44 protein-coding genes (2 of these 44 cut by a window edge) are annotated in these 57,671 nt (G+C 52.2%); 34 read left to right on the top strand and 10 right to left on the bottom strand.

Annotation, left to right across the window (positions count from 1 at the left end):
- The 3 genes from lpdA to sucD all read left to right on the top strand — a co-directional run.
- Positions 1-553 carry the 3' portion of a dihydrolipoyl dehydrogenase gene (lpdA, locus tag F568_RS0100790; RefSeq protein ID WP_019016796.1) on the top strand. 887 nt of this gene lie to the left of the window's left edge, so 553 of the gene's 1,440 nt are visible here — the last part of the coding sequence; the start codon falls outside the window, past its left edge; the stop codon is at positions 551-553.
- 138 nt (positions 554-691) lie between these two features.
- Positions 692-1,858, top strand: a complete 1,167-nt coding sequence (gene sucC, locus F568_RS0100785) for an ADP-forming succinate--CoA ligase subunit beta (RefSeq protein ID WP_019016795.1) — start codon at positions 692-694, stop codon at positions 1,856-1,858.
- Positions 1,858-2,730 (top strand): succinate--CoA ligase subunit alpha, encoded by an 873-nt coding sequence (gene sucD, locus F568_RS0100780; RefSeq protein ID WP_019016794.1) that lies wholly within the window; start codon positions 1,858-1,860, stop codon positions 2,728-2,730. Before sucC ends, sucD begins: the two co-directional genes overlap by 1 nt.
- A 78-nt stretch (positions 2,731-2,808) precedes the next feature.
- Here the strand turns inward: sucD and F568_RS0100775 are convergent, their stop codons facing one another.
- Both F568_RS0100775 and F568_RS0100770 read right to left on the bottom strand, forming a co-directional pair.
- Entirely contained in the window at positions 2,809-4,815 is a 2,007-nt protein-coding gene (locus F568_RS0100775) for an acyltransferase family protein (RefSeq protein ID WP_026300244.1), read from the bottom strand.
- A 56-nt stretch (positions 4,816-4,871) separates the two neighbouring features.
- The gene (locus F568_RS0100770) at positions 4,872-5,789 is read right to left on the bottom strand and encodes an ATP-grasp fold amidoligase family protein (protein ID WP_019016792.1); all 918 of its coding nucleotides are present in this window, start codon (positions 5,787-5,789) and stop codon (positions 4,872-4,874) included.
- Positions 5,790-6,432: 643 nt separating this feature from the next.
- Between F568_RS0100770 and F568_RS0100765 the strand changes: the two genes are divergently transcribed.
- From F568_RS0100765 to cysQ, 4 genes are all read left to right on the top strand, one after another.
- The gene (locus F568_RS0100765) at positions 6,433-6,876 is read left to right on the top strand and encodes a low molecular weight protein-tyrosine-phosphatase (protein WP_019016791.1); all 444 of its coding nucleotides are present in this window, start codon (positions 6,433-6,435) and stop codon (positions 6,874-6,876) included.
- A 221-nt stretch (positions 6,877-7,097) separates the two neighbouring features.
- Entirely contained in the window at positions 7,098-7,499 is a 402-nt protein-coding gene (locus tag F568_RS0100760; protein ID WP_019016790.1) for a VanZ family protein, read from the top strand.
- A gap of 12 nt (positions 7,500-7,511) precedes the next feature.
- A complete protein-coding gene (gene galE / locus F568_RS0100755) occupies positions 7,512-8,546 on the top strand; it encodes a UDP-glucose 4-epimerase GalE (protein ID WP_019016789.1) in 1,035 nt (344 codons plus the stop codon).
- Positions 8,543-9,388 carry a 3'(2'),5'-bisphosphate nucleotidase CysQ gene (gene cysQ, locus F568_RS0100750; RefSeq protein WP_019016788.1) on the top strand — a complete coding sequence of 282 codons (846 nt, stop codon included), beginning with the start codon at positions 8,543-8,545 and terminating at the stop codon, positions 9,386-9,388. The genes galE and cysQ overlap by 4 nt, the downstream gene beginning before the upstream one ends.
- 132 nt (positions 9,389-9,520) lie before the next feature.
- On the opposite strand, the gene F568_RS21920 is transcribed toward cysQ, so the two are convergent.
- Positions 9,521-10,381 carry a glycosyltransferase family 2 protein gene (locus tag F568_RS21920; RefSeq protein ID WP_019016787.1) on the bottom strand — a complete coding sequence of 287 codons (861 nt, stop codon included), beginning with the start codon at positions 10,379-10,381 and terminating at the stop codon, positions 9,521-9,523.
- A 532-nt stretch (positions 10,382-10,913) separates the two neighbouring features.
- Here F568_RS21920 and F568_RS0100740 point away from each other — a divergent pair.
- From F568_RS0100740 to F568_RS0100655, 18 genes are all read left to right on the top strand, one after another.
- A complete protein-coding gene (locus tag F568_RS0100740; RefSeq protein ID WP_026300242.1) occupies positions 10,914-11,975 on the top strand; it encodes an NAD-dependent epimerase/dehydratase family protein in 1,062 nt (353 codons plus the stop codon).
- Between the two features lie 33 nt (positions 11,976-12,008).
- The gene (rfbF, locus tag F568_RS0100735) at positions 12,009-12,785 is read left to right on the top strand and encodes a glucose-1-phosphate cytidylyltransferase (protein WP_019016785.1); all 777 of its coding nucleotides are present in this window, start codon (positions 12,009-12,011) and stop codon (positions 12,783-12,785) included.
- A gap of 45 nt (positions 12,786-12,830) precedes the next feature.
- Entirely contained in the window at positions 12,831-14,138 is a 1,308-nt protein-coding gene (locus F568_RS0100730; RefSeq protein ID WP_019016784.1) for an NAD(P)H-dependent oxidoreductase, read from the top strand.
- Positions 14,139-14,169: 31 nt separating this feature from the next.
- Positions 14,170-14,718: a dTDP-4-dehydrorhamnose 3,5-epimerase gene (gene rfbC / locus F568_RS0100725; protein WP_026300241.1), complete on the top strand. Its 549-nt coding sequence runs from the start codon at positions 14,170-14,172 to the stop codon at positions 14,716-14,718.
- A gap of 52 nt (positions 14,719-14,770) precedes the next feature.
- Positions 14,771-15,802 carry a glycosyltransferase family 2 protein gene (locus tag F568_RS0100720; RefSeq protein ID WP_229804278.1) on the top strand — a complete coding sequence of 344 codons (1,032 nt, stop codon included), beginning with the start codon at positions 14,771-14,773 and terminating at the stop codon, positions 15,800-15,802.
- 81 nt (positions 15,803-15,883) lie between these two features.
- Positions 15,884-17,884: an acyltransferase family protein gene (locus tag F568_RS21915; RefSeq protein ID WP_019016781.1), complete on the top strand. Its 2,001-nt coding sequence runs from the start codon at positions 15,884-15,886 to the stop codon at positions 17,882-17,884.
- Positions 17,885-19,258: 1,374 nt separating this feature from the next.
- A complete protein-coding gene (locus tag F568_RS0100710; RefSeq protein WP_019016780.1) occupies positions 19,259-20,389 on the top strand; it encodes a polysaccharide export protein in 1,131 nt (376 codons plus the stop codon).
- A 151-nt stretch (positions 20,390-20,540) separates the two neighbouring features.
- The gene (locus F568_RS0100705) at positions 20,541-22,820 is read left to right on the top strand and encodes a polysaccharide biosynthesis tyrosine autokinase (RefSeq protein ID WP_051087909.1); all 2,280 of its coding nucleotides are present in this window, start codon (positions 20,541-20,543) and stop codon (positions 22,818-22,820) included.
- Positions 22,821-23,162: 342 nt separating this feature from the next.
- A complete protein-coding gene (locus tag F568_RS21910) occupies positions 23,163-24,047 on the top strand; it encodes a glycosyltransferase family 2 protein (protein WP_019016778.1) in 885 nt (294 codons plus the stop codon).
- Between the two features lie 12 nt (positions 24,048-24,059).
- Positions 24,060-25,232 carry a hypothetical protein gene (locus F568_RS0100695; protein WP_019016777.1) on the top strand — a complete coding sequence of 391 codons (1,173 nt, stop codon included), beginning with the start codon at positions 24,060-24,062 and terminating at the stop codon, positions 25,230-25,232.
- A gap of 36 nt (positions 25,233-25,268) precedes the next feature.
- Positions 25,269-25,796 carry an acyltransferase gene (locus tag F568_RS24165; RefSeq protein WP_083932950.1) on the top strand — a complete coding sequence of 176 codons (528 nt, stop codon included), beginning with the start codon at positions 25,269-25,271 and terminating at the stop codon, positions 25,794-25,796.
- A gap of 8 nt (positions 25,797-25,804) precedes the next feature.
- The gene (locus F568_RS0100685) at positions 25,805-27,061 is read left to right on the top strand and encodes a capsular polysaccharide export protein, LipB/KpsS family (RefSeq protein ID WP_019016775.1); all 1,257 of its coding nucleotides are present in this window, start codon (positions 25,805-25,807) and stop codon (positions 27,059-27,061) included.
- 172 nt (positions 27,062-27,233) lie between these two features.
- The gene (locus F568_RS21900) at positions 27,234-28,349 is read left to right on the top strand and encodes a glycosyltransferase (RefSeq protein WP_019016774.1); all 1,116 of its coding nucleotides are present in this window, start codon (positions 27,234-27,236) and stop codon (positions 28,347-28,349) included.
- On the top strand, positions 28,315-29,157 hold the full coding sequence (gene kdsA / locus F568_RS0100675) for a 3-deoxy-8-phosphooctulonate synthase (RefSeq protein WP_019016773.1): 843 nt from the start codon (positions 28,315-28,317) through the stop codon (positions 29,155-29,157). The genes F568_RS21900 and kdsA overlap by 35 nt, the downstream gene beginning before the upstream one ends.
- On the top strand, positions 29,150-29,707 hold the full coding sequence (locus tag F568_RS0100670) for a KdsC family phosphatase (RefSeq protein WP_019016772.1): 558 nt from the start codon (positions 29,150-29,152) through the stop codon (positions 29,705-29,707). Before kdsA ends, F568_RS0100670 begins: the two co-directional genes overlap by 8 nt.
- A gap of 86 nt (positions 29,708-29,793) precedes the next feature.
- A complete protein-coding gene (locus F568_RS0100665; protein ID WP_019016771.1) occupies positions 29,794-30,726 on the top strand; it encodes a KpsF/GutQ family sugar-phosphate isomerase in 933 nt (310 codons plus the stop codon).
- Between the two features lie 204 nt (positions 30,727-30,930).
- Positions 30,931-32,334 (top strand): undecaprenyl-phosphate glucose phosphotransferase, encoded by a 1,404-nt coding sequence (locus tag F568_RS24160; RefSeq protein ID WP_040475714.1) that lies wholly within the window; start codon positions 30,931-30,933, stop codon positions 32,332-32,334.
- Between the two features lie 187 nt (positions 32,335-32,521).
- Complete coding sequence (locus tag F568_RS0100655; protein WP_019016769.1) at positions 32,522-34,324, top strand: ABC transporter ATP-binding protein; 1,803 nt, start codon at positions 32,522-32,524, stop codon at positions 34,322-34,324.
- 777 nt (positions 34,325-35,101) lie between these two features.
- On the opposite strand, the gene F568_RS24775 is transcribed toward F568_RS0100655, so the two are convergent.
- Positions 35,102-35,266: a hypothetical protein gene (locus F568_RS24775; protein WP_156817305.1), complete on the bottom strand. Its 165-nt coding sequence runs from the start codon at positions 35,264-35,266 to the stop codon at positions 35,102-35,104.
- 576 nt (positions 35,267-35,842) lie between these two features.
- On the opposite strand from F568_RS24775, the gene F568_RS0100645 reads away from it, so the two are divergent.
- Both F568_RS0100645 and F568_RS23745 read left to right on the top strand, forming a co-directional pair.
- Positions 35,843-37,399: a ShlB/FhaC/HecB family hemolysin secretion/activation protein gene (locus F568_RS0100645; protein ID WP_229804277.1), complete on the top strand. Its 1,557-nt coding sequence runs from the start codon at positions 35,843-35,845 to the stop codon at positions 37,397-37,399.
- Positions 37,400-37,450: 51 nt separating this feature from the next.
- Positions 37,451-39,706 (top strand): filamentous hemagglutinin N-terminal domain-containing protein, encoded by a 2,256-nt coding sequence (locus tag F568_RS23745; RefSeq protein ID WP_083932949.1) that lies wholly within the window; start codon positions 37,451-37,453, stop codon positions 39,704-39,706.
- Positions 39,707-39,835: 129 nt separating this feature from the next.
- Here the strand turns inward: F568_RS23745 and F568_RS0100635 are convergent, their stop codons facing one another.
- Positions 39,836-41,785: a cellulose binding domain-containing protein gene (locus F568_RS0100635; RefSeq protein ID WP_019016765.1), complete on the bottom strand. Its 1,950-nt coding sequence runs from the start codon at positions 41,783-41,785 to the stop codon at positions 39,836-39,838.
- A gap of 476 nt (positions 41,786-42,261) precedes the next feature.
- On the opposite strand from F568_RS0100635, the gene F568_RS0100630 reads away from it, so the two are divergent.
- Genes F568_RS0100630 through F568_RS0100620 form a run of 3 tightly spaced genes read left to right on the top strand, consistent with a single transcriptional unit; the run spans position 42,262 to position 46,774 of the window.
- Positions 42,262-44,049 (top strand): type I secretion system permease/ATPase, encoded by a 1,788-nt coding sequence (locus F568_RS0100630; protein ID WP_040475713.1) that lies wholly within the window; start codon positions 42,262-42,264, stop codon positions 44,047-44,049.
- Entirely contained in the window at positions 44,046-45,380 is a 1,335-nt protein-coding gene (locus F568_RS0100625; protein ID WP_040475711.1) for an HlyD family type I secretion periplasmic adaptor subunit, read from the top strand. Before F568_RS0100630 ends, F568_RS0100625 begins: the two co-directional genes overlap by 4 nt.
- Positions 45,380-46,774: a TolC family protein gene (locus tag F568_RS0100620; protein ID WP_019016762.1), complete on the top strand. Its 1,395-nt coding sequence runs from the start codon at positions 45,380-45,382 to the stop codon at positions 46,772-46,774. Before F568_RS0100625 ends, F568_RS0100620 begins: the two co-directional genes overlap by 1 nt.
- A 53-nt stretch (positions 46,775-46,827) precedes the next feature.
- Here F568_RS0100620 and F568_RS0100615 read toward each other — a convergent pair whose 3' ends face one another.
- Together F568_RS0100615 and F568_RS0100610 are read right to left on the bottom strand one after the other, a co-directional pair.
- Entirely contained in the window at positions 46,828-48,768 is a 1,941-nt protein-coding gene (locus tag F568_RS0100615) for an exoribonuclease II (protein ID WP_019016761.1), read from the bottom strand.
- Positions 48,769-48,855: 87 nt separating this feature from the next.
- Positions 48,856-49,485, bottom strand: coding sequence for an NAD(P)H-binding protein (locus F568_RS0100610; protein WP_019016760.1), 630 nt, complete (start codon positions 49,483-49,485; stop codon positions 48,856-48,858).
- Positions 49,486-49,757: 272 nt separating this feature from the next.
- Between F568_RS0100610 and F568_RS0100605 the strand changes: the two genes are divergently transcribed.
- The gene (locus tag F568_RS0100605; RefSeq protein ID WP_019016759.1) at positions 49,758-50,780 is read left to right on the top strand and encodes an SIS domain-containing protein; all 1,023 of its coding nucleotides are present in this window, start codon (positions 49,758-49,760) and stop codon (positions 50,778-50,780) included.
- 133 nt (positions 50,781-50,913) lie between these two features.
- Here F568_RS0100605 and F568_RS0100600 read toward each other — a convergent pair whose 3' ends face one another.
- Positions 50,914-51,927: an AraC family transcriptional regulator gene (locus tag F568_RS0100600; protein WP_019016758.1), complete on the bottom strand. Its 1,014-nt coding sequence runs from the start codon at positions 51,925-51,927 to the stop codon at positions 50,914-50,916.
- Positions 51,928-52,007: 80 nt separating this feature from the next.
- On the opposite strand from F568_RS0100600, the gene F568_RS0100595 reads away from it, so the two are divergent.
- From F568_RS0100595 to F568_RS0100580, 3 genes are all read left to right on the top strand, one after another.
- A complete protein-coding gene (locus F568_RS0100595; RefSeq protein WP_019016757.1) occupies positions 52,008-53,204 on the top strand; it encodes an MFS transporter in 1,197 nt (398 codons plus the stop codon).
- A 412-nt stretch (positions 53,205-53,616) separates the two neighbouring features.
- Positions 53,617-54,432, top strand: coding sequence for a Cof-type HAD-IIB family hydrolase (locus F568_RS0100585; protein ID WP_019016755.1), 816 nt, complete (start codon positions 53,617-53,619; stop codon positions 54,430-54,432).
- A gap of 176 nt (positions 54,433-54,608) precedes the next feature.
- On the top strand, positions 54,609-55,673 hold the full coding sequence (locus F568_RS0100580; protein WP_019016754.1) for an AI-2E family transporter: 1,065 nt from the start codon (positions 54,609-54,611) through the stop codon (positions 55,671-55,673).
- Between the two features lie 52 nt (positions 55,674-55,725).
- Here F568_RS0100580 and F568_RS0100575 read toward each other — a convergent pair whose 3' ends face one another.
- Together F568_RS0100575 and F568_RS0100570 are read right to left on the bottom strand one after the other, a co-directional pair.
- On the bottom strand, positions 55,726-56,760 hold the full coding sequence (locus F568_RS0100575) for a TIGR01620 family protein (RefSeq protein ID WP_019016753.1): 1,035 nt from the start codon (positions 56,758-56,760) through the stop codon (positions 55,726-55,728).
- Positions 56,757-57,671 carry the 3' portion of a YcjX family GTP-binding protein gene (locus F568_RS0100570; RefSeq protein ID WP_019016752.1) on the bottom strand. The gene runs 492 nt beyond the window's last position, so only the last 915 of its 1,407 coding nucleotides appear in the window; the start codon falls outside the window, past its right edge — the gene reads right to left on this strand; it ends in the stop codon at positions 56,757-56,759. Before F568_RS0100570 ends, F568_RS0100575 begins: the two co-directional genes overlap by 4 nt.

Genomic DNA, 57,671 nt, shown 5'->3' with positions numbered 1-57,671 from the left:
CGAGCGTGGCTTCATCTTCGTCGATGACCAGTGCCGCACCAGCGTGCCGGGCGTCTACGCCATCGGCGATTGCGTGCGTGGCCCGATGCTCGCACACAAGGCCTCCGAAGAGGGCGTCATGGTTGCCGACATCATCGCAGGCCATAAGGCCGAGATGAACTACGACGCCATCCCGTCCGTCATCTACACTTCGCCCGAAGTCGCCTGGGTTGGCATGACCGAGCAGCAGGCCAAGGCCGAAGGCATCGAGGTCAAGACCGGGTCCTTCCCGTTCTCCGCCAACGGTCGCGCCCTGGCCAACAATGCCCCCGAGGGCATGGCCAAGGTCATCGCCGATGCCGAGACCGACCGCATCCTGGGTATCCACATCGTCAGCCAGCACGCTGGCGAGCTGATTGCCCAAGGCGTCATCGCCATGGAATTCGGCTCCAGCGCCGAAGACCTGGCCCTGACCTGCTACGCTCACCCGACCACGTCGGAAGCGATTCACGAAGCCGCGCTGGCGGTGGACGGTCACGCCATTCACATGGCCAACCGCAAGAAGCGCAAGTAACCCGCAGGACAACAAGCGCCGCCCCAAGCGGCGCGTCGCTCCCGGCCATGTACCGGGAGCGGACGGGGGTGATGCGGGCCGGCGTCAAGGTCGCCCAGCGTCACCATTCGAGTCACATGCAACCAATGGCATGACACGATGAACCTTCACGAATATCAGGGCAAACAGCTGTTTGCCGACTATGGCCTGCCGGTGTCCAAGGGTTTTGCCGTGGACACTCCCGAAGAAGCTGCCGAAGCGTGCGAGAAGATCGGCGGCAACATGTGGGTCGTCAAGGCCCAGGTTCACGCCGGTGGCCGCGGTAAGGCCGGTGGCGTCAAGCTGGTCAAGAGCGCCGACGAAGCCAAGGCGTTTGCCGAGCAGTGGTTGGGCAAGAACCTGGTGACCTTCCAGACTGACGAGAAGGGCCAGCCGGTCGCCAAGATCCTTGTCGAGACCTGTACCGACATCGCCGAAGAGCTGTACCTGGGTGCCGTCGTAGACCGTGGCACCCGCCGCGTGGTCTTCATGGCCTCCACCGAGGGTGGCGTCGAGATCGAGAAGGTCGCGGAAGAAACCCCCGAGAAGATTCTCAAGGCCGAGATCGACCCGCTGGTCGGTGCGCAGCCGTACCAGGCGCGTGAGCTTGCCTTCCAGCTGGGCCTGAAAGGCGACCAAATCAAGCAGTTCACCAAGATCTTCCTGGGCCTGTCCAAGATGTTCCACGACAAGGACCTGGCACTGCTCGAGATCAATCCGCTGGTCATCACCGAGCAGGGCAACCTGCACTGCCTGGATGCCAAGATCGGTCTCGACGGCAACGCTCTGCATCGTCACCCCGACCTGCAGGCCATGCGCGATCCATCCCAGGAAGACGAGCGCGAAGCGCACGCCCAAGCGTGGGAACTCAACTACGTCGCGCTTGATGGCAACATTGGCTGCATGGTCAACGGTGCCGGTTTGGCCATGGGCACCATGGACATCATCAAGCTCAACGGCGGCCAGCCTGCAAACTTCCTTGATGTTGGCGGCGGCGCCACCAAGGAGCGCGTGGCAGAAGCCTTCAAGATTATCCTCTCCGACACATCCGTGAAGGCCGTTCTGGTCAATATCTTCGGCGGTATCGTGCGCTGCGACATGATTGCCGAAGGCATCATCGGCGCAGTGGAGCAGGTCGGCGTCAATGTGCCGGTCGTGGTCCGTCTGGAAGGTAACAACGCCGAGCTGGGCGCCGAGAAGCTGGCATCCAGTGGTCTGAACATCATCGCCGCTACCAGCCTGACTGACGCTGCGCAGCAAGTGGTCAAAGCGGCGGAGGGCAAGTAATGAGCATCCTGATCGACAAAAACACCAAGGTCATCTGCCAGGGCTTCACTGGCGGGCAAGGGACCTTCCACTCCGAACAGGCGATCGCCTACGGCACCAAGATGGTCGGCGGCGTTACCCCCGGCAAGGGCGGCCAGGAGCACCTGGGCTTGCCGGTGTTCAATACCGTCAAGGAAGCCGTCGAGGAGACGGGCGCCGAAGCCTCGGTCATCTACGTTCCGGCTCCGTTCTGCAAGGACTCCATCCTTGAAGCCGCCAATGCCGGCATCAAGCTGATCGTGTGCATCACCGAAGGCATCCCGACCCTCGACATGCTCGACGTCAAGGTCAAGTGCGACGAGCTGGGCGTACGCCTGATCGGCCCGAACTGCCCCGGTGTCATCACCCCGGGTGAGACCAAGATCGGCATCATGCCGGGTCACATCCACAAGCCGGGCAAGGTCGGTATCGTCTCTCGTTCAGGGACACTGACCTACGAAGCGGTCAAGCAGACCACAGACCATGGCTTCGGCCAGTCTACCTGTGTGGGCATCGGCGGCGACCCGATCCCGGGCTCCAACTTCATCGACATTCTTGAGATGTTCGAGAAGGATCCGCAGACCGAAGCCATCGTCATGATCGGCGAAATCGGCGGCACGGCCGAGGAAGAAGCGGCGGCCTACATCAAGGCCAACGTCACCAAGCCGGTCGTCTCCTACATCGCCGGTGTCACTGCACCTCCCGGCAAGCGTATGGGCCACGCCGGTGCCATCATCGCTGGCGGCAAGGGCACGGCGGATGAGAAGTTCGCAGCCCTCGAAGCGGCGGGCGTCAAGACCGTTCGCTCGCTGGCCGAGATCGGCGACGCGCTGAAAGAAGCTACTGGCTGGTAAGCCACGCCTTGCGCGATAAGCGCACTAGGCACAAAAAGAAAGGGCACCTTCGGGTGCCCTTTTTCTATATGATGCAGGTCAAGGCCGGTTCATGGCTAACTGCACTTCCTTGCGCAAGTAGGGTGAAATGGTGCGCATGTACGAACCCGTAATATGATTAGAATCTCGATATATCAGTACGTTACCCAGTTCAGGGAAACATTCTTCCTCATCGCAGAAAAAATGAGAAAAATCCACGAACTTTGTGTTCGTTAAATTTATCTCAATATTTTTTATTGGGTCGGTTCTTGCTAATACTTTATCCCTGTCAACTCGGCACTTGGCGGATTTAACACCATAAATTTCAACGCATTTGGAAGGCTCGAAAGGCAGCCAGGGATTGTCGCGCATGGCTAGTATTTGTATACCATGTTCTTCGAGTTTCTTGAACCAGGCGAGATACCCTTCGGGCACGTATTCGTTGATGCCTCCATCCCGTGTATAAGTTGTGAAGACGAGGTCAGGCTTCGAGGCAATCAGCTCTTGCATCAATTGAGCGTTCCACTCGGTACAGGAAGGGTACGAATAGACCTTTCCGAATCCAACTGGGGAAGAAAACAAACAGAAGTTTTTTGTATAGTTGACTAGCTTGTAGCCGTCTTCTTCAGCGAATGCTTCAAATGCGGGTAGCCATTGGACGGAATGTGAACCGCCGACGATGGCGATGACCTTGTTGCCATCCGGTTTTCCATATACACAGCTTAACAGTTCCGCTTCAGTTGATTTTTGTTGACACTGATCCATGTATGGCTTAGGTCTATCACGGCTAGCATTAACAGGAGTAGGGTAGACATCAAGGCCCTGTGGCTCAGTAGGGGCTTCGTAGAGTACTCGTGCCCCCAAAAAACGGGGGTCGCTGATATCGAGTAACTCAATTTTTTTCAACAACTCGCCTTTCGTATATGCAGCCCATCCTGCAATGGTAGCGCCGGCTGGAAATGCCATGAAAGCTATGACCAAAAAGCTTTTCAATGGTGCAGAGTTTTTTAATGATAAAGAATTTCTGATTGGGGATTCGAAAAGGCGTGTCGAAACTATAGAAAGTATAAAAGATATTGCTATGATCATTGCACCTTCGATAAATGAGATGTCGACCTTTTTTGTCAGGTGCCGGAAAAATACCAGTACAGGCCAGTGCCAAAGATAAAATGCATAAGAGTATCCACCCAATCTGACGAGATACCTGTTGGATAGTAGCTGTGCAGCGCTACCCTGCGTGATACTGTTGCCAGAAATAATGACTAACGCAACGCCTAGTGTAGGAACCAAGGCAACGTATCCAGGGAATTGGTTGGATACGTCGAGAACTAAACCACAGAATACCAGGCCTAGCAGGCCAAGCCATCCTAACGAAAAGCTTAAAATTTTATTGATCTTTATTTTGTTAATGCACAAGGCGAGTGCAGCTCCTATCGAAAACTCCCATAAACGTGCGAAAGTATCATAGTAAGCAAAGGCTTGATTGTGTGCAGTGGAAATCACAGAGTAAATCAGTGAAGCTGAAAAAATTAATAGAAAAGCCCCTCCAAGGAAGAGTCTTTTAGATTTTATTCCCTTAAAGCTTAATATGAAAAGAAATACGATAGGCCAGAGTAAATAGAACTGCCCTTGGACCGAAAGGGCCCAAAATTGCTGATAGGGTGTTGCTTCCATGCCTTGCGTCAAATAGTTGACGGCATCGAAGGCCAAACGCCAGTTCTCTGCATAAACAAGCGAGGCAGCAGCATGCTTTATAGTATCTACCCACAGTACTTGAGGTAATATGAATGTCCCAAATATAGCTGTAGTAAAGATAACTAGGAGCGCAACTGGAAAAATACGTCTAGCTAGTTTGGCCCAGAAGTAAAAAGGGTTGATTCTCCCTTGTTTTTCTTGTTGAGAAAGGAGAGATGAAGTTATGAGAAAGCCTGAAACGGCGAAAAAGGCATCTACCCCTCCAGACACTCCGCCCAACCAAATGTGATACACAGCAACCAAACTGGCTGCAACGGCTCTCAAGCCCTCTATCTCCAGCCTGCGCTGTGAATTTTGAGAAAAACTATTCATCCTCGGAGACCCTATGTTACTGGATAGCGATACGCATTTTATTGATAGAGATTGAGTCAAGAGTCAAAAAGTTGTCCCCATTCCTCATCGACTTTTCTCGTCTTGAAGCGTATAACCCCTGCAGTAGGTGTGAAAGTTAATTCTCCAAAGTATATTTTTCCATCGACCATATATAGATCTACGCGTACGAAAGAAAACTCTTCTGATAGCTTTAGTGCGACCTCCATGGCTTCATCCAAGTTATCAGGTCTTGGCAGATCAGCACCTTTAACGAACCTTTCTTCAACGACATCCAGTTTTTCCCAGTTTTGGTTGTAGTAATCTACTTTATAGTTGGTGAACCGATCATAAGAAACCTCTATTATTACTACAGGAGCCGCTCCAGATTTTCTGAAGCAGAAAAATTTGAAATCGAGAGGCAAATGCCTGTTTTTCAGAATTAGTTTTTCTTCAAATAAAATCTTCGGCTTTATTTTTTTGTAGTGTGCTTCTCTGGCTATGGCATAGTAATTTGCAGATAGCCATCTGTCGCTTATGTATTTTAAGTCATCAAAGCTATACTGGCTCTTTTGATCAACAATAAGGTTGTACCGGGAGCCATGGTTAGCTTTCATGACAAAGCTTTCAGGTAGACTTTCATAAACCTCTTCTGTAAGGGAGTTGCATACTCCATATATGGGGATAAGGTACTTTTCTCCAACCTTCTTTTCGACATAGTTCCTTACTTCAACTTTGTCGCTTAGTTCGGAGAAAATAGCTTCAGGCCTAAAGCGACGACAACAGATTTTCTCATTGAAAGTTCTAGGTTCCCTTAGCCTTGGGAAAACGCCAAACTTCTTCTTGTATTGCATGGTTATATAAAGTCTGCTCGGCAGAAGCTTCTTTAACATATGTTTTATGATGAAAATTAATTCATAATTGTATGTGCTTTTTTCTTGCACAAATAACGTTTTTAGTTTTCCTGCATAATTCACAGCTGCTCTCCCTGCATAAACGTATACCCTGTTGTTGTTTTATGACAATAACGTTATTTTTAACATCATTCTTTTTTCGTATTTTTTACCTCACGGAATCGTATTGGCTTTTTTTTTATTAGTGAAGTGCTGTTTTTTACAAGGAATTACAAGAAGCTTTGGTTCTGTATGCTAAATGTTACAATCATTATTTTGATAAAAAAGCATTAGTGTTTAGTTGACCCAATTTTTGGGTCTCTATGAGCAAGACAGAGTAGGTGTTTTTCGCTGCAGTTTCTTTTCTCTAGCGAAAGGCTAGAGTTTGGCGTGGGAAAGCTCCTTTCGTTCAGCCGGCTAGATAAGCGTTTGGCACCTCACCCCGGCGCTTCCTTAGTGATGACTCATTAGCGCCGATCTCATGCTCAAGGGCTAGCTCATGCCGGCTGTAACGTGCAGGAGGAAGCAGGTCGTGGGGTACCAATGAAGCCAAGCCGTAGCTACTCGTCCAGCGTCCATGTTCTATTGCAGACGACCGATGTGATTAATGGCACGACTGCACACGTTCACGCCGGAATCGTGTACTCTAATTGTAATTACCGTCGCTGAACACCGTGTTCCAGGCCACGAAGTCGGCGAAACTGAACAGCCTGCCTAGTAGTGATTAATGAAATTTACTCGCGTCCTTATCGTGTGTACCGGTAATATCTGCCGCAGCCCTGTCGCCGAAGCCTTGCTGAAGGCCCGGCTGCCGCATATTGTCATAGAATCGGCCGGGCTTGGCGCCTTGGTCGATCAGGGCGTCGATCCATCGGCTCGCACCTTGGCTGAAGGCGATGGCCTGGAGGTTTCCGAGCATAAGGCGCGTCAGGTTACCGAAGAGATGATCCAGCGAGCAGACCTCGTATTGGTCATGAGTGAAGGCCAGCGTCGAGCTGTCGCCAAATTAGCCCCCTCCGCAACCGGCAAGACCATGCTGTTTGGCCGCTGGCTGGGGCAGGGAGGCAAGGGCGAGGAAATCCCTGACCCCTATCGCAAAAGCCCCGAAGCGTTCCAGCACGTATATGGTCAATTGGTGCGTGCGGCCGATAGCTGGACGAAAAAACTGTAGCCTCGTTCAACGTAAAATAGTAAAACGCCCGCAGATGACATTTGCGGATCATGCTTTGAACATTGTTACATGCTAACGAGGCCGACCGTCCCTATATCATTGCAGGCATGCTTCGCCAGGAGGGTATACGCAAACGTGACACCTCTACATTCGGTACTGGTGTTTAAGCCGACCTGAAGATAATCTGCTTATGATGTTCAAGTAATTTTTCATGGACGATAATGCCTATAAACCATCGTTTGGCGTGGGTCTCCGCCGTATTTCTTCTCTTTTTTCTACTTTTCGCTATCGGTGGGCTGCTCCCTGGCCCGTTGCGTAACGCCATCGAGTCATGGCTGGGGTTGCCGTTCTCGGTACCTCCCGTGGCACATTTCGTTCTGTTCGTGGCCATGGCCTTCTGTTTACCCTGGGCGTGGCCGCGTCTGCAAATGATTGGCACGTTAACGATTATGCTTGTGTTGGGCGCCGTGGTAGAACTCTTGCAGGAATGGATACCTGGCAGGACCCCATCGCTGAACGACTTTCTGCTGGACTCACTCGGGGCTGGGCTAGGCTTCCTGGGGTATCTACTATTGATAAAGAAGCAACAAAAAGCGGCAGTCTCGTTTAACAAGGAAAATTGACTGGAGGCAAGGATGACGATTCTCGTTACGGGTGGCGCAGGGTATATCGGTTCGCACACCGTGTTGACGCTACTGCAGGCGGGGCATGACGTTGTAGTGTTGGACAACCTCAGCAATAGCTCGCTCGAGTCGCTACGGCGCACAGAAGCTCTGGCAGATCGAACGGTCAGTTTCATCGAAGGGGATATCCGTGATCGGGCATGCCTGGATCGTTTGTTCGCCCAGCATGACATCGAGTCGGTGATTCACTTTGCCGGCCTGAAGGCTGTTGGTGAAAGCATGCAAGAGCCGCTCGCGTATTTCGAAAATAACGTCTCCGGTAGCCTATGCCTCTTCCAGGCCATGGCGACGGCTGGTGTGCATCGTATCGTGTTCAGTTCGTCGGCCACGGTATATGGTGAGCCGGGTACACCGATCTTTCGCGAGGACATGCCAACCGGTACGCCAACCAATACCTACGGCCAGACCAAGCTGATGGTCGAACAGATGCTTCAGGCACTGGCCCGCGCTGATCAACACTGGTCGGTGGCGTTATTACGCTATTTCAACCCCGTTGGCGCTCACGAGAGTGGCCAGATCGGCGAAGACCCACAAGGGATTCCCAACAACCTGGTACCGTACATCAGCCAGGTGGCGGTCGGGCGGCTGGAAGCCTTGTCGGTATTCGGCAATGATTACCCGACCCGTGATGGTACCGGCATCCGTGATTACATCCATGTCATGGACTTGGCTGAAGGCCACCTCAAGGCGATGGAGGCCCTACCTGACCGTCCCGGCGTGAATATTTGGAACCTTGGTACAGGAACCGGCTATTCAGTGCTGGAGATGGTGGCTGCTTACGAGAAAGCCTGTGGTCGCCCGATTCCCTATAAGATAGCGCCACGTCGTGCCGGCGATATCGCCGAGTTCTGGGCCGACCCGACCAAGGCGGCCAAGGAACTCGGTTGGAAAGCCGAGCGTGGCCTTGATGCCATGATGGTCGATACCTGGCGCTGGCAATCCAGGAACCCTCACGGGTATCGCAAATTAGAAAAGGAGGTGGCGTGACACAACGCCCCGAACGACAGCGACTCGATGCCATTCGTGCCGGCATCGAGTCGGCAGGCCGCGAGGTTTTAACAATCTACCGTCGCGATTTCGATGTAGAAACAAAGGCTGACGATAGCCCACTGACCGAGGCTGACATGGCCTCACATCACGCACTTGTCGATCTGCTGAAACTTCAGACTCCGGATATTCCCGTACTCTCGGAGGAGTCTGGAGAGATTCCCTACGAGACGCGCAGCGGTTGGGCTCGTTATTGGCTGATCGATCCGCTCGATGGGACCAAGGAATTCATTAAGAAAAGCGACGAGTTCACCTTGAACGTTGCGTTGATTGAAAACGGGGTTCCCGTTATTGGTATCGTACATGCCCCGGCACTAAAAGACGGCGGCACGACATGGTGGGGGCAAATGGGCGAGGGTGCCTGGAAGCAGGTCAAGGGTGAGGAGCCTCAGTTCATTCGTGTACGCACTTTACCCGACCCCGAAAAGGAACCCTGGAAAGTGGTCGGTAGCCGTTCGCACGGTGCCGCTGAATTTGAGGCGTTCTGTGCCGACCTGCCGAACAATGAACGTGTTTCCATGGGTAGCTCGCTCAAGTTGTGCTTGGTTGCCGAAGGCGAGGCTGATCTTTACCCACGACTGGCGCCGACCAGCGAGTGGGACACGGCGGCCGCCCAGGCTGTGGTTGCCGCCGCCGGTGGTGAAGTGCTTAATGCCTACACGCTGGAACCGCTGCGATGCAACCGTCAGGACAGCTTACTCAATCCTTTTTTCATCGTTTGTGGCCAGCGCGATGAACGCTGGAAGCAGGCCTTGGCGAAGGCGCTGAATGTGAGTTTCTAAGCGCCTCCATACCGCTAGGTAGATCCGCTATCCGTTGACGTCGTGCAGGCGGTACAAGAGCCAAAAGCAGGCGAGCCCCGTCGAATCAACGACGGGGCTCGCCTGCTTATAGGAGGAAAATCGTTCATGCGCTTATAAACGTGCTGGTTTGCTCATGCCAAATTTAACTAGCACGATAGCTTTCAGCTTGTAGAGTTTCATGGAGTAAGCTAGGAAGAATGCGATGATTTTCTCAGTGACAGTCAGGTTATTCTTGGTAGCCAAAGAGCGCGCCACTCCGATGGGTGGCATGAAAGCGCGAAGAAACCAGAATCGCGGCAAGCGGTATATTTGACCGCCCGCGACCCGCAGTGCTTTCTGCCTGATCTCTCTCATGCTCGTGCGAGCAGGATGAAATACAACGCTACTCTCACAGTAGGCGAGTGAAAATCCCTGTTTTGTGGCCCGCCGATTCCATTCGAAATCCCCACCTGACATCATTTCCTGATTGAAATGTCCCACCTTTTCGAAGACATACCGGTAGGCAAACAAGTTGGCGGTTACGGAATGCCCGTCGGCGGCATAGCTTTTCTGGTTGAAGGCAAAAGCTTTTTCGTACGTGTGCGCCAGGCTGTACCCGGGCTCTTGAAAAAAAATTTCTACATGACCTGCGAGGCGATCAACCTGCCTCTCAGCCAAGTAGCTAACGGCGTTTTCCAGCCAGCGCTTGTCTGGCAGGCAGTCGGCGTCGGTAAAGGCGAGGATCTCCCCCTTGGCGATTTGAAGACCGGCATTACGCGCCGCATAGGAGCCGGGCTTAGGTTCGCTGATGAGGATGCAGTCATGTAGCAGCTGATGGCCTGGGCTGCTCTCATCGTTATCCACAACGATGATTTCGTACCAATCCCGCGGGTAGGTCTGTAGGGACAAGGCTTCGATGCATCGCTCGGCTTTGTGCCAATCCTTGTATACCGGCACGATAACACTAACGAACTTGCGGTGGCTGTCAGTCATAGGGTGCCTGCAACTTTTACCTAAGTGTTATTTTGCATTACCAAATATTAATGCAGCCGTAAGACTCGAGGAAGATGAATCGCATCATGCTATTCGCTACATATTGCATCCTGAGCGCGCCATCAGACGAAACCTTTACGTCTCAGATTTTGCTTAGCGGGCTACGTTGGCCCGATCCGCTGGATGTAGGCCAATGGGCATTACCAAGTTTCCAGTATCGCCATCATTCTGCTGGGTGATAAGCCACTCACTGTTAACACGAAGAAAACTCAGAAGTTTCCATTCAAAAAGCTTTAACACAGCTTAGATGTCTACTGAAGTGAATATTATAAACATAGTTACTTTTTTCGAAAATTAAATAATTTAAAGTTACATTCTTGACGGTTGCGCAACCAGTGCGTAAACAAGGTAAGAGGGATCATAACAGAGCGAGATGCCGCGGTTTTTGGCAATTAAGCGGCGATGCTCACTGACAAAAAACTGTTAGCCGGGTTGAAGCTAGGCGCTAACTATAAGATATCTAGGGAAAACTGTGAAAATATTAATTATAGGCAATATGGGGTATGTCGGCTCTGCGGTGGTCCGAGGGTTGGCAGAAGCGCATCCCACTGCAATTCTCCACGGTTACGATAATGCTTATTTTGCGCACTGTTTGACGGGGGCTGCGTATCTTCCCGAGCGGTACCTTGAGCGCCAGTACTTTGGCGATGTACGGTCCATCTCGGTGGAGCAGCTTGAAGGTTATGATGCTGTAGTGCAGCTTGCTGCCGTCTCCAATGACCCGATGGGCTCGCGCTTCGCCGTGGCCACGGCAGAAATTAATCAGCACGCTACTATTTTGACCGCCAGAGCAGCCGAGCAGGCAGGCGTAAGCAACTTCGTGTTCGCCTCTAGCTGTAGCATTTACGGTATCGCTCTTGGTGCCCCTCGCTGCGAAAATGATGAAGTAGCCCCCATTACGGACTATGCCAAGTCCAAGGTTGGCGCAGAAGAAGCGTTGGCAGCCATTGAGGGGGACATGGTTATCACTAGCCTGCGCTTTGCCACAGCTTGTGGCATGTCAGATCGTTTACGCCTGGATCTGGTTCTGAATGATTTCGTTGCCTGTGCCCTGAGCCAGAAACGGATCACAGTGCTGAGTGATGGGTCACCATGGCGACCTCTAATTGACGTAGCCGACATGGCTAGGGCTATAGATTGGGCAGTACAGCGCAAGGCAAACAATGGTGGTCGCATCCTATCCGTCAACACCGGATCGAACGCACGCAACCATCAGGTAAGAGACCTTGCATATGCCGTGGCCGATGCTGTTCCTGGCACATCAGTAGACATCAATACTGAGGCGCCTATGGACAGTCGTTCCTATCAGGTGAATTTTGACCTGTTTGCCAGCTTGGCCCCTGATTTTTTACCTCAGTTAACGCTCTCGGATTCAATTTACGGTTTGATCGAGGGGCTTAAGCGTATGAGTTTCTCCGACTCCGAGTTTCGGGCATCACCTCTGATGCGCCTCCATGTTTTGCAGAGACACATAGAAGAAGGGCGTCTCTCTGAACGCTTGGATTGGCTAAAAGATAGAAAACAAAAAATCTAAGCCTCCCTAGGATTCTTCAAAGAGGATAGAAACATGAAAGTGGTCATATTTGCTGGCGGCTATGGCACACGCTTGAGTGAAGAAACTGCGATATGCCCCAAACCCATGGTTGAGATTGGGGGGCGCCCCATAATCTGGCATATCATGAAAACATATGCTCATTATGGGTTTAAGGATTTTGTCATACTGGGGGGGTACAAGGTCAATTATATAAGGAATTATTTCTTAAACTATCGTGGCAACCTCACAGATTACACCATAGATTTGAAAACCGGCAGTATCGACTGGCTTCAGAGCGTAAATGAAGACTGGAAAGTCACAGTGCTTGATACTGGCGAAGGCGCCATGACTGGAGGACGTCTAAAAAAAGCAATGCCTTTATTGGCAGATGGCCCTTTTTGCCTGACTTACGGTGATGGCGTAAGCGATATAAACATACCTGGTTTAATCGACGCGCATCGAGCATCAGGAAATTGGTGTACGTTAACTGCGGTCACCCAACCTGGGCGATTTGGTGCACTGCGATTCGACGAGGGGTCGAATCGTGTCCAAGGCTTTCGGGAGAAGGGGGAAAGAGACGGGGGGCTGATAAACGGAGGGTATTTTGTCTGTGAACCGGAAGTATTCGAGCTGATAGATGATAGTCAAACCACGTGGGAGAACGAGCCACTAGAGCGCATGGTTAAGCTCGGAAAACTAGGGTATTACCATCACAGCGGTTACTGGCAGTGTATGGACTCGTTGCGCGACAAGAGAGTGCTGGAAGCCGCTTGGGAAAGTAGTCCTCCTTGGAAAGTATGGAGTGATTAAGGTCTCAAGGTAAGCCCGCTTAATTATGAAGGGATTCGTATAAGAATGATAATCATCGATACTGGCCTTGCCAAGCGGCAGGCTGAAGGCAATCCGATCCGTGTCGGCATGGTTGGCGCAGGTTTTCAGGCCAGTGGCATTGGCCTACAAATCATGACTGCGACGCCGGGCATGAAATTATGTGCTATCGCTAATCGCAATATACCTGCGGCAATTAGTGTCTTCGGCCAGGCCGGCATCGACCCAGTGCAGTGCGATACGCAAGAAGCATTAGAAACCGCCATCTCGGCGGGTAGGCCAGCTGTGACCGAAGATGCCGTAGCGCTGGCTCGTTCCGGTGGGCTTGATGCCATCATTGAAGTTACCGGCTCGGTAGAATTTGCCGCACATGCTGTAGTAGCGGCATTGGAAAGCGGCAAGCATGTCATCCAGATGAACGCCGAGTTGGATGGCACAGTCGGGCCCATTCTCAAAAAGAAAGCGGATGCAGCGGGTGTCATTTATACCTTTTCCGATGGTGACCAGCCAGGCGTACAAATGAACCTTCATCGTTTCGTGGCTGGTTTAGGGCTTACCCCGGTCCTTTGCGGCAATATCAAAGGCCTGCACGATCCCTATCGCAACCCGGCAACGCAGGAAAGCTTTGCCAAGCGTTGGGGGCAGAAACCCGCCATGGTCGCTTCGTTTGCCGATGGCACCAAGATATCGTTTGAACAAGCTATTGTTGCCAACGGCACTGATATGCAGGTGGCTCGTCGTGGCATGCTTGGCCCCGATTTTTCTCAAGGCGACCCTGGCGCACCATTAGTACCTATTGAAGAAACTATATCGTCTTTTGAGCCCCATCTTGATCCAGCGGGGCCTGGCCTGGTCGATTATGTCGTTGGGGCAAGGCCGGGGCCGGGAGTGTTTGTCTTGGGTACTCTTGAGAACCCTCGGCAAAAGCATTACTTGGAACTCTATAAGATGGGAAAGGGACCTTACTACTGCTTCTATACACCTTATCACCTATGCCATTTTGAAGTACCTAACTCCATCGCCAGGGCAGTCCTGTTCAACGATGCCGTACTTGCGCCCAAGCATGGCCCGAAGGTCGGGGTGATTGCCGTGGCCAAGAAAAGCTTGGCCGTAGGCGAGGAAATCAAGGATTTCGGTGGCTTCGAGGTCTATGGTGTTGCCGAAAATATAGAAACCATACGACAGGACAGGCTTTTACCGGTTGGGCTGGCGCTTGGTTGTAGCCTGGCCAAGCCAGTGGAAAAGGATACTCCGCTGACTTTTGAAGACGTGCAATTCCCGTCAGATCGCTTGATAGATCGGCTATATGCAGAGCAGGAACACTTTTTTGCATGATTAGTATATAAATAGCTCTTTGGAGAAAATGATGAAATTTCACTCAACAACGCTTAACGATGCGTGGCTAATAGAGCTAGAGCCGAGAGGTGACCAGCGAGGTTATTTTGCGCGAACCATGTGCCAGGAAGAATTTGAAAAACATGGATTGATTAACAGATTCGTACAACAAAATACATCATTTTCTGCCCAACGCGGAACGCTGCGAGGCTTACATTACCAGACACCTCCTTATGGGGAAGCTAAACTTGTACGTTGCCTTCGCGGGGCGATCGTGGATGTTATAGTCGATATAAGGAAAGGGTCCTCTACCTATTTGCAACATCAAATGTTTGAGCTGACGGACAGAAACATGTATCAGCTTTATGTGCCGCCTGGCTTCGCGCACTCATTTCAAACCCTGAACGACAATGTAGAAGTAAGCTACCTGGTCTCAACCGCCTATAATCCCGAAGCCGAGCGAGGATTGAATTATAGAGATGAGCAATTAGGCATCGACTGGCCTATTCCGGTTACTGTCGTTTCAGAAAAGGATAGTAGCTGGCCTCTTATCTCCGAACATACACAACCCCTTTACTGAATTCATGCAGAGTGAGGTCAAACCCAATGTAGCTTTCCTGGGAGTCGATATAATGTGCAAAGTGGTAGCTGTCATTCTGACATATAACCGTAAAGACCTGCTTAAATGCGCCTTGGATGCTGTGTATTCCCAAACACGCCCTTGCGATAGCGTAATCGTTGTTGATAACGCTAGTCAGGATGGTACTTCGCAGATGCTGATGGAATCCCACTATCCCGGCTTAATAGGTTATGTGCTTTCCAATAATATTGGTGCCTCGGGCGGCTTCAATGCGGGGTTTCGCTTAGCATATCAACATGGAGCCGATTTCGTATGGATGATGGATGATGATGTCATTCCAGACCCGGATGCATTGCAACAGCTCCTTGAAGCAGAGAATTTTTTAAATGACAAGAAAGTTGATCACAGCTTTCTTTTATCTACTGCTTTTACAGAAAACAAAGATGTTACGAATACACCTGTCTTGAGTGTGCTGAAGAACAGGATTGGCTACGGAAATTGGCCTGAAATGGCCATGCATGGGCTAATACCTGTCCAACGAGCAACCTTTGTCTCTATACTCGTACATCGCTCGGTATTAGAACAGCATGGTTTACCCATCGCATCCATGTTCATTTGGGGAGAGGATTACGAATATACATTAAGAGTTAGCCAGACCATGCCAGGATTCTTGGTAGGGAAAAGCCGAGTTCAGCATGTTCGTCAGAGAAGTGGAACCCTAAATATACACAATGAAGAAAACCCTGTCAGAATAAAATTTTACAGACATCATGTCAGAAACAGGATATTTATTACACGCAAATACTTTTCTAAAATTAAGTTGCTGCAGGTAGTCTGGGGGGATTTAAAAACCAGTTGCAACTTGCTATGCAAAGCAGAATTTGCTAAGTCAAAAGTCATCTTGCAGGGTGTGATTGAAAGCGTTGGTTTTAATCCGAGGGCCGAGACGGTTAGTTCACCCTTTGAAACTTTGAAAGTTAGTGTTTCGTTAATAGGCAATAGATCTGAGCATAACGTGAGTATCGCTGATGTAGATAGCGCCGTTCAACCGACAAATAATTATGTTCAAGAAAGCTATAGCTGAAACTGAAATGTGTTTGGATAAAGTGAAATGAAACAAGTCTTATAAAAGCATGTGTGGTTTGGTTAATCGAGGTACAGGCCCATGGAATTCAGGCGAGATATAAATGGGCTAAGGGCAATAGCAGTTGCTCTAGTCGTTCTTTTCCATTTTGGAATCCCGGGGATGCAGGGAGGGTTTATAGGGGTCGATGTTTTTTTTGTTATTTCAGGTTACCTCATGACCGGGATCATATTTTCAAGGATGAGAAAAGACAGCTTTTCTGTTCTTGGGTTTTATCTCGATAGGGCTCGCCGAATAGTTCCTGCGCTTGCGTGTGTCTGTTTTATCGTTCTTCTTGTTGGCTGGGTGCTGTTATTGCCTGGAGGTTACGAGGAGTTGGCGAATCAGGTTCTAGGAAGCTTGACCTTTGTATCTAATTTTATCTACACTCAAGATTCAGGATATTTCGAGCAAGCAGTCCATGATAATTGGTTGCTGCACACTTGGTCGCTATCTGTAGAGTGGCAGTTTTATTTAATATATCCGATCGCTATTGTCGCTTTGCGCCAGTTCTTTCCGTTGCACAGCATACGTTGGTTCATAGTGATAGCGGCTATTCTCTCTTTCGCTTTATCCATTTACGCGTCTGGTCGGTGGCCAACCCACGCTTTTTATCTGTTACCGACCCGGGCCTGGGAGATGATGGTCGGTGCACTGGTCTTTTTGTTTCCAATACAGAAGAGTCATGAAAACAAGATGTTATGGGAGGCCGTGGGTTTTGTATTGATAGCGTTCAGTGCTGTTTTTATTAGTTCTTCGGTGGCTTGGCCTGGCTGGCTGGCTGCTTTTCCCGTAATCGGCACCGCTTTGATCATGCTACAAGCGAGGCAAGATTCACCCCTAACAAGCAACCCTATCTCGGAATTTTTAGGAAAATCCTCTTATTCAATCTATCTGTGGCACTGGCCTGTCGTTGTTTGGATGCATTATTTTGGTTTGATGAGTAATGTGCTTTGGGTGATAACAGGTATAGTGATATCAATCGTGCTTGGCTATATTTCCTATAATTACATAGAGAATGTGGCCAGGAAGAAAAAAACATCGCTTACTAAGTCTAGTATTAGACCATTAATCAGAATCGGTGCGCCTACGACCGTAGCTGCTATTTTTAGCGCAGCGATTATATTTTCGGATGGATATCCGAAACGCATGAGCGATGATTTTTATGCCACAATGGAAAAGCTCGACCTGCCGCGGGTAACCAATGGTTGGTGCTTCTACGATGTTAACACCAATGAGCACCTTCCGATTGGTAGTAAAGGGCTGGAGTGTCGGCGCGGAGAAAGAAACTCTGCCTTGAAAGGGCTATTATTCGGCGATTCTTTCGCGGGCCATTATGGACCTTTTTGGGACCAGCTAGGCAAAGAGCTTTCAGCTGAGGTGAACTCAGTTACGACTAACTGGTGTTATCCAAGCACGAACGATGTGATTTATGGTGATGTTACTTCTAGAAGCTATGATCAATGCTTGGTAAATAGAAAATATTTCTTAGAAAATGCATCTGGCTACGATTTTGTGGTGCTTTCCGGGTCATGGAAGAAAATATATTCGGCTGAACAGATGCAGGGCGTCTACGACGCTATTTCGTATGCAGCTAGACAGTCGAAACTTGTTATCGTAATGGCCACTCCAACGTATTTCGATGTTGATGTACGAAAAATGTACGTCAGAAGTGTCCTCTTCGATATTGACTTTGATATCAACGAATTTAGTAAGGTAGGAGACTTGGAAGCAGTCGAAGCGAATAAGGCGATAGAGAATTTTACCAAGAACTATGCAAATGTATTCTATATGGACAGAAGCTCACTCTTCCATGTCAATGGAGTCCCATCGGAAGTTACAGAAGAAAATATTCCCTATAGCTTCGATCAACATGGGCACATAAGTATTTACGGATCAGTTATGGCGGCAACCTCCTTTATAAAATCGCATCGGTATAACGAGCTTGCTGAAAGAATAACTGAAGTGCAGCGAAACAAGAGTAAAAACCTTGTGTTCATGAATTCAAAAGATTCAGAAAACTCCGGATCAAGTACTTTATGAATGGTCGCAGTTTTTCTATGCGTAAGAAGGCGTTACGTTAACATTAGACCGCAATTCTTGCCTGAAGCATATGGGCTAGGGGCTAGTAAAGGCTTAGCTCCAGTTTGCGGTACCTGCTTGATTGTGTTGAATTCGCGTTTTACTGGCATTGTTATGCATGCTTCTCTTCTTGCGAATTAAATGCAATGTGTCATAGGCGCATGCGACACTATACCGTTCCGCCTCCAGGCGTCTATCATTTCCTTTCCCATCGGGTGATCCCACTAGAATGCATGTCCTTGTCTGCCTGTTATAGGGCTTTGTATTGTAACTTGACTGTACCTAATAGATACTTTTCAGACTATAAAGTAACAATGTTCATTTCTCTACTTTGCTAAGTGTTAGCGAGCCATGCTTTGGTTGGGCTATTCAGTTAGCTGGACATCACTTTTCCATGTCTTTGAAACATTAAAATGCTAAATGGATCGCATTAATTTTTTAGTGTTATTTCTCACGTTGTTTATTATTTAATTTGGTTTCTTGGAAATTCGCATAGTGATTGGTAAGGCTTTTTAATATTCTGATGCTGGGCGCTCGTAAACCCTCCTTTTGGGGTTACAATTATTTACCACTTTCCGGGATGGTTTTATCTGGACTTTAAAAAACAAGAAACATAACGAAAATAGAATGTTGATCCGTACTAAAGAGGAGAATTCTAACTCTTGCAATGACCTTTTCTCCTGCTTTAAGAGTAAGTGGAGAGGAGAAGCCGGCTACGGAAAGAGTGAATGTTACTAAATAATCTCAATAAAACAGTAGCTTACGAAAAATCAGGGCTGGCCCATGGGAAAACCAGGCTGCAAACTGACAAGCTATATAAGTAATAAGAGAGGAGCCGAACGGGTCGTTGCAAAGCGCTAAGTAAACGATACATGCATTAGATTTATAATCTTATTGGTATTAGCTTAACGATGAGGGTCATATTATTAAGATGGTGAATATTAACCATATGTAAAATAAGTAAGTCAAACTCTTACAAACTGAGGGTGTTTGATCTAGCTTATCGTTATGGTCAGTTTGGTTTTCAATCTGATTACATTGTAACTCTAGTAGTTTGTTAACGCTGTCGTAATGGCCTTGAGGAAGCGCCTGAGTAACCTCAGGGCGGTAGCGTGGCAAATCCAAGGGAACAACAAAACGGTAAGGATACCTACCTTGATTGAGAGACAACCGAAAAGAACGCTTGTTTCTACAAGCGCATCGCAAGCGGGGCTTTATCCAGGTGGCTTATGGATAAGCCTTGTTGGTAATGCAAGTCATGCCATTTGACGGCTTGCTTGTATTGCCTTCCTTCTTCTTGGAATGAGAGCGAATAAAAAAATGCTAACACGTCTAATGCAAAACCGTACTCGATGGGGCATGCCTGCTGCGGGGGTCTTACTGGCGATGGGGCTGTCTGCCTGCGCAGCAGCGCCAGGGGGACACATCGATTACGAGGCCGAGAGCGATCCTTTGAGCGAGGTCAATGTCGATGTCCAGCCCATCACTCTTGACCTGATTCAAGAAATGAATGCTACGACACGAGATCCGGCGGATGTGGCTCTTGTCAACAGCGGCAGGCCCGCTGAGTCAACGCCCGACTATGACTATTACATAGGCCGTGGTGACGTGCTTAACATCATCGTCTATGACCATCCTGAACTGACCATTCCCGCCGGTAGCGAGCGAAGCGCTGCGGAATCGGGCAACGTTGTGCATTCCGATGGCACTATCTTCTATCCCTATGTCGGTCAGGTAAACGTTGTGGGCCGCACAGTGCATGACGTGCGCAACGAGATCCAGCGACGTCTGGCGGATTTTATTGCCGAGCCACAAGTGGATGTGAAGGTGGCAGCTTACAATTCCCAAAAGGCCTACGTGACAGGGCAGGTGAACTCACCGGGCCAATTCCCGATCACCAACGTGCCCCTACGCGTACTGGACGCCATCAGCCAGGCGGGAGGCTTGACCGATTCAGCAAATTGGCGTGAGGTCGTACTGTCCCGTGATAACACTGACACGTCACTCTCGGTTTACGAGATGCTGGTTTATGGTGATTTGAAGCAGAATCTACTGCTTGAAGACGGCGATGTATTACATGTCCCGGAAGTTGGCAACCAGCAGGTCTTCGTCATGGGCCAGGTTAATCAGCCTGCATCGCTTGCGATGGGCAATACTCGCCTGTCATTAACGGCGGCTATTTCTCAGGCGGGCGGGATAGATGAAGGAAACGCCAACGCCTCCGGCATCTTCGTGATACGTCGCAACCCGGTTCCCAGCGATACCTACGCGACAGTCTATCAGTTGGATGCTAGCAATGCGGCGGCCTTCGTGATCGGGTCTCAGTTCATGCTCGAGCCAACCGACGTTGTGTATGTCACAGCTGCACCGCTGGCTCGCTGGAACCGCGTCTTGCGCCTGCTGCTGCCGTCTCTGACTACGATCTACCAAGCGACGGAAGTCAACGAGAACATTCAAGACCTTTGACCTGATTTGGCCTAATCCACAATCGCGGGCCTGAGTTCATACCTATAAGCAATGCAAAACCCGGCGTCAGTGAGCAAACCACCGCTGACGTCGGGCAGCACTCAACTGCATTAGCTATCAATTCCAATCGCCCGTCCTATTGGTAATGCTCATGAGACAGAATATTTCTTCCAATCATATGACTCAGGGAAATGGCGATATCGACTTCGCTCGTATGTTCGGTATCTTGATCGACCACAAATGGGTGATCATCTCGGTCACGTCTGCCTTCGCTCTCATCGGGGTCCTCTATACGCTGCTTTCGACGCCTATCTACCAGGCGGATGCGCTGGTACAGATAGAAGACGATCAGAAGATGAACCCGCTCAACGAAGTCACCAACCTTTTAGGCAAGGAGCCTCCTTCAGAATCTGAAATAGAGATCATTCGTTCCCGCATGGTGCTTGGCCGTGCTGTGGATATCCTCAATCTCGATTTGCTGGTGAAACCCAAGCAGGTTCCGTTGGTTGGAGACTTTTTGAATCGTAAAGGAATCGAGCGGCCAACCTTCGTAACGGAGTGGAACCACACTAAAGTGGCTAGCCTTCCAGTAGTCAGTGGGTTCCTGGATTGGCTGGGTGTCGAAATGCCCGCGTTTTCGCTCGATTGGGGGCATGTATGGGCGGGCGAATCGATTGATGTTAAGGCCATGCCGGTCGCCGATAAGTATCTGGATACGACATTCACGCTGGAAGTGATTGATGATCAACGTTATTCATTGATCTATCAGGAACAGCGCCTGGGTGAGGGGAGAGTCGGTACAGACTCCGAGTTCCTGAATGGAGATGTCAGCGTGACGGTGGCAGCTATTAATGCGCCACCCGGGGCAACTTTCGAATTAACACATCTGCGCCGCCTCAAGGCCATCAATAATCTGCGCTATAACCTGGCCATCACCGAACGTGGCCAAGAGACAGGCATTCTGAACTGGACACTAACTGGGCCGGATTCTGAGCGAGCCGGAACAACGCTGAGTACCATTGCCGACATCTACATCGCCCAAAATATTCAGCGCCAGTCTGAAGAGGCACGCAAGAGTCTCGACTTTCTGGATAGCCAGGTTCCAGCTGTACACGATGAGCTACGGGCTGCCGAGGACAAGCTTAATCTCTACCGGGCCGAACGCGACAGCATCGATCTAACCATCGAAACAAGCTCTATCCTGGAGCGGATGGTCAATCTCGAATCTCAGCTGAATGAGCTGGAGTTCGCGGAAGCGGAGATCTCACGGCGCTTTACGCCCAGTCACCCGACCTATGCTGCGCTTCTGGAAAAGAAAAGTCAGTTGAACAAAGAGATGGTCAATCTCGAGAGCAAAGTTAACAGCCTGCCTCAGACGCAGCAGGAAATCTTGCGCATGCAGCGTGACGTAGAAGTGAACCAGGAAATTTACGTTGCGCTGCGGAACAAGGTGCAAGAGATGCAGATTGCTGAGGCGAGCACCGTCGGTAATGTACGTGTCCTCGATATGGCCGAGGTACTTCCAGAGCCGGTCGCTCCAGCTAAACAACTCATCGTGCTAGTGGCTACGATGCTTGGTGGCATGGTGTCTGTGGGTGGTGTCCTGCTCCATGCAGCCTTGAATAGAGGCATTGAAACGCCTGATGAACTCGAGCAGCTTGATATGCCGGTCTATGCCACGGTGCCGCTGTCCGAAGAGCAACAGAAGCTTAATAGGTTCATCCGGCGCGAAAGCGGGCGTAACGATACGATCACGGCAGGGTTACTGGCCAAACGCAATCCTGCCGATGTGTCAGTCGAGGCCTTGCGTGGGCTTAGAACTAGTCTGCACTTTGCCATGCTGGATAGTAGTGATAGTCGTATCCTAGTGACCGGACCGAGTCCCGGGATCGGCAAGAGTTTCGTGACGGTCAATCTGGCGGCAGTCTGTGCCCAGGCAGGGCAGCGTGTGCTGATAATTGATGGGGATATGCGCAAAGGACACCTGCACAGCGTTTTCGGCACGCGTCCCGATGGCGGCCTCAGTGATATTCTCAGCGATCGTCAGTCAGCCGTGGACATGATCCGTGTTGCCGAAGGCATGGACTATCTACACTATATCGCTCGGGGTGCCGCTCCGCCCAACCCTGCAGAATTACTCAATACCTCCCGCCTGACAGAATTGCTCGAGTTCGTCGACCAGCATTATGACCTTGTAATCATCGACTCTCCGCCGGTTCTGGCGGTTACGGATGCCGCAATTATTGGTAAGCATGTCAGCACGACGCTGTTGGTAGCGCGATTCCAGCTCAACTCTGTCAAAGAGATAGAACTGGCGCGGCGTCGCCTGGAAACTGCGGGGGTCAATGTCAAAGGGGCAATTCTCAACGCAATGGAGCGCAAGGCAGCTACTGCGTACGGCTACGGTTACTACAACTACGCTTACAAGTGAGTCTTACCGGCAGGGAGGTTGAAACTCGTAGCGTGTCGTTAGGGGCTTACAGCACATACGAAGCGATGTGCAATAGGGTTGTATCTATAACGTGAGTACTGGGTTCTCTAGCCTGCCAGCAAGACGCGTTATCGAGGCTGGTTGGCGAAGAGAGCTCAGTACAAACCCTTATCCAGTAGACGTAGGAAGGCTTGGCACCGAACGTCAACACTTCGAAAGGAATGGCCAGAACCTACCTAGCCATTCTGGTTGAGACAACATGAACGCTAGGGTGCCGACTGCCATTCTGATCGGGTGTTATACGCAAAGAGTCAATTTGGCGCCATCCATGGTGAAGCAAACATGAAAGATGTACACCGTCCGTATTTTTCAGTCATTATTCCCGTTTATAAGCGATTCGATCAGTTCAAAAAAACGCTTGATTCGGTTTTGTCACAGACATTTGAAAATTTCGAATTGGTTATAGTTGATGACGGTTCAGGCGATGTTTTCAATGAATTGTTGAAACATGAGGTCCAGGTAAGAAATGATGAAAGAATAAAAGTTCATTGCCTGACAAAAAATGTAGGTGGCGGCGGGGCTCGTAATCATGGGATCGCTGCGGCACAGGGAGAATATATTGCGTTTTTAGATTCAGATGATATTTGGAAGGAGAATAAGCTAGAAAAGGACTATAATATTATACTCGCCAATAAAGGCGTAGATGTGGTTTACTCACCGATAGTGAATTTCGTTAATGGCGTTAAAGGAAAGATTACACCTAGCAGAAGCATAGGTGAAAGCGAGTCTATTGGTGATTACCTGTTTGCCAACGTAAAAAATGGACGGGGGATGCAAACATCTACGTTAGTAGTTAAAACTTCATTGGCCAAAAATAATTTGTTTAATGAGAAGCTCAGGGGACATCAGGACTGGGATTTTTTGTTACGGTTAGGTGGAAAGAAACCGCGTGTTAAGTTCAGCCCATACTGTCTGACCGAAAGGCACGTTTATGTGAACCAGTCTTTATCAGACAACGTGAGCAGAAACCTGGATTATTTATTTTCCAAGCAGTTTTATACAGAATACAAAAAGTTTTTGTCTGCCGAGGCAAGGATTTATTATAGAACTAGGGTTTTATTGCCAAAGTCTATAAAGTCAAGGAAGGAATTGTTTAGGAATTTATTTTACTTCGGAAACGCGTTAGATATAAAATTTATCATAAGTAAAATAATAAACCTGGTTTAGGGGGGGCGAAAAATGCTGCAGAGAATAATTTTAGCTGTAAGCTTGTTTTTCTTTAGTGCGAGTACCTTTAGCTACCGCTCCGCCATGATTGCTTACTTTTTAATTGCGTTGATATTTGCGTGTGGCATGGTAGGGAAAGACAAACTAACTTCACCCTTGGGACTTACGTTATCTGGCATTTCAATAGCTTTCTTAGTACTGCTTATATCATCCTATAACTACATACATTTAATATACTACGTAAAGTTTTTGGGCATGATATTTTATGTATACTTATTCCTAATACTGGTAAATTCAAAGCTATTGAGTAAAGAAGACGTACTTTATGCGGCGAAAGCTTTTTTATATATGCATTGCACATTCTTTTTTACGCAATTAGGAATATATCTTCTGACAGGGAATATGATTAATTTCGATAGTTATTTTAGGGAAGAAGATGCTCGGCTGCTAGCTAACACTCTGGCCTTGCAAGGTCAAGTGATTGACGTTAGAGCGACTGGCATATTTTCGGAACCGTCTTTTTACAGTTATACGGTATATCCAGTTGCATTAGTTTTAAGTATATATCAGGGGAGATACACGCTTGCGTCAATACTGGGTATAGTGACTTCTGTATTAACATTTTCAGTTGCTGCGTTTGTCATTGTAGGAATAGGCACAATATACACATTATTCCTGTTCAAAAAAAATCATTTGGCGAAGATTGCAATTATAATAGGAGTGATACTATTTTTCCCCTTGGGCTACACAGTTTTTGAAAACAGAGTTATAAATTCAGTAGATTATAATGCTGTAGAATCAAGAATGGTGATATTTGAAGAGTTTAAACAGCGCGGAGGCATCAAAAATATTTTTGGAAGCGGTTTTTTGTGGTATGAAAAGCAGCCTATCGGGGACACTGGGCTTAGAGGATACCACACGCGAGATACTTCAACCTTTGTTTATTTATTTTTCGCAGCTGGGGTTTTGGGTACGGTATTGATAATATTAGGAATTTACCTGATGTTTAAACAGAAAATAGCGTATTTCAATGCCTTCATGGTCATATTGTTATTTAAGTTCTCGATACTCAGTGCTGCATTCTGGCTAGCCTTAATTTTCTTTTGCGCTTTTTATAAATTAGCTTTGCAAGAGGAGGATAGTAACGAATGGCAAGGTAGTTTCCAGATAAAAAGCGAAGCTTAGATGTCGTGATCTCGAAATAATACAAAGGTTAAAGTGATGCGCCTGGTTTCTTACTTTATTGGCATGTTGTATTTTTACGCTATTTGGTTGTTGAACTTTAACAATCTATCCTTTCATGCATTATCTAGATTCGAAAGCGGCATAAAAATCAGGTTGAGAAACAAAGGAAGTATTCGTCTCGGTAAATGTAGCACTAGAGGTAGAGTTACTATATTGGCTGACGGTGGGAAAGTAAGCATTGGCGATAATGTTTTCATGAATTCAAACAGCTCTATCAATTGCTTATGTGGAGTGGCTATAGGAAGTGGAACTTTGCTCGGAAATAACGTGAATATATATGACCATGACCACAAAATAATCAATGGGGTAGTAAAGCATAAGGCTTTCGATATCGCACCAGTAGAGATTGGCAGTAACTGCTGGTTAGGGACTAATGTCACGGTCCTGAAAGGAGTGAAAATCATCGATGAAGTGATTATAGGCGCTAATTCGGTTGTAACGAAAGATCTCCTTGTAAGCGGAGTATATGTGATGAAAGAAGGAACGTTAAAGAAAATAAAGTGAGACGCATCATGGGAAATACGAATGTTACGCTCTGCTTGGTTGATTATGGAAAGGCTGCTGATTTCTTTATATCGCTCTCTAAATTAGATAAAACTAGAAAGTATATAATTCTGACACACTTGCCTTCTGTATATATTAAGTGTAAAAAAAATAAGATAGCATCTCGGCTAATTCATAAGCTAAGTAAAAAAAGTAAGTTTTTTATCCCGGTTCCTGATTTACAAAAAACTAGAGAGTTGGCCCTGGGTATATTAACAAGCGAAGAAGCTGCTTCCTTGTTTCGTTATTATGTCAATGAAATCAGATGTCTAGAGTTTAAGTTTACGAAGATAGACTACCTTTTTGTATGGAACGGGCAGACTGTAGCAGGCGAAGTGTGCACATTTCTACGGAACGAGGAGAAGAAGAAAACGCTATATTTCGAGATTGCAAACATTAATAATAGGATATTCGTAGACCCTTGGGGTGTTAACTCCAGATCTAAGCTGAATATTTGTGGCGAAGATTATTTGCGAAATTTTAGCAACAACAGTGAAGACATGAATTATGAAGAATGGAAAAATAAATATATCGAAGATAAGAGAAACGCAAGCAGCATACCCCAGGCAAAGAATTTATCTGAAAAAAACTTGAGTTTGCTCTTGGATTACATGTTTACCACGGCATTTGGATATAAGTTCTTTTCAAAAAGGTCGAAAGATAACAAGGCTAGAGTGAAGAAAAGAAAACATCAGGCTCGCTTTGAGGAGAAGGAGTTAATAAAGGATTTCGTTTTTTTTCCTGGGCAAGTCCATGATGATACTCAGCTGATATTGAATAGTAAAATTGGGAATGTAGAGGCGATACGCAAGATAGTAGAGCTGGAAAACTTGCCAGTAATAGTTAAGCCTCACCCGGCTGGATCGCCAGAAGAGTATTCAGGCCTTAGCGATTTGATAAACCAAGGAAGGGTTATCATAAGCTATCGTAACACATTTGAGTTAATAGAAAATGCAGCTCGTATATATACAATTAATTCTACAGTTGGGTTTGAGGCTAAGCTGCTCGGCAAAGAAGTGATATTTTTTGGCAGATCACTTTACGAAAAATTTGATCGAGAGAGCCTGAAAAACTATGTGAAAAATTATTTGATTGTTGCTGATTTCTTTTCACCAGAAGGAAACATCCCGAAAGAAAGTATTGAGAGGATTTATTTACGCGCAGATATGGAAACATTGGGCCATGATAAAACTGATGTGATAGAAAGTAATGTACTGCATAACTGACTTGGCGCTACCTTAAACAAGTGCTAGATACGCATAATAGCGGGGATAAAATATACTGAACGGTTTTATGCGCGCCATAATAAGTTGAGCACGTAACGTAACATATGGAAAACAAGGGCCGTGAAAGTTCAGTATCAAACGCAGGCTTTGAGTGTGGTCTAAGGAAAATTACATGAAGTTGATACATATTATTGAAGCTAGCGCCACTGGTACGCTTTCCATGGCAGCTTTGTTGGCTAACGAGCAAGCATCTAAAGGTATAGAAACTACAGTAATAATATCAATTCGGCCAGAGACACCGAGAGAGCTAGGGAACATATTCTCAAATGATGTTAACTTACAGTTTGTGGATATGTCGAGTCTGCCTGGTAAGATAAAAAGCTTCTTTTTGTTGGCTAGGATATTCAAAGATAGTGATGCTGACGTGGTGGTAATGCATTCCTCTTATGCTGGGTTTATTGGCAGGATAGCTGCCTTGCTAGCTCATAGCAAAGCAAAGCTCTTTTATATTCCCCACTGTATTTCTTTTATGCGAACAGATATAGGTAGGGTTAAAAAATACATTTTCGTCATGTTTGAAAGGTTGGCTAATATTAAAAAAAGCATTTACATTGCTTGCTCAAATAGTGAGGGAGAAGCAATAAAAAATAACATCAACTGTATGTGTGTGGTCGTGGAAAATGCTGTCAAGGATAACTTTAAAAACGACCTTGATGGTGAATGTCTTAAAGTCCCTTTTAAAGTTATTACTGTAGGCCAGGTTAGGGTGCAAAAAAATCCAAGACTGTTTTCCAGGATTAGTGAAAAGGTTAACAGTTTGGTTGATAATGTAGAGTTTATATGGGTAGGAGATGGCGACGACGCTCTAAAGTCTACATTGGCCGACAATAAAGTAAACGTTACAGGTTGGGTTAACTCAACTGAAGTAAGAGAATATTTGAAAGAGGCAGATATATACCTATCTACATCAAGCTGGGAAGGAATGCCGGTCTCTTTGATTGAAGCCAATTATGCTGGCGTTACTGTTGTGGCTAAGAATTGTGCCGGAAATAACGATATCATAACTACTGGAGTTAATGGTTTTTTGTTTGATCAAGAAGATGAGGCGGTAAGTATAATATACGAACTGTTAGAGTCGCCTGATAAAAGGAGGGAGGTTTCGGGGAACGCTTTATCGATTGCCAAAGATAGATTTTCATACGATCGTTATATTAAACAAATGGATGAATTGTTTTTTGAAAGGAACCAGTTAAATGCTAAAAATAGGGAAGGACATCCATGTGTCTAATGACAGGCCCTTTGTTCTATTTGGCGGAGTCAATGTCATTGAAAGTTTAGATAGCACTCTATACGCATGCGATAGGTTCAGGTCGGTCACTGATGCGCTAAATATTCCTTTTGTATTCAAAGCATCATTTGATAAAGCAAACCGTTCATCGATCAGGTCTTTTCGTGGCATCGGTGTTCATGAGGGAATAAGAGTCCTGGAAAAAGTTAAGCAGGAATTCAACGTCTCGATAATCACTGATGTACATGAGACTGAGCAAGCTGGCCTTGCTTCAGAAGTCGCTGATGTCCTGCAACTGCCTGCTTTTCTTGCACGACAGACTGATTTGGTTATGGCCTTAGCTAATACCCAAAAAGTAATCAATATTAAAAAGCCTCAATTCATCAGCCCAGGGCAAACGAAGCACATAGTTGATAAGTTCAGAGAGCTGGGTAATGAAAAAGTCATGTTGTGTGAGCGAGGTAGCTGTTTTGGGTATGACAATTTAATAGTCGATATGCTGGGCTTCAAAGAAATGAAAAAAGCTAGCAATGAAGCCCCGATAATATTCGATGTGACTCACAGCCTTCAGCGACGAGATGCCATGAGCGAAGCTTCTAGTGGCCGAAGGCAGCAGTCACTAGAGCTGGCTAGAGCAGGCATGGCCGTTGCGCTTGCTGGCCTCTTCCTGGAAGCGCACGCTGAACCTGATAAAGCAAAATGCGATGGTGCAAGTGCTCTACCTCTAGATAAAATTGAGCCTTTTCTTACACAGGTAAAAGCGGTGGATGATCTCGTCAAAAGCTTTCCCGAGGTGAACATTGAATAGCCCGGTACGAGATAAGAGGCTCGACGTTAAGCTGGTGTTATTTGATGTCGATGGTGTACTAACAGACGGGACATTGTTTGTCAGTGGCAGTGGCGAGATATATAAAGCCTTTAATGCCAAAGACGGAGTCGCTGTGTCGCTGTTGAAAAACAATCATATCGGCGCTGGAGTGATTTCAGGTAAAGATAGTCCTGCATTGCGATATAGAGCTAAGCAGCTTGGGATGGATTCAATTAAGCTTGGGGTGAGCGATAAAGTAAAGGCATTACATGAAATTATCGCTTGTTACGGCATAACGTATGAAAATGTTTGCTTCGTTGGGGATGATATCGTCGATTATGACGTGATGAGCCGAGTTGGGGTTTCTTACGCGCCTTCAGACGCACATCCCTTAATTAAAAATTTGGCAAGCTTTGTTACTATTTCTCCAGGAGGGAAAGGCGTAGCTAGAGAAGTCGCTGAAGATATATTGCATGCACAAGGCATGACTCTTGAGGAAATGTATAGGTATATATTGAATAAGTCTAATTTGGAAAGTGTCATGCAGTAAATTCATCGGTGTAATGGAGTGTCAGTTATCACTGAGTGAAATTCTACGATAGAAATCCAGTTACCTTATGAGCAAAGGATCATGCCATGGAAGCCGAACATTTAGAAGTCGGAAAGAAAGTTTTCATTAATGAAGCTAACGCATTAGTAAATGTGTCCAGTAAACTGGACAATTCTTTCGTAGTAGCCGTTGATGTCATGTTGAGGTCTAAGGGAAGAGTTGTCGTGTGTGGCATGGGAAAGTCGGGCATAATCGGGAAAAAAATCGCGGCAACTTTGTCGAGCACAGGAACCCCTAGCTTTTTCATGCATCCTGCAGAGGCTTATCATGGTGATTTGGGTATGGTTGCAAAAGACGACATTTTCTTAGCTATATCTAACTCAGGTGAAACTGAAGAAGTCATTAAACTAATCCCTTTTATAAAAGACAACCGAAATGTTTTGATTTCTCTTACAGGTAATCCTAACTCTACTTTAGCCAAAGCCTCTTACAGCCATTTAGATATTGGTGTTGATGCTGAAGCCTGTCCACTGCAGCTAGCGCCGACATCCTCAACAACAGCTACTCTTGCAATGGGGGATGCTATTGCAGTGACACTGATGAAAGCCCGAAATTTCAAGCCCGAGCATTTCGCCAGGTTCCATCCTGGTGGCTCGCTTGGGAGACGTCTTCTTAGTCGGGTAGAGCACGAAATGGTTTGTGACGACCTGCCGCTTGTCTCGGTTGACGCCGAAATTCTTGATGTAATCAAGGTTATTTCTCAATCGGGGCTAGGTATCGCTATTGTTCCACATGGGTTGAGCTGGGGGATCATCACAGATGGGGATGTGCGTCGCGCAATTGAAAAGTACGGGCAAGAGGTTTTTGCAAAAAGAGCCCATGATTTCATGACAACCGATCCTGCTCAGGTATCTCCTGCTACTCGCGTTGAAGATGCGCTTTTTGCTATGGAGAAAAAAAGTATTTCTGCTTTATTGGTTATCGAAAATAATCGCCTTCTTGGCGTATTTAAAAAATAACACTATGAGATGCTGTTTTTAAATCCTGGGATGCTGATGAATATTTAAATTAAAATTATAAGATACATGTGTTTGAAGTGCTTCTGCGACAAGGAGGAAATATAAGCAAGGAAAGCGTCACTCCTTAGAAATGGAGGAGGCCGGTTAGCAATTTGTCTAAGCAAAACCAAATCTAAATCGCGGCAAGACTTCAGGGGTATTAATATGGATATGACAGCCGTACGGGGGCGGAGCCTCAGCAATCACTATCGCTGGTTGACTAGAATAATAGCGCAATGCAGTGATATTGCCGTCATGCTCTTGGCGGGATACATAGTATATCTTGCTCATTTTGACCAAACTCTTCCGCCACAGCGCTATTCCTGGGCCATGTTGCTGGGGGCGCTCGTGCTCGCTGCCACTATGCCCAGCCTCGGCGTTTATCGCACTTGGCGTGGGAGAGTTCTGAGTCCTCTCTTATTTAAGTTGATGATGGGGTTTGTCATTGCGGGATTGATATATTCAAGTTTGCTTTATTTTAGTGGGCTTTCCGAACAATTTTCTCGGGTCTGGGTCGTGGCCTGGTTTACGGTAGCCTTCCTGGGGTCAGTTGCCGTTCGCGCCGCTGTGTATCCTATCGTTAATCGTATTCGTGCTGCAGGACGTAATCGCCGTCATGTCGTTTTAATCGGCGATGCGCATTCCTGTGCAACAGCGGCAAGTCACCTTCGGGCGGATCCTACGGCTGGTTACGATATTGATCGCATTTTTCTTATGGGTAGCGATGCCATGGGCGAGTTGTCGAGCCTTGAACTTCAATGGCAGGAATACAAAGCCAACCGGGTCTATGATATCGATGCGGATGAGGTGTGGATTTGCCTGCCGCTTTCCATGGGCAACCGTGTAAAAGAAGCCTTGGCGGATTTAGGACGCACGGCGGCCAATGTACGTTTCATGCCGGATATGCGTGATTTCCGTCTTATCAACCACGATATTTCTAATGTAGCCAACCTGTATCTTCTCGATATGGCGTGTTCGCCGATGTCGGGTGGGGCACGTTTCGTCAAGGCGGTGGAAGATCGCACTATTGCTGCGCTGATATTGCTCTTGATCGCACCCGTTATGGTCATACTAGCGATTGGTGTCAAGCTATCTTCACCGGGGCCGGTATTCTATCGTCAGGAGCGGGTGAGCTGGAATGGCAAGCCGTTCTGGATGCTAAAGTTCCGTTCCATGCCGGTGGATTCCGAAAAGGACGGTATCACTTGGGGAGGAGCTCAGCAGAAAAAGACAACTAAATTTGGATCCTTCATTCGCCGTACGAGTCTCGATGAGCTGCCCCAGTTCATCAATGTGTTGAAAGGTGACATGTCGATCGTTGGCCCACGGCCGGAGCGTACGCAGTTTGTCGACAGGTTCCGCCATGAGATTCCGGGCTATATGCAAAAACATTTAATGAAGGCAGGTATTACCGGCTGGGCTCAGATTAACGGTTGGCGTGGTGATACCGACCTCGAAAAGCGCATCGAGTGCGACCTTTGGTATATTGGACATTGGTCAGTTTTCCTGGATCTCAAGATTATTTTTCTGACCATCTTCAAGGGTTTTATCAGTAAAAATGCATATTAGATAACTCGCAATTAAAAGGTATCTAAAACCTGATGGATGCGGCATTAATTTATACTTTTCTATCCGAGGCGTGGCGTTCGAAGTCAAAGTATCGTTAGGCGTTTCGAAAGAAGGGTAAAGCATTGCTAATGCATAAGAAAATTGAGTTAGTTATAGATATATTCATTGTTAACAGCGAGGTTGTCTAATGTTTTATTACTTGAAGGAGCTTTATTCGCTACTTAGCCAGGAGCAACGGAAGAAGCTGTTCCGCCTGCAGATACTGGCTGTGATCATGGCGTTTGCAGAGATCGCCGGCGTCATTTCAATAGGTCCTTTCATGGCCTTGGTTGGTAATATGGAACAGTTGGAGGGACAGGGTCTTCTGGCCGATGTGTATCGGGCCAGTGGGGCTGAGACACCCGAAACCTTCCTTTTATGGGTAGGGGGTTCTGTACTGGCACTGTTGCTCGCGTCTGGTTTGTTCTCGATGTACACGATTTGGAGGATGTCGTTGTATGGCGCTCACGTCGGGGCGGAACTCAGCAGCCGGCTTTACAATTACTATATGCATCAGGGATGGTTGTTTCACGCCAGTGGTAACAGTAGCACCCTGACCAATCGTATATCTGAGGAATGCCAACGGGTCATGACGCACATCATCATTCCGTTGATGCACATGAATTCCAAGCTGACCTTGGCCCTGTTCATGGCCTTAGCCATTTTCATCTATAACCCGATAGTGGCGTTATCAGGCGTCGCGGTATTCCTTGCCTGTTACTTCCTTCTTTTCAAGACTGTCAGGGGTAAATTGATCCGCAATGGTAAAACCATCTCTAGTTCTCAATCGGTTCGCTTCAAGTTAATGGCAGAGGGGTTCGGTGGGATTAAAGATGCTTTGTTACTTAGGCGGCAGGATATTTTCACAAAGCGATTCGGGCTCGTAAGTGAAAAGTACGCTGAAGCCTTGGGCACGAACCAGGCATTGAGCCTAGCCCCTCGCTATGCAATGGAAATCGTGGCGTTCGGCTGTGTTATCTTCCTTGTGCTTTACCTTCTTGCGCAGAGTAACGGTAATGTCGTTGATTTGTTGCCTGTGCTTTCTATTTATGCACTAGCTGGGTTCAAGATCATGCCTGCCTTGCAACAAGTTTATAACAGCTTGTCTCAAATCAGGGGCAACCTAGCGGCTTATGAGGCAATACGTGAAGAGTTGAAGGCCAGCGTACAAAGCGCCAAGGGTAGTAAGGACTATGCGACCAAGAAAAATAAGCTACCCGTTCAAAAGGATATTGTGCTAAAGGGAATCGGTTTCGCCTATCCAGGCAAGACGGATAAAGCTCTGAATGAGGTTGACCTGCGAATACCCGTCAACAAGACAGTGGGCTTGGTAGGAGCGTCGGGCTCAGGCAAGTCCACCTTGGTAGATATTCTTTTGGGCCTCATTGAGCCGGACCAAGGCAGTCTCGTTATCGACGGTTGCCCATTGACTAAAGATACGCTGGCCTGCTGGCAGAATGCGTTGGGATTCGTTCCGCAAAGCATCTTCCTGGCTGATGCCAGCATTAAGGAGAACATCGCCTTTGGCTTGCCCGAAGAAGCTATTGACATGCAGCGCGTTCAAAATAGCGCAAAGCAGGCTCATCTCGATGAATTTCTCGACAAGCTGCCAGACGGCCTGGACACCCGCGTAGGGGAGCGGGGCGTGCAACTCTCCGGTGGGCAACGTCAACGTATTGGTATCGCACGTGCTCTTTACCACGAATCAGACGTATTGGTGTTGGATGAGGCAACCAGTGCACTGGATGGGATTACGGAAAACCATATCATGCAGGCGATTCAGAGTTTTTCGGGCCAGAAAACGATAGTCATGATTGCGCATCGTTTGGCGACGGTAAAACAGTGCGACCTAATATACCTGATGCGTGATGGCAAAGTGGTGGACCAAGGGACTTACGAAGATCTGGTCGTCAGGAATGAAACCTTCAAGCGTATGGCGGAGCACGCATAGCGCGTGATGTAATTTATTAGCATACTTGGAATCTGACGGTTTGTTTCTTGGTTCTACTTCTTGTTTCTGGTTTTCTCATTACTGATAGAATGAGGGTGAGAAGTAATCTGGTATTTACAATATTGCGGTATTATTTATTTTCTGAATAAATACTACTATTGTAAGCGCTAATGTTCTGCGCTGCTGTAGTTATTGTTTCGCTTTTCAGCTTGCCTGGGTTTTTTGGTCTATATTGGTTCGAAGTTGCGTGCAATACATTAAATAAATCGATACTCAGACATCTTGAGGTGGGTCATGTACCGATGCCCCGGTTGTAATAACTTTGGTGTTTACCCGGTCAGGCGAAGATGGTGGCAACGCTTATTTAGACTTTCCCATCACTATTATTGCTACGATTGCGGTAAGGACTGTATTCGTCCTGAACTGGTGGATGATGGGTACGAGAGGCTGCCGCCGCAGGGTGATAGAGCACTCAATAAGGCCAATGAAGATAAGGAAGGGAGGTCTGGGGATGTTACTTGACTAGTCGTTTATGCACTTTGTGGCATCGCCTCCATGGGGGCATTTACGGTTTGCCTGAAGGCTATGGCCTAAGTCGATTTTGGTTCAGTCATACTGTGCATATGACATGTCCATTTGCACGTCTTGAAAAGGTAGCCGGGCCAAACGATCATGGTGTACCCAATCAGGATTTATGTGAGCATGAATGACGGGACGCACCGATGATCCTCTTGGCCTCCTGTCATACCTCAACCCGGCTTTTGCCGGGTTTTTCGTTTAGGCCTTGATCTTCTTGAGCCTGCACTGTCCCAGCCTCGTATTCTTGCTGCTTTTTTTGCTATTGGTGTCGCTACCATGCCGTACGTTGGCTCCACGGATGAAGGCAAACACACACAAGACAGCGATCAGATAGCAGACGAGCGCCAATATCCAGTAGTTCATGCCTTCCTCCACAGCTAGTGATCCTTATGGTACTTACCTCCATCGGCTACTGATAGAAAAGCTTTACCACCTGGCGCCTTTCCTCGGCCTTCTGGGTTAGGGCGCGATTCTAGCGAAAATCTGCACTGGTGGCAGATATTTCATCCTAAGCCTAGGGGGTAAAAAAAGTGGTTTCCATTCATCATGTTGCTCTTTGGTTGTAGGTGGTTGAAAATTCGTTTCTCCTTGTTTCTAATGTTTTGTGCGTTGCCAGTTGGTAAGGGAAGGTTACTTCTGGCTAAGCTTATGTTTACAAATAAAGCTTATCTCTAAGGAAGGAGAATGAGATGCGTCAGGGAACGAAGACTAGGAAACACCCACATCAGAATGCTTGTGTGCATGAGCGTTTGTTTTTCCCTCCAGAAGCGTTTGGCTGCACTGCCCATACCTGAACGAGCCGAATGAACCGGATAGCAACGACGCCGGCCGGCAACGTTGCTGGTCGGAAATGGAGGGGGAATGTCTTTACCGTTTTCTGCGGCGCAAGCATCTGGCGCCCTTAAGCTTTTATTCTGTTCCGTTGGGGTTGCCTGCCTAGTGGGAGCCCCACTTCACGAGTCGGTAGCTAACGAGTCAGGGGCGACTGGCAGTCTTCATGGCGAGCCGAGTCGCAGTCTGGAGCCAACAGTAACGTTTGGAAGTGTCGAGTTTGCCGGCAACACGCTTTTTTCAGATCGACAACTCGCCAAGTCCATTGATACCGAACTGGCGGCAGCGCTGACATTTGCCGAAGTGCAGTCCTTGGCCCGCAAGGTCGAAGCGTTCTATCACGTCAACGGCTATGACCTGGCCCGGGTCGTTGTACCTGAACAGGCATTTCGGAATGGCACAACGCTCAAGCTGGTCGTATTGGAAGGCAGGCTGGGCGTCATCGAGATCCGTGGTAACTCGCATTATTCAGACCAGCAAATCATGGAAACGCTTGAGGCGGCTGGGCTCGAGCGTTCCCGAGCCTTTTCCCTCGACGACGTCGAGCGTGGCTTGGCAATCATCAATCGACGCTCGGGAGTTGCGGTCAGCTCAACGTTGCGCCCCGGTGAGGTGCAAGGGGCCACCGACATTGTTATCGACGTCGAGGAAAAACCGCGTGTAGCCGGTTCTCTGGAAGCCAATAACCACGGTAGCGAGAATAGTGGACGATATAGACTGGTACCGTCGCTGAGTGTGCTGAACGCCACGGGGCATGGTGACCAACTCGATATTCTGGGCATGAAGTCTCTGGGGGAGGGAGATGCTTATTTCGGCTACATCGGGTATGAGGCGCCTATCAATGCCTCGGGGACCAAGGCTCATGTCTACGGCTTTACCGGCGATGTAGCCATCGGGCAGGAATTCCAGGTGCTCGAAATCGAGGGCGACAGTGAGGGCTGGGGCTTAGGTCTGTCGCATGATGTCCCAGTATCCAGCCGCTCCATTATCAATGTCGAGGCTTGGCTGGAAGGCCAGAACCTGGAGCAGACGGTGCTTGGCGTGACGACATCCGATGATCAGGTACGCAAGGTTCGTCTGGGGGCCAGTCTCGATAGCGCAGACCTGCATGGTCGAACCCTTCTGGCGCTTGACCTTCATCAAGGAATAGGTGAGCGGCTCGGTGGGATGAAAGATGATGCACTGCTATCGAGCCGCAGCTATGCCAGGGCCGACAATGATTTTACCAAGCTGACTTTCGACCTGGCGCGCCTGCAGCGTATCAACTCCCGCTGGCTGGTGGTGCCGCGCCTATACGGCCAGTATGCCTTCGATTCTCTGGTTGCCAGTGAGCAATGGGCGATCGGAGGCTTCAATTCGGTAGTGGGGCATCCGGCCTCGGTGTTCTCAGGCGATAGCGGATATACCGCTTCCATTGAAGGCCGCTATGCGCTCCTGAAGGACGACGACCGCTATCAGCTCATCTTGAGTGCCGATCACGGCCGCGTCTACGTTAGGCAGCCCTATATCGGCCAAGCCAATGATAGGGACATTTCCGGGGCCGGGCTGGGACTGCGCGCGCAGCCCTGGGAAAGCCTCGAGCTACGTGTCGATGGCGGCGTACCTATCGGCAACGAAACGGGAGATGGCTTCTACTGGTACGGACAAGCCAGTTATCGATTCTGATGGCTGGCTGCGGCAAGAAGAACACAGGGAACGATAAACAGGAACGTGACCATGGATAGGAAACGGACAAGAAGACTGCTCTTGGCCTTCTCGATCTTGGCAATGCCCTACACTGCCATCGCAGCCCCAAGCCAGGGGCGAGTCGTTGAAGGTAGCGCCACGGTGTCGACCAACGTGAGTGCAGAGGGCATTAATATCGATACGCTCATTGAGCAATTTACCGATAAAGCGATCATCGAATGGGGCAGTTTCGACATTGATGCCGGCGAACTCGTTCGGTTTATGCAGAACGGGGTGAATTCGATTGCGCTCAACCGTATCAGTGGCGATGCCACGCAGATCCTCGGGCAGCTACAGGCTAACGGTCGTCTGTTTCTGATCAACCCTAACGGTATCGTTTTTGGTGAGTCTGCCAGGGTCGACGTGGCCGGGCTGGTCGCCTCCACTTTCGATATCGCCAATGACGATTTCATGCGTGGTGATTACCTTTTCGAGGCGAGTGGCCAGCGTGGCGCCAGCATAAACAATTCGGGCAGTATCGATATCGATGACAATGGATTCGTTTATCTGATAGCGCCCGAGGTCGAAAATCGAGGCATCATCAGAGCCAATCTTGGGCAGGTGGGGCTGGCCACGGATGGAAACTACACTCTTGATCTGAAAGGCAGCGAACTGATCAAGTTCCAGGTTTCTGAAGCGCTGCTCGAGAGCACGGCAGCTCGTGTCGATAATTCGGGTTCCCTTGTGGGTGATGTGGTGGTTCTGCAGGCGAACGGGGCCGATGATGTGATGGCGTCAGTGGTCAACAGCGGCAATGTGACGGCAGCGACCGCATTCTCAATGGCCGGGGGCCAGGTGGAGCATTCGGGCTCGTTGCTGGCGGGAGACGTTACACTTACTGCCAGTGACTCCATAAGGCAGCGTGGCGGTATCACATCTACTGGACGCGTTGATGTCGATGCCGATGTCGATATTTCCATGACGGCAGGAGCCGAGACGCGAGCCAGCGGTGATATACGCTATAACGCCGACGATGACCTGACCGTGAGCACGTTGACTTCGGAGTCCGGCTACATCGGGCTCGTGGCCGATAACCAGTTCGCCCAGATCGGAGACGTCACTACACGCGGCACCAGTGTCGAGGTCATGGCAGGAACCGAGGAGGCCGGCGGGCCGGGCAGCACGGGCGACATTGTCATGGCCGAGGGTACCCGCACCGAGGCGGTCGACGATATACGTTACGAGGCAGGACGGGATCTGACCGTCGGTACGCTGATATCGCAGCCGGATGACGATATCGAGCTGATGGCAGGCCGAAACCTGTACCAGCGCGCCGATATCGTGGCTGCAGGAAATGTCTCGATAAAAGCAGGAAACGATATTGTCATGGATTCTCAGACGTCCACGCGGGCCGGAAATGACATTCGCTACAATGCGGATGGCAAGCTTACCGTCGCTTCTCTTGCGTCCGACGCCGGCTACATTGGCTTGCTGGCGGATGAGTCGATTGTCCAGAATGGCGATATCTCGACCGATGGCAGTAGCGTTCAGATGGAAGCGGGTACCGCGGCGGCTGGCGGCCCCGGTGTGACCGGTGACATTATCATGGCTGAGGGAACGCGGACCCAGGCCACGGGCGATGTTCGGTATACCGCGGGACGTGATCTGATCCTGGAGCAACTGGTGTCATCCCCCGATGACGATGTTGAATTACAGGCGGGTCGCGACCTCTATCAACGTGCGGATCTTGCAGCAGGCGGGCGTATCGCAGCGGCTGCAGGTAATGACGTAGTCATTGGGGAAGGTATCGAGGCCCGAGCTGAAGAGGGGGTTACATACATTGCAGGAAACGACCTGATGCAGCAGGCAGACAGCCGGATCGTGGCCAACGGGGATATTTCGGTCAGGGCAGGTCGTTCGATCAGCATGGCAGGGACGGCGCTGACCCAATCGTTGACGGGCGATGTGGCTTACGAAGCAGGACAGCGGCTGACGATAGGTCAGATTACTGCATCGGACCAACTCAATGGTGGCAGTGTCAGGCTCTCGGCACCGCTGGTTAGTGGAGCCACTGGTGGAAAGGGAATACGGGCTGGCTTCATCGACGTCGATTCGGATCAGGTTTCCGAGGGCGCGCTCGAGCAAGTGGTTTCGTCACCCTTTGATGTGACCCGAATCGTTGTCAACCAGCGCACTGCCGGGGGGCGTCTGGCCAGGGATGCTAGGTTCATGCACGACCTGCTGTTGGTCTCCGGCGCCAATGTGGCGGAGGAGGGCGTGGCATCGCCGGGTGCTGCCGACCAGTAGCGATTGCGCTGACAGGCTGGACGGCAGCTGTGCTGCTCCAAGCCGAACAAGACATGTGCCAGCCATTCTCATCACAGGTACAAGGGCGGAACGGGGTTCCGCCCTTGCTGTACCGGCATATCTTAGCCGTCAGGCAAGAAGCTCCGCAGCCGGCGAACCATCGATACCCAGCAGTTGGGTCTGCATGGTCTCCGTTCCCTCTCCCTGGACATTCATTTCGCTGGGCAAGGTCTTGTCATTACCGTAGGCCTTGAAGGCGAAGCGCCAGACTTCACCGGGGTCGAGTACGTTAGTCGACGTGTCGCTGATGCGATAGCCTTCGCCGCTTTCGTTGGCTGTACCATTCCAGACCGTGTCGAGATCATCGGGCAGGGCGAACCGGAGCTCGGGATCGACAATCCTCTCGTTCGTCGTGTTCTCCATGAATACTTCCGCCACGTAGCCATCGTCCCATTCACTCTTGATTCGACCGCTGACGGCAATATCGCTGCCAGCTGAGGCATCGCTTCCCGATTGCATGGGGGCCTGGGGTGATGAGATATCTTCAGGGCCAGCAGGCGATGTCAGAGGCGCATAGGTTTTGGCGTCGAGGTGCACAGCAGAAGCCGAACCCATGCCATTCCCCTCAGACTCCAGAATCTCCTCGGCCGTGGGTATCTCAGGCGTGTCTCCTTGGAAGTTTCGCCCGGACTCGATATCAACCACAGTGCCGTCGCCGAAGATGACCTGTTCGATGTCTTGCAGCGTGTCCTTGCCTACCCTGGCATGCTTTCCGTTCAGGTGAACGTCGCTCGTGTCATAGTCCTGCATATAATAGACGATGTCGTTGCCGTCGCCTCCTGCCAGCAAGTTCTTTCCCCAGTCGTCTGCCGGCCCCCCTTGCAGGATATCGTCGCCCTGGCCGCCCCGTAGGGTGTCGTTGCCTAGCCCACCGTTGAGATAAACGCCACCGTCCGACCCTTGGATGATGTCATCTCGACGCGACCCAACCAGGTAATCGAAGGTCACCTGGTTATCCTCCCCATCGGTAATTGCTCCCCAGCCAACACCGCCTTCGTTGATCCAGAGCGAGGTCGAGATGTTATCGGCGCCACGTACCGACTGATCCACCCGTACCGTGTTGTCATGGTCACGGCCGCCGTGGAAGTTTATATCGCGGTCCGTTGAGCTTACATGCGCATCGTTGCCTACCGAAGAACGCCACGAGGCAAACAGCAGGCTATGACGCATGCCGCTATCGATCAGGTTGGTATAATTGCCGTCGTAGCTTTCTCGCAGTTCGTAAGCGTAACCATTGCCGCCGGAGCCCTTGTTGAAGGCGCCATGGGCCTGAATGCTGTCTACATGATTATCCAGCGTCTTGACGAAGTGATAGGCGATGGAAGGGCCGTTAATCACTTGGATATCCGACAGTTGGCTATCCACGGTCCCGTGCAGACAGACGGCCATGAAATCCTTGAGATCCGACAGCGTGTTTTTGAACACCTTGTTGTCGGGGGTACCCAGCTCGAATGTGATATCGAAGCCTTGAAGGATAACGTCGTTAACGACAGCGAGGCGTTCCACCTGTGTCTTGCCGCCTTCGAAATCGAAATGCACCCCGCGGTCGAGCGTGACCGTGCTTCCCTCGACGGATTCTACGCGGGCCATGCTGGTGCGAAGGGGAGCGTTATCCTTGCGCCAGGCTGTATCGCCGATCTTCTCGAAGAACGCCGAATCGTTGTCCTGCCAGAGACGCAGAGTGTCACCCGGCTCGAGGTCGCCAGCGTTGTTAAGGGTGATTCGATGTTCTCCTTCCTCGGCATCATTGGTCAGTTTTCCCAATGTCTCGCTGTCGCCGCCATTCACCTGAATGGCATAACCCTCTTCATTGTCGAGAGCGCTATTCGAGAAGGTGAGGGTCGTCTCGCCACTACCGGCGCCCTTCAGGGTGATATCGGATCGAGTGATAGTAAGCGGGTTGTCGAAGTCGTAGTTGCCTGCGCCGAATTCGAGAATGGCGTCCTTAGGGGCACTGTTGATCAGCGTTTCGAGCTGTTGGGCCTCGATGCCCTTGTCGATACTTAAAGTACTGCTCATGCAATGTCTCCAGTAAGCATTCGAATGCTTCTGGCAGATCCGTTGCCAACGAAGCGATGCCTGCCGCAAGTTGTTAGAGGGGCAGTCACCGGTCGAGACACTGCGTACCCATCATTCCTTTTCCGGGATAGCTGCCTGGTTATCGCTGGGCAGGCGGGCGGATGCTATCGGCCAAGTGAAACCGAAGGCAACCGAGCGACTGCCTAGTCTTCTGGCTGATGGTAATTTTGTTAGGGCAGGTGACGCTAATTGGAGACACTTTATTACATAAATAAGCATTTGTTTTTAAAAGGTTAATAAAGACTACATTGAATAAGTAAAATATGAATTACTTTAAAAGCAAGAGCTACGTTACGAAAGTATATTTTTTGTGATCATAAAAATGCATCTGTCTCTGTTACGCTGCGCGCCGTGCCGATAACCAACGAAACGAACTGTGCTGCAGACTACGCACCTAACATATCTCTGTGATGCCAATGACACCAAACAGCCATCCTCGTGAATTGCGGCACGCACTGAAAGCATGCCGCTCCTCGTTTACTGCCGTGGGTGGATTCAGCCTGTGCATCAATGTCCTGATGCTGGTGCCCGCCCTCTACATGCTTCAGGTCTATGACCGTGTTATCCCGACGGGGAGCGTGGAAACCCTGGTAATGCTGACTGGCATTACAGTTTTCTTCTTCATGGTCATGGGGGGGCTGGAACTGGTCCGCTCACGTATTCTCGTGCGAGTGGGAAACCGCCTGGATACGCTATTGAGCCAGCGCTTGTACACCGCCATGTTTCGTCGCAGTGTTGCCACTCCCGGTCAGCAGACGGCCCAGCCACTCAATGATCTGTCGACGCTGCGCCAGTTTCTGGCGGGAAATGGCCTGTTTGCCTTCTTCGATGCGCCGTGGGTGCCTGTTTACCTGGGGATACTGTTCCTGTTTGACGTCTGGTTCGGGGTCTTTGCCACCTGTGCCGCGTTGATTCTCCTGTCGCTGGCCATTGCCAACGAGAAGGCGACCCAGGCGTTGCTGGCCGAGGCGGGCAGCGAGCACATACAGGCTCAGGATCTCGCTACCAGCAACCTGCGTAACGCTGAAGTCCTGCATGCCATGGGTATGCTTCCCGGCATCATGGGGCGTTGGGCTGCACGACATGAAGCCTTCTTGATCAAGCAGTCCCAAGCCAGCGACCGTGCTGGGACGTTATCCAACGTTTCCAAGGTCCTGCGTCTTCTCTTCCAATCGTTGATTCTCGGCCTGGGTGCGTTGCTGGTGATCGAGGGGAGTCTGACCCCGGGCATGATGATCGCGGGGTCGATCGTCATGGGCAGGGCACTGGCGCCAATCGACCAGATGATTTCCAGTTGGAAGGGCTTTGTCGGGGCGCGTAGTTCCTACCAGCGTATCGAGGAACTGCTGACACAGCAGCCAGAAGACTTGCAGTATATGTCGCTGCCCGCGCCGCGCGGCGACATGGCCGTCGAAGGGATGGCAGCCGTCCCGCCCGGAGGCAAGCTCTCGACGCTGCGCGGCGTCAACTTCTCGGTCTCCGCAGGGGAGCATATCGGTATTGTCGGCCCGAGTGCTGCCGGCAAATCGACCCTGGCCAGGGTGCTACTGGGCATTTGGCCGGTTCAGGCCGGTAAGGTGCGCCTCGATGGGGCGGATATTGCACACTGGAACCGTGACGAACTGGGACCATATGTCGGCTACCTGCCTCAGGACATTGAACTGTTCGACGGCACCATTAGCGAGAACATTGCCCGCTTCGGTGATGTCGACCCCGACAAGGTCATCGAGGCCGCCCGCAAGGCTGGCGTACACGACATGATCCTGCGTCTGCCGGAAGGATACGACACCCGAATCGGTGCCAGCAGCGGGATGCTTTCCGGCGGCCAGCGCCAGCGTATCGGCTTGGCGCGTGCCCTGTATGGCAATCCCGTCCTGGTCATCCTCGACGAGCCCAATTCCAACCTTGATGATGTCGGCGAACGGGCCCTGACACAAACGTTGCAACGGCTAAAGGAGCAGCACGTCACGCTATTCGTGATAAGTCATCGCACCAATGTGCTCAAAAGCGTGGACAAGCTTCTGGTACTCAAGGATGGCCAGGTCAGTCTGTTCGGTGAGCGCGATGAAGTACTGGCCAAGTTGTCGCGGCCGGCCCAGTCCCGTCCCGAACTGGCGCGTCGACCGGCAGCCAGCAAGGCACACCTGGCCGCTGTCGGGGCGGAGGCCGGCCAGTCGCAACGTGACCCCGAGGAACGCACATGAGTAATCGTAACGCAGTTCAGGAGTCCCTCGAGTCTTCCCCCCGTCTGCCCACCGGAGACAGGCGATACCGGCAGTTAGGGCTAGGTATCGTGTTGACCTGCTTCGTGGGTTTTGGAAGTTGGGCGGTGGCCGCCAACCTGGCGGTAGCCGTGGTTGCGCCTGGTACCGTCTCAGTGGCCTCGTTCAAGAAGACAGTGCAACATTATGAAGGCGGCATCGTCAGCAACATTCTGGTCGACGATGGTGACCACGTCGATGCCGGTGATCCCTTGCTGGTGCTGGACAATACCCAGGCATTGTCGAAGCTGGAAATTGCCCGTTCCCAGTACCTGATCAATCGCGCCACCGAGGTGCGGTTGTTGGCCGAACAGGCCGGCAAGCCAACCCTGACCTTTCCTGAAAAATTGCGGGAATACGAGTCCGAGCGTGTCGGCAACATTCTCGAGGTTCAGCGTGACCTATTTCAGGCGCGCCGACAGACGCTACAGGGCGCGCTCGACACACTGGATCAACAGACGGTGCAGCTGCGCGAGCAGATCGAAGGGTTGCGGCAGGTCATGGCTGTCAACCGCAAGCGAGTAGACTCGCTGCGGCAAGAAGCCAAGGACTTTCGCTCGTTATACAAGGAAGGGCTGGGCAACAATCAGCGTGTTCGTGAACTGGAGCGCCAGATACTCCAGTATCAGGGCGAAATAGCCCAGCACCAGGCCGATATTGCGCGCCTGGAGTCGCAGATCAGCGAGAACGGCCTCAAGCGCCGGGTTCGTCAACAGGAGTTTCAGCAGGAGCTCGGCGAGCAGCTGCGCCAGGTGCAGGCGGACATCGCCGATGCCGAGGAACGCATGACCGCATTGAGCGACCAGGTCAGGCGCACCACGGTCACCGCACCGGTATCGGGGACCGTCGTGGGGCTAGCGGTGCGCACCCAGGGTGCGGTTGTCGCGCCTGGTGACCCGATCATGGATATCGTTCCCAGCAATGACAGCTTCATTATCGAGACCCGCATTGCCGATCGCGATATCGAGACGGTCTATCCGGGTCAACGCGCAGAAATTCGCTTTAGCGCGTTCAACCAGCGCCTGGCCAATGTCGTCGAGGGGGAAGTCGTGCAGGTCTCTGCCGATAGCTTCGTCGACGAGTCCACAGGCGCCCGGTACTACAAGGCGCGTGTCAAGGTTACCGAGGACGGCAAGCGCAAGATGAACGAGCATATGCAGCTGCTGGCCGGGATGCCTGCAGAGGTCATGATTCGGACCGGCGAACGCTCGTTCGCCAGTTACATCGCCCAGCCCATCACCGACATGATGGCACGGGCCATTCGGGAGGGATGATGAAAGGGCGTTCAAGACTCGGGGCGTTGGCCTGCCTGTGTGGGCTCGCTGGTACGGTCCAGGCTCAGTCGTCCGAGATGGTCAGTGCTGTGTCGGGCTTGCCGTCACTGTCGCAACTGTTTGCCCGAGCCCTGGAGCATGATGCCGGACTGAGCCGCCAGCGTTATGAACTCGAGGCCACGCGCCAGGAAGTCGACAAAGCCTGGGCGGGATTACGCCCGCAGGTCGAGGCTAGCTACAGCCATGTTTATCAGGATTCCAGCAATATCTATACAGAAAATCCTGAGAACTACGCTCAGAACGATCTCTATGAGGAGCGCGTTGACGGCGAGCTGACAGAAAAGGTCTGGCGCGTACAGCTAAGCCAGCCCTTGTTCAGTCTCGAGCGCTGGCGCCAAGTGGACAAGGCCGAGGCACAGACCACCGCTGCCGAGCTGACCCTGGCACTGGCCGAACGCGACCTGGCCTTGGAGGTTTCCCAGGCCTATCTAGACGCCTTTCTCGCCTCGCAGACGCTCGCACTGCTCGAATCCAAGCGCGAGGCCCTGGCCCTGCAGCATCGCCAGGCGCAGCGCGCCTATGATCTGGGCATCGGGGATCGCATCAATCTGCTAGAAGCCCAGGCCCGTTTCGATCAGGCCGAGGCCGATCAGTACGAGGTGGAAAACAATCTGGCCAATGCACTCAGCACGCTGGAACGCTTGACGGGGATAACGCCCAATTTTGCTCAGCGCGCAGTGAGCGACTTGCAGGGCATCGAGCTCGGGGAACAGCATGGCGACCTCGAGGAATGGCTCGAGCGTACCGCCGACAATCTGCAGGTGCGCCTGGCCAGGCAGCAGCACCAGGTGATGCAGGCCGATACTGCCATACGGCGTGCTGGTCATTATCCCCAGGTCAATCTCAACCTGGGGTATACCGACCGCAACAGCCCCGATGAACTGCGGGCCAGTGAGGATGCACAGGCGAGTGTCGAGGTCAGGGTACCGATCTATCGGGGCGGTTACACCCAGGCCAACGTACGCCAGGGCGAGATGTATGCTCAGTCCGGTGAGGCCGAGATGACCGAGGCGCGTGAACTGGCGCGTCAGGAGGTTCGGCAACGCCTTCGCGGATTGGAAAGCAAGGCGCGCCGTCTCGAGGCGCTCAAGCGGTCGTTGGAATCGGCCACGTTGTTTCTGGAAGCCGCCGACAAGGGGGAACAACTCGGGCTGCGAGATCTGGTCGATGTGCTGGATGCACGTGCCGACCTTTACGACCTGCGTATCGAATTTGTGGAAGTCATCGGGCAGTGGTTGGCAGACAAGCTGGCGCTGGAAGCCGCCGTGGGGGATCTGGAAACGCGCGACTTGAGTCAGGCCATGGCGCTACTGGCCGGTTTGGACGCGAATTGATACTGAAAGACACGGCGGGCCATCATCAGGCACCGCCGTGAATGTAACGAACGTCAGGCCGCCGGACGGGCGACCAGGGAGCGTGTATCCTCACGCGCTTCGGTCAATACAACCTGGGTGACGTCGCCGAGCTTGAAGCGTTCGACTCCCTCGACCTGGACACGGCCTTCCTTGTCGTCAATCGCTACCTTGTCACGATCGCTGTGGATCAGCGGAGCGGGTACAAAGGCGGTAGCGCCATTGGCGGTCAGGCGTACACGCATACCGCCACGGTTGATGCTGACGATTTCGGCCTCGAAGGTTTGCTGTGCTTCGGCGGCGGGAGTCAGGTAGCGCACATACAGCCAATCCTTGACGTCTCGCTCGGCCATGCGGTTGAGCTTGCGCCGTTCTGTGAGCTGCTCGGTCAGCGTTGCGCTGGCTTCGGCCGGGGCCTGCTCGCCCTTGAGAACGCGCTTGATCAGGCGATGGTTGACCATGTCGCCATATTTGCGGATCGGCGAGGTCCAGGTTGCGTAGGCGGGCAGCCCCAAGCCGAAGTGCGGACCGGGTTGGGCCGACATGCTGGTGAAGCCCTGGAACTTGCGCAAGCGTGCATCCAGCCATGCATCCTCACGGCTCTCCAGGGCACGCTTGAGCTCGCGGTAGCGGGACAATTCAAGCAGTGCCTCACGCTCGACCTCGATCTGCTGCGTGGCCAGGAATTCCAGTGCCGCATCGGCCTTTTCGGGCTCGAAGGCATTGTGCACATTGAAGATACCATGCCCGATCTGAGCGGCGAGCAGATCGGCGCAGCAGGCATTGGCTGCGATCATCGATTCTTCGATCATGCGATTGGCGATACGGCGATCTTCTACCCGTACCTCAAGGACATTGCCTGCGTCGTCGAGATCGAATACGTAATCCGGCCGGTCCTTGAACACCAGCGCATGTTCGCTGCGCCAGGCACTACGCGCCTCGGTCAGCCTGGCCAAGGCGCTGAGCTGGTCGTCGATACCGGCGGCTGGCGTCCACTCACCCTGGCCCTCGAGCCAATCGGAAACGTTGTCGTAGACCAGACGGGCGTGCGAGCGCACGTTCGCCGCAAAGAAGCGGTAGTCGCCAAGACTGCCGTCGGCATTCACGTCCAGCGTGCAAGCCAGCGCCGGGCGGTCTTCGCCTTCCTTCAGCGAACACAGGTCGTCAGACAGCGTCTCTGGCAGCATGGTGACGTTCTGGCCGGGCAGATACACCGTGAAGGCGCGGGTTTGGGCTTCCAGATCGGCGGCATGACCCTCGGCGACGTAAGCGGTCGGGTCGGCAATGGCCACGGTCAGGCGCCATCCGCCGTTCTCGCGCGTCTCGACATGCAGAGCATCGTCCATGTCGCGCGTTTTCTCGCCGTCGATGGTAAAGAAGGGTAGCGCGCTGAGATCCTCCCGCACCAAGCCTTCCTCGAGCAGCGGCCAGTCGTCGCCGGCTTGAGGTGAGGCCTGCTCCAGCGCATGGCGCGCCAGGGTGACCCGCCATGGCACCGCCGGGTTATCGGTCTTGGCGATCAGCTCGTCGATTTGCGTGAAGAAGGCGCGATCGTCGGGCTTGAGCGGATGGCGTACCAGGCGTGCAACCACCCAGTCGCCATCGCTGAAGCTCTGCTCGTCGAGGTTGTTCTTGATTCGGGCCTTGAGTGCAGTCTTGATCGAGGGGTGATCGGGAATCACGGCCAGACGGCCTTCACGCTTCTGAACACGGGCAATGAAGCGATCAAGGCCTGCTTCGATTAGAGTTTCCGGCTCGACGGATTTCTTGTCGCCTTCCTCCTTGAGGACGGCTTCGACGCGATCGCCATGGAGTACCTGCTTCATGGCGGGCGGCGGCACGAAGTAGGACTCGCCGTTGTCGGTTTCCAAGAAACCGAAACCGCGGTCGGTCGCCTTGATTACACCCTCGACGCGGGGTGTGCTTTCACGGATCTGTTGCTTGAGCTGAGCAAGCAGCGAATTGTTTTGCAGCATGAAGGAGTCGGTACGATTGGCGGGGACGAAAAGCCACTATACGGATTTAGCGCGCTATCGCCAATTCCCGTGGCCATGACAGTGCCGTTACTGTAGGGCATCCTCAATGGTGTGCTGCCCATCGAGAAGCACGAATTCACGGTTGGACAGTGTACGCGCTCGTGCCAGGTGGAGCAGGGCATGTGCCACGTTGGCTCGAGACACCAGGTTACTGCCTGCCTCTTCCAGTGAGGTGGCCACGCGCTGGGTTGCCGGTTCATCCGTCAGCCGGCCGGGCTTGAGGATGACATGCGGTACGCGTGCTGCGCGTAGTACGGCATCGGCAGCGTGCTTGGCGGCCATGTAGGGGCGCAGTTTTTCAGGTGCGTCGAGCGGGTTCTCGGCACGCAAGGCACTGACCATGATAACGCGTGAAAGCCCCAGCTCGCTGGACAGCTCGGTGGCGCGAATCGCCGCGTGCAGGTCGATCAGCAATGTCTTGTCGGGGCCGGTATGCGGCCCGGAGCCGGCGGTAAAGATCACCTGGTCGCAACCATAGAAGGCATGCCGGAAGTCATCCTCCAGGTTGGCGATCACCGAGTCGATACCGCGCTCGCGAAACCAGCCTTGCTGTCCGCTGTCACGGATCATTGCACGGATGGGCAGGCCCGCCATATTGGCCAACTCACAAAACTGGCGCCCGATTTGGCCATTCGCGCCGATGACCAGCGTTTTCATAACGTTCTCCCTGCCATTGCTTGCGGATGATTGGCTCGCGGCATGTTGTTGCGTAGACATTTCATGCGGATTGATACATCGAAAATCAAGCCAGGGAGGCTGCTTTCAAGGGCCGGGCAAGTATCTGAAGGCATTGTTTCTTCCCAACTGCGCCATCTTTCTGACACCCATATAAGATCAAGGGGTAATTGTTTTGTCTTCATCAGGATCTATGGTGGTGGCGATGACGCTTACCATACAGGTCCCTAGTCAGGCCTCCCGGGAGACGACTCATGAATTCGGTGATGCTCAGTGAAGCGTGTGATGCTCCCGAGTGCATCGCTGGCCAACTGGCCCGTAACGCCGAGCCATTCGCCGAACTCGGCGATTGGCTGCGTCAACGCGACCCGCGCGGTGTGGTCACCGTGGCGCGTGGCAGCTCCGATCATGCCGCCAGCTATTTTGCCTATTTGTGCATGCAGAGCCGCGGTATCCCTGTGGCTTCGATACCGCCATCGTTGACCACCTTGGCGCGGGCACCGTGGCGGCTCGACGGTCAGCTGTCACTGGCTATCTCTCAGTCCGGCCAGAGTCCCGACCTGATAGAGACTCAGCGGGCGCTGGCTGATGGCGGAGCGCAGACGCTGGCGCTGGTCAATACACCGCAGTCGCCGCTGGGCGAGGCTAGCGACCGTGAAATTTCACTGTACGCTGGCGAGGAGCACAGCGTCGCCGCGACCAAAAGCTATCTGGCCACGCTGTCGGCCTGTGCACAGATGCTTGGGCACTGGAATCAGGATCGTGAGTTGCTCGCTGCCCTCGAAACGTTGCCCGAACGGCTGCGCACGGCGACCGAGCAGGATTGGTCGCCGGCCATCGAAGTGCTGCGCGACGCCGACCGGTTGATGGTGGTGGGCCGCGGCGCCGGGCTAGCTGTCGCTCAAGAGGCGGCTCTCAAGTTCAAGGAAACCTGCGCTATCCAGGCCGAGCCGTTCAGCGCCGCCGAGGTCAAGCATGGCCCCATGGCACTGATTGGCCTCGGCTATCCGGTGCTGGTGCTCGCTCCGCCGGGGGCCGAGCAGGCCGGTCTGCTCGAACTCGTTGAATGGCTGAGAAGCGTCGGCGCGCGAGTCCTGCTGGCTGCAGACGAAGGCATCGCCCAGCGTGAGCTGACACTAGTAGATGCCAGGCATGGGGCGCTGCAGCCGCTGTCGGTGATCCAGAGCTTCTACATCATGACTGCGAGGCTGGCCGCGGCGCGCGGCAACGACCCCGATCGACCGCGGCATCTCAAGAAGGTGACCCGGACTCGCTGAGCATGGATGGGAAAAATCGGGCTACCCTTATGTCGATAACAACACTGAGACACCGTGCCTTCATTAACGTTGTACTTCGGGCTGGGCACGTGTTCTTGGGGACGCATTGCTTTATTGGCGTTATCAAGTTTGGTCAGCGCATGGCTGGGTCCATGATCCGTTCCGCCTTCGACGCGGCACGAATCGCGCCGGGGGATTGCCCTGTGATGCGCTTGAAAGCCCGGCTAAAGGCGGCCTGCGAGCCATAGCCCAGACGCAGGGCAACGGTTTCGATCGGCATGTGGTCACGCCCTATCCACTGGGTGGCCAGGCGCATCCGCAGTTCACTCACATAGCGATGCGGCGTCATGCCGGTGATCGCCAGGAAGCGCTCGGCGAAGACCGATCGTGAGCTGCCCATCTCCGCAGCGAGCTCGGCCACCGTCCAGTGGCGGCCCGGGTCGCGATGCAGAGCGCTGATGACACGCCCCAGGCGCGGATCGCGTAGGGCCTCAACCCAGCCAGTCGCATCGCCACAGCCGCACTCTACCCAACCGCGTACGATATAGGCCGAGATTACATCGGCAAGCCGTGCCAGGATGCCGGCAAATCCTGCGCGCTCCGTGCGAGCCTCGCGTTCCATTGCCTCGAGCATGGGCAGGATTTCGGGATGTCGCTCAAGCAGCGTGCCAACCCGCATCACTTCCGGCATCAGGGCCACGAGGGGATGCATGCCGCCGAGGTCGAATTCCAGGCAGGCGCTGAAGAAGACGGCACGGGTCGTCGGACAGCTTCCTTCCGGACATGCTTTGACCGAGCGGACCGACTCGCAGAGCAGGGCACTCTCGTAGTCGGCGATGTCGCGGCTGGGCTGATCCGGTGCCGAAAGCAACTCGTGTTCACCACCTCGCGGCAAGAGCAGGGCATCGCCCGCTTCCAACGTATGTAGTGCTCCGCCCGGGCTGCGCAGAAAGACGGACCCTCGGGCAATGAAGTGGAACTGCGCCCAACCCTCTATGGTGCCGAAACGTAGGCCATAGGGCGGCGTCACCTGGATGCGGCGATAGCGAATGCCGCGCAACCGCATGCCCAGCAGCAATTCGCTGACCCGGTCACTGGGAAGCGAGGCGGGCGGCGTGTGAGTCGATTCGGACGAATAGTCAATCATTCGAGAGCATTTAGCATGGATCGTCCGACGCGTCCATTTTATTCTGCATTGCAACAACCTGTTGGATATAGGACATGCCAATGAACGAACTGACACAACGGGCCGAGCCCGCTTGGGCGGCAGTGATCTCGGTAACGCTGGGCGTCTTCGGGCTGGTCACAGCAGAGTTTCTTCCCGCCAGCCTGCTGACCCCCATGGCGGAAGACTTGGGTATTACCGAAGGGATGGCGGGCCAAGCGGTAACCGCGACTGCAGCGATTGCTCTGCTAACGAGCCTGCTCATCACGGCGGCGATGCGGCGAATCGATCGGCGATTCGTGTTGCTGACCTTCTCGGTTCTTCTGGTTGCTTCCAATTTATTGGTTGCGTTGGCTCCCACCTTGCCGGTGCTGTTAATAGGGCGCGTTCTGCTCGGCGTAGCACTGGGCGGGTTCTGGACCATGTCGGTCGCGACGATCATGCGTCTCGTACCCGAAGAATTGGTGCCGCGCGCACTATCGATCATGTTCAGCGGCGTTTCCGTGGCCACCATTGCCGCAGCACCGCTGGGCAGCTTTTTTGGTGACCTCATCGGCTGGCGCAACGTCTTCCTGGCGGCGTCGCTGCTGGGCCTGTTAGCGCTCGTGGTGCAATACGCTACTTTGCCGCGCATGGCGCCCAGCGGTGTGACGCGCCTGCGTACACTGTTCGATGTGCTGATGCGCCCACGAGTCGGACTCGGCATGCTCGCGGCGGGACTAGTCTTCACCGGCCACTTCGCCTTCTTTACTTATATTCGTCCCTTTTTAGAAACCGTGACCGGCGTCGGGGTGAACGGCGTTGCCGCCATTCTGCTCGGCTTTGGGGTAGCCAATTTCGTGGGCAACTTCCTTGCCGGGGCATTGATCGAGCGCAGCCTGCGCCTGACTTTGGTCGTGGCACCGTTACTGATGGGCACGCTGGGGCTGAGCTTGGCCAGCCAGGGCGGCATGGCCATTCTCGATGGTGCCCTGGTTGCCGTCTGGGGGCTGGCCTTCGGCGCCATCCCGGTGGCCTGGTCCACCTGGCTCTCGCGCACCGTGCCGGACGAGGCAGAGAGCGCAGGTGGGTTACTGGTGGCGGCCATTCAGCTCGCTATCGCTACCGGCGCGGCCGTAGGAGGCATGATCGTCGATATTAGCGGTGTCACATGGGTTTTCATCGCTAGCGGGGGCATGCTGCTCCTGGCGGCACTGGTGATCGTGACTGGCGTCCAGGCACGCGAGGCGTCTGGAGCTGATCTTTCAGCGGGCCAATAGCCGAACGACGGTCATACGGGAGCGGGGTTGCGCTCGGCGAATTGGCCATTCCAGTAGGGGGGACGGATAAGGCGGCGTCATGTGACTGGCTTCATCGAGGCGCCACTATTTAAGGAGGCCGTCTGGTGCATCGAGATAGGCATGGGACTAAAACCACTTGGCCCGCACCTGCAAGGTACGGGCCAAGATCGCTTTCAAACCTTTTTAGCAGACTTCCGGCTTGATGCGCAGGTGTGGCTCGACATGGTTGGTGTAAGCCATGAGTTCACCCGTCTCGTATCCGTATCGCCGCGGGCATTAAGGATGACTAGGGGCGGGTAGCCCTCCAATGCGATAACCTTGCAAGATCGAGAAGGTGTCGTGAAGGCGTCAAGACATCCTAAGAGATGCCGAGAATCAACCAGGAAATCGCATGCACCCCCATCTCATCGTTACGGACCTCGACAATACCCTGCTCAATGCCGAGCACACGCTCGACCCGCTGACCATCGAGACCTTCCAGGCTTTGGCTGCCCAAGGGCACCACTTGGCCCTGGCCTCCGGACGGCACTTTCATGACATCGCGGCGTTTCGTCGCCGCCTGGGCGTCGAGGTCTATATCCTTAGCACCAACGGTGCACACCTCTATGCACCGGATGACACGCTAATCGCCGAGCAGTGGGTACCGCACGACCTGGTCAGGGAGCTGGTACGTATGCCTCGGGATAGCGATATTCGGCTCAACCTGTACACGGGCGATGGCTGGTTGATCGACGCGCCAGCCCCGGAATTGTTGAAACTACACGCGCATACCGGCTTCAGTTATGAGGTTGCCGACCTCGAAGCTCACGATGGCAGTGGTGTCGGCAAGGTACTGTGCATAGGAGATCCCGAAGCATTGGCGGCGCTGGAGGAGAGCATCAAGGCTAGCCTCGGCACTCGCTTGCATATCACCTACTCCATGACGGACTCACTCGAGATCATGGCCGAGGGCGTCAACAAGGGAGTCGCTCTCGAGCGGTTGCTTGCTCGCCTCGACATTCCCGCGTCGCGTTGTTTGGCGTTCGGCGATAATCTCAACGATGCTGAAATGCTGCAGGTGGCCGGTTACGGTTTTATCATGGCCCGGGCCCACCCTGACTTGCCGGCGCGGGTTCCTCAGGCTGAGCGTATCGGTCACCATTACGACAGCGGTGTCGCCCGGCGCTTGCGTGACTTCTTCGGCTTGGCGCTGCCGAAGAACGGATAAGCATTTATAACGTTACGAGCGCTGGAGCGCTGGATAGGGGAAGCGACATTAGTTGAAAGAAAGGAGCTTGCGAAAGGTAAATACTCCAAGGCGATTTCAACGCGGTATGTCCCAGCGCAGTAATTCGTAGCTACCCGCTGAGACAGTAAGCCATTCACATGACAAGGAGTGTCATTGTGTCTTCCAACCAGCATGACCTCAGCGAGTTCCGCCAGCGTGTCTGGATCGTCGCAGGGGTTGCCACGTTAACGATCTCGGCCCTGGCAGCAGTCTGGTTCGGATATCGTATTCTGATGCTGATTTTCGCCGGTCTGTTGCTGGCGTTGTTCTTCTCGCTGCCGGCCGCCTGGCTACAACGTCACACTTTCCTCTCGCAACGCTGGGCATTGGCGGTCGTGCTGCTGGTACTGACTGGGCTGATCGTCGCGTTCAGCTTCAAGTTCGCAATGAGCATCAACCAGGAATTCGCGCAACTGACGCAGGTTGTGCCAGGTTCCCTGGAAGCCCTCAAGGACTGGCTAAGGAAATGGCCTCTTGGCTCCTACTTCGTCGACATGATCGGTAGGGCACCGTCGCTCGAAAGTGCCCTGCAGGACTGGTCATCCCGTGTCTCGTCGCTCTTCTCGACGACCTTCGGCGTGCTGCTAAACATCGTCGTCATCCTGTTCATCGGCTTGTTTGCCGCCTTCGAGCCCTCCATTTACCGAAACGGGCTGATGCGGCTTATCTACCCATCGCAGCGGCCACGCATCGCCAGGCTGCTGATCACCTTGAAATATCGCATGTCCTGGTGGCTGATTGGGCGATTGTCTTCAATGACGGTGATTGGCGTGTTGTGCGGGCTCGGCCTGTGGGCGCTGGATATTCCGATGGCCTTCACGCTTGGCTTGTTGGCGGCGCTGCTATCTTTCATTCCCTATCTGGGGCCGGTGATGTCGTCCGTCCCGGCGTTGCTGGTGGCGTTCTCACAAAGCCCCACCAGCATGCTGCATGTCGCCATTCTCTACTTGGCGATCCAGTTTCTGGAGAGTTACTTCATCACGCCGCTTATCCAACGCGAGGCGGTCAGCATACCGCCAGCCCTGCTATTGGCCGTGCAGGTCTGGCTGGGGCTGTTTGCCGGACTGATTGGTCTTTTGGTAGCGGAGCCGCTGATCGTGCTCAGTATGGCCCTGGTACAGCGGCTGTATGTGGAGGGGTGGGTCGAGCGCAAGCCGTCGCCAAGTACGTCCGACTCCTAGGCTCTGGAATCGCACCGCCGACTATCTGGGGCGAGAGTCCCAACATATGGCCTCATTGCTGCCCCTCGGTCGAGGCCGTCTCCAGGCGGCGCAAGCGCTGCCAGAGTTCGCTGCGTAGATCGCCTATACGCGGAGCTTCTTCCTCATCGAAGGGTAAGGGGCGCATCAGCCGCATGGCACGCAGGCCAAGCCGGGCTGAGAGCAGGCCGACAGCGAGGCCCTGCCCGGCGCGGGCCGATAATTTGCCGGCCAGATTCATGGAAAAAAGCTGCATGCTGGCATCGGAGACCATTTCGCTGGTGCCGGCAAATGCCATATTGGCAAGCACGCTGCGAAACAGCTTGAGTCGGCTGGCATAGCCCAGTTCCAGACCATAGAGCGCGGCGATACGGTCGAGCATTGCCAGGTTGCGCCAAGCCACCAGCATCATGTCGACCAAGGTCAACGGGCTTACGGCGACCATGATAGCGGTATCTCCGGCCATGCGGGAAATCAGACGGCGAGCTTCACGGTCCCGTGGCGCCAAGAGATGATGCGATAGCAGAGCACGGGTTTCGGTGCCGTCATGATGCGCCTGTTGGGCTTGCTGGAAAGCCTGCCAATGCGGGTCGTCGCGGTCGAGCTTCATTTGCTCGCGTAGCCGCTCGGCCCAGCGTGAGGCCTCGCTTCCAGAGGTCGTCTCGAGGCCCGCCAGGCGATCGCGCAGGCTAGCGTGTCGGCGTAGACGACGCAGGCGGAAGAGCTCGCGCAGTAGCGCCGACCCGCCGAGCCCCAATGCCAACAGGCCGAGCATGCTCCACGCGCCGCTGATAAGGTCACCGCTCAACGACGAGACATACAGCGCCTGACCGGCTTCCACGGCACCCAGCGTAAAACTGCCCCCCAGTAACGCCATCAATCCCCAGCGGCGCTTGCGCGGCCTTGCCACGCTGTGGCCCAAGGCGGCATCAGTAGTGGCGGGGAGCGTGTCGTCCAGTGCCCGCGAGTTGGCGTCGATGGCGTAGGTTTCGGCTGGGCGCAGGTCTATCGTGCCGTCCTGGGGGGAAGTGTCCAGCGTAAATCGCTGGCCCGGTTGCGGATCACTCATTTCAGCTTGTCTCCGATCAGCCAGTCGAGGGCGGCGTCCATACGGATATGCGGCAGCCCCTCGCCGCGAATCTCCGGGGATAAGGGGCGGAACGCGGTGAAGGCAAAGCCTTGGCGTGCCCAGAAATCGGGGGGAGGCAGACGCATCGGGACTTCGCCGGGAAACACCAGTGTTTCCTCTCCATTGAGGGTGACACCGCGCAGGGCCGGCGTGCGCTTGCCTTGATGTTCCACTTCATGGGCCTGGGTGGCGCGAATCGAGGCCAGCGACAGCGCCTTGACGGGAACGTCAGCGAAGCGCAAGTCCTTGATCGGCTCGGTCAGCAGGGCTTCCAGCAGCGTCACGAGATGCGTGTGCTGCTCGGAGGTCACATGGTCGGCCTTGGTCGCCGCGATGGCTAGGCGGTCGATACGCGGCGAGAACAGCCGAGAAAGCAGGCTACGCTGGCCATAATCGAAGCTGCGCATCAGCGTCGCCAGGGCGCGCGATAAGTCTTCGAAGCGTTCGGGGCCGGCATTGAGCGCACCCAGCACATCGACCAGAACGATCTGACGATCGAAGCGCTTGAAGTGTTCGCGATAGAACGGTTTGACCACGTGCTGCTGGTAGTAGGCGAAACGTTTGGCCAGGGTGCGGTAGATGCTGTCTTCCGGTAGAGCTTCGAGGCGTTGCCGGTCCGTGTCCTCGAGCCCCAACAACGGAAAGAATTGCAGCACCGGCGCCCCGTCCAGATCGCCGGGCAATAGGAAGCGGCCTGGCTGCAGGTCCGAAAAACCGGCGTTACGCGCGGCCTGAAGCGATGCCGCATAGCGCCCGGCGATATCGGCCAGTTCCGCTTCATCAGCGGTTTCGGCCGGGTCCAGGCGGTCGACCGAGACCAGCCAGTCACTTGCCAATTCGCGGCGTTGCGG

It is taken from the genome of Modicisalibacter luteus DSM 23508 (assembly GCF_000378505.1).
GTDB lineage: Bacteria > Pseudomonadota > Gammaproteobacteria > Pseudomonadales > Halomonadaceae > Modicisalibacter > Modicisalibacter luteus.
This window is presented reverse-complemented; position numbering and strand designations above follow the sequence as displayed.

Bases quoted from the DNA above. Each gene is read 5' to 3' on its own strand.
- sucC (WP_019016795.1), top strand. From the start codon at position 692: ATGAACCTTCACGAATATCAGGGCAAACAGCTGTTTGCCGACTATGGC.
- sucD (WP_019016794.1), top strand. From the start codon at position 1,858: ATGAGCATCCTGATCGACAAAAACACCAAGGTCATCTGCCAGGGCTTC.
- F568_RS0100775 (WP_026300244.1), bottom strand. From the start codon at position 4,815: ATGAATAGTTTTTCTCAAAATTCACAGCGCAGGCTGGAGATAGAGGGC.
- F568_RS0100765 (WP_019016791.1), top strand. From the start codon at position 6,433: ATGAAATTTACTCGCGTCCTTATCGTGTGTACCGGTAATATCTGCCGC.
- F568_RS0100760 (WP_019016790.1), top strand. From the start codon at position 7,098: ATGCCTATAAACCATCGTTTGGCGTGGGTCTCCGCCGTATTTCTTCTC.
- galE (WP_019016789.1), top strand. From the start codon at position 7,512: ATGACGATTCTCGTTACGGGTGGCGCAGGGTATATCGGTTCGCACACC.
- F568_RS21920 (WP_019016787.1), bottom strand. From the start codon at position 10,381: ATGACTGACAGCCACCGCAAGTTCGTTAGTGTTATCGTGCCGGTATAC.
- rfbF (WP_019016785.1), top strand. From the start codon at position 12,009: ATGAAAGTGGTCATATTTGCTGGCGGCTATGGCACACGCTTGAGTGAA.
- F568_RS0100730 (WP_019016784.1), top strand. From the start codon at position 12,831: ATGATAATCATCGATACTGGCCTTGCCAAGCGGCAGGCTGAAGGCAAT.
- rfbC (WP_026300241.1), top strand. From the start codon at position 14,170: ATGAAATTTCACTCAACAACGCTTAACGATGCGTGGCTAATAGAGCTA.
- F568_RS0100720 (WP_229804278.1), top strand. From the start codon at position 14,771: ATGTGCAAAGTGGTAGCTGTCATTCTGACATATAACCGTAAAGACCTG.
- F568_RS21915 (WP_019016781.1), top strand. From the start codon at position 15,884: ATGGAATTCAGGCGAGATATAAATGGGCTAAGGGCAATAGCAGTTGCT.
- F568_RS0100710 (WP_019016780.1), top strand. From the start codon at position 19,259: ATGCAAAACCGTACTCGATGGGGCATGCCTGCTGCGGGGGTCTTACTG.
- F568_RS0100705 (WP_051087909.1), top strand. From the start codon at position 20,541: ATGAGACAGAATATTTCTTCCAATCATATGACTCAGGGAAATGGCGAT.
- F568_RS21910 (WP_019016778.1), top strand. From the start codon at position 23,163: ATGAAAGATGTACACCGTCCGTATTTTTCAGTCATTATTCCCGTTTAT.
- F568_RS0100695 (WP_019016777.1), top strand. From the start codon at position 24,060: ATGCTGCAGAGAATAATTTTAGCTGTAAGCTTGTTTTTCTTTAGTGCG.
- F568_RS24165 (WP_083932950.1), top strand. From the start codon at position 25,269: ATGCGCCTGGTTTCTTACTTTATTGGCATGTTGTATTTTTACGCTATT.
- F568_RS0100685 (WP_019016775.1), top strand. From the start codon at position 25,805: ATGGGAAATACGAATGTTACGCTCTGCTTGGTTGATTATGGAAAGGCT.
- F568_RS21900 (WP_019016774.1), top strand. From the start codon at position 27,234: ATGAAGTTGATACATATTATTGAAGCTAGCGCCACTGGTACGCTTTCC.
- kdsA (WP_019016773.1), top strand. From the start codon at position 28,315: ATGCTAAAAATAGGGAAGGACATCCATGTGTCTAATGACAGGCCCTTT.
- F568_RS0100665 (WP_019016771.1), top strand. From the start codon at position 29,794: ATGGAAGCCGAACATTTAGAAGTCGGAAAGAAAGTTTTCATTAATGAA.
- F568_RS24160 (WP_040475714.1), top strand. From the start codon at position 30,931: ATGGATATGACAGCCGTACGGGGGCGGAGCCTCAGCAATCACTATCGC.
- F568_RS0100655 (WP_019016769.1), top strand. From the start codon at position 32,522: ATGTTTTATTACTTGAAGGAGCTTTATTCGCTACTTAGCCAGGAGCAA.
- F568_RS24775 (WP_156817305.1), bottom strand. From the start codon at position 35,266: ATGAACTACTGGATATTGGCGCTCGTCTGCTATCTGATCGCTGTCTTG.
- F568_RS23745 (WP_083932949.1), top strand. From the start codon at position 37,451: ATGGATAGGAAACGGACAAGAAGACTGCTCTTGGCCTTCTCGATCTTG.
- F568_RS0100635 (WP_019016765.1), bottom strand. From the start codon at position 41,785: ATGAGCAGTACTTTAAGTATCGACAAGGGCATCGAGGCCCAACAGCTC.
- F568_RS0100630 (WP_040475713.1), top strand. From the start codon at position 42,262: ATGACACCAAACAGCCATCCTCGTGAATTGCGGCACGCACTGAAAGCA.
- F568_RS0100625 (WP_040475711.1), top strand. From the start codon at position 44,046: ATGAGTAATCGTAACGCAGTTCAGGAGTCCCTCGAGTCTTCCCCCCGT.
- F568_RS0100620 (WP_019016762.1), top strand. From the start codon at position 45,380: ATGAAAGGGCGTTCAAGACTCGGGGCGTTGGCCTGCCTGTGTGGGCTC.
- F568_RS0100615 (WP_019016761.1), bottom strand. From the start codon at position 48,768: ATGCTGCAAAACAATTCGCTGCTTGCTCAGCTCAAGCAACAGATCCGT.
- F568_RS0100610 (WP_019016760.1), bottom strand. From the start codon at position 49,485: ATGAAAACGCTGGTCATCGGCGCGAATGGCCAAATCGGGCGCCAGTTT.
- F568_RS0100605 (WP_019016759.1), top strand. From the start codon at position 49,758: ATGAATTCGGTGATGCTCAGTGAAGCGTGTGATGCTCCCGAGTGCATC.
- F568_RS0100600 (WP_019016758.1), bottom strand. From the start codon at position 51,927: ATGATTGACTATTCGTCCGAATCGACTCACACGCCGCCCGCCTCGCTT.
- F568_RS0100595 (WP_019016757.1), top strand. From the start codon at position 52,008: ATGAACGAACTGACACAACGGGCCGAGCCCGCTTGGGCGGCAGTGATC.
- F568_RS0100585 (WP_019016755.1), top strand. From the start codon at position 53,617: ATGCACCCCCATCTCATCGTTACGGACCTCGACAATACCCTGCTCAAT.
- F568_RS0100575 (WP_019016753.1), bottom strand. From the start codon at position 56,760: ATGAGTGATCCGCAACCGGGCCAGCGATTTACGCTGGACACTTCCCCC.